This window comes from Dysgonomonas sp. UBA7630 (assembly GCF_002483985.1).
Lineage (GTDB): Bacteria > Bacteroidota > Bacteroidia > Bacteroidales > Dysgonomonadaceae > Dysgonomonas.
Genome location: NZ_DLIY01000012.1, coordinates 196942 through 254612, shown reverse-complemented (window position 1 = coordinate 254612; position 57671 = coordinate 196942). Strand labels below are relative to the sequence as shown.

Here is a 57671-nt window from a genome sequence, read left to right as displayed (position 1 = left end):
ATATACATTTTTCTTTTTATCTTCAGCTATAGCAACAACCGATTTTCCTTCGAAGGATGGATATTTAGCACTCCTCCCACTTTTTTTATCAAAAGTATAAACACCTCCTTGGTAACTTCCAATCCAAAATGTTCCGTTGATATCCTCATATATGGTAGAAACATCTTTTTGAATATTATAAGACTCTAAAATCTTCCCTCTGTTGTTTATCTTATTGAGTTTACCATTGTCCGTTCCTAGCCATAATTCATTTTCACGGTCTTCATATAATGAAGTAATAGATCCTGTTTCTCCATTTTCTTTAAAATACCAAAAATCAAACTGAGTAGGCTCATTTAAGCCCATTAATAATCCTTTTTGATTGCATCCAAACCATAAGTTCCCTTTGTTGTCTTCAAAAAAAGTTGTAATACGTTCTTTTATAGGATTGTCATATCCGTTTTTAAGTTTAGAAGGCGTAACCAAGGTCATCGTATTGGTGTCTACATATTTCAGTCCTTGCCCTACGGTGTTGACGTATACCATTCCGTCTTTAAGACAAGCGATACCTCGTATATTTACATTTGGTTCATCATTTTTGATACGCATAAAGTCTTGACGGATTATATCCCATAAAAAAACACAGGAGCTTGTTGCAACAAACATTCTACCCATGTGGTCTTCTGTTATTCCATAGACCTTATATTGAGGGTCGATAGGTAAATCATAAGTTTTTACGCTTTTTTTGTCTGGAGAAATACATGCCATACGGCTTTCTGATAATACTACCCATATTTGGTGTGCCCGATCTTCAAAAATATGGTTAGAATAAGGGATTCCCAATAGTTTGTTTATATCTGAGAGAGAAGTTGCTGTCATTGTTTGTTTATTAATAGAGTAGAGGCCATAGCCTCCTGTTACAATCCAGATTTCTCCACTGTACAGTTGTATAATTCCTCTGACTGATGGATGCGTATTATCGGGGAATTTGACATGAATGAAAGAGTCTTTGTAAGGATTGTAATATTCTAATCCTCTATTGGCACCTATCCAGAGAGAGCCGGAGTCATCTGTAAAAAAAGTTTCGATATAATTACCAGATAACGATGTGGAGTCTTTGTCATTGTAAAAATAATGAGTGAAATTCCATCCATCAAACTTATTTAATCCGTTTTCGGTAGCTATCCAAATAAATCCTGAAGAATCCTGAGTAATTCGGGTGATTAGGTTGCTCGATAATTTCCCTAATCCATAAAAGCGTTCCTGTTGAGCTAAGCATAAACTTATGGAGACGCAAGAAAGGGCAAAAAACAAAAAAAGGCGTTTGCTCATGTATTTTAGATTTTCGGTATTAGAATGTGAAACAAAAATAAAGAATTAAACAATGAAAAAGGGAACAAAATAAACATATTTTGTTCCATGTGCAACATAAGCTATTGTTTGTGAAACGCAAGGGGTGTTTTATGTCTTTGTTTAGGTGGACTATATCGGTTTCTTCTGCTTTGGGAGCACATATATTAATGATGGTATAATTGAATGTACGATTCTTTAAATTTCAAATATTAGTATAATTTTCGCTAAATCTGCACATGCACCAATTCGATTATAAGTGCAAATCTATAGTATTTATGCTAGCATTGACTTTTTAGACGGAATAGTCTGTTTTTTTGAAGTGAAGCTCTTTTGTGAAAAAGAAGCACAAAAAATCTCTTTGTATGCTTTCAACAATCTGAAGAAACAATATAGATACAAAGTGAAACATCTTAGAGTTGTTGCGAAACATATGATAGCGTAACCTGTATCAATAATAGTTACCTCTCTTTTGTTAATGGTTTAATTTTACAATGCAGGAAGTCTTTAGCCATAAAAAGTATAAAGACAGGGATAATAACTCAAAATCAATAGAGACACTGGTATGGCTTGTGCTTATAGTTTAATTTATAAAATCGACGGGGATAAATCTAAATATGAAGTGGAAGACAATGAGATAAACAAGATTAATGTGAAAATTGAAGAACGTTATCTGAATGACAAGTAACGTTCATCTCAAAATGAAATTAATAAATATATAATATAGAAAAATCATTATCATGAAATTATTAACACCTATTCTTAGTTTTAGCTTGATGCTTTTATTGCTCTGCTGTGTTCAAGCTAAATCGACAAGTGATGACAAAAATCCATCTTTAAAAAATGCGCTAGACGGAAAGTTTTATATCGGAACGGCTTTAAATCTAAAACAGATACAGGGTCGTGATACAGCTTCATTGAAAATTGTAAAAGATCAGTTTGCTGCCATTGTAGCAGAAAATTGCATGAAAAGTATGTATATGCAGCCCAAAGAAGGAGAGTTCTTTTTTGATGATGCAGATAAGTTTGTTGAATTAGGTGAGCAGAACCACCTGTTTGTTACAGGCCATTGCCTGATCTGGCATTCTCAGGCTCCGTCGTGGTTCTTTACTGATGATAAAGGAAAAGACGTTTCACCTGAAGTATTAAAAGAAAGGATGAGAAATCATATAACAACAATTGTGAACCGTTATAAAGGACGCATAAAAGGCTGGGACGTTGTTAACGAAGCGATATTAGATAATGGAGAGTTTCGCAAAAGTAAATTCTATGAGATATTAGGTGAAGAATTCATTCCGTTAGCATTTCAATATGCTCACGAAGCTGATCCCGATGCAGAACTTTATTACAACGACTATAACGAATGGCTTAATGAGAAGCGCGATGCAATTGTGGACCTAGTTAAAACTTTAAAAGAAAAAGGTATTCGTATCGATGGCGTTGGTATGCAAAGTCATGTGGGATTAGATTCCCCGACATTAGCTGATTATAAGGCGGCGATAGATGCCTATACAGCATTGGGTGTAAAAGTTATGATTACAGAGTTTGAATTGAGTGCATTGCCTTCTCCGCGCTTTAATGTGGGAGCTAATATCTCGGATACAGAAGCTTATCGGAAGGAGATGAATCCTTATGTTGAGGCTTTGCCCGATTCTATTTCAGATATTTGGAGTAAGCGGATGTTGGAATATTTTACACTTTTTCTGGATAATTCTGATAAAGTGAGTAGGGTAACTATGTGGGGTGTTACGGATGGCGATTCGTGGAAAAATAATTTTCCAATGAGAGGACGTACAGACTATCCTTTGTTATTTGATAGGAATTATAAAGCTAAACCTGTTGTTCAGAGTATTATAGATGAGGCAATGTCTAGAAGAAAAAAAACAATATCAACAGTGAAATAACGGAAATATGAAAACGTCTAAATATTTAGTTCCTGATGCTTACTAGTTGTAAAATTGAGTGCTGACATGCTTGGATTTGCAGAAGAGCCTCGCGATGTTCTCATCCTGGATGAGAACGGAGACCCATTAACGTCAGGAGATACAGAGAAGCGTTTTTTTGAAGCATCATGGTTGCATAAATACAATGGTAAATATTACTTTTCATACTCCACTGGTGATACACATTTATTGTGTTATGCTACCGGAGATAATCCGTATGGTCCTTTTGTGTATCAAGGAGTAATTCTTACTCCGGTTATCGGTTGGACTACTCATCATGCAATTGCCGAATTCAAAGGGAAGTGGTATTTATTTTACCANNCCATGACTGTGTACCATCTGGAGGGAAAACATGGTTGCGTAGCCTTAAGGTGGTAGAACTGGAATATGATAGCAACGGTAAAATCAAAACGATTGAAGGTACACTTAATTAGTTGCCTTATATACAAAGAACGATAACTCTTTTTTTTATGCAATCGATTATAAATAATATAAAAAAGCCAATTATTCGCTTTCTCTCTGATATAGAGAGTCTTTTTAGTGAAAGGAAATGTAATGTGCAACATAGAAGATTGAATATGCAACAATCGGTATGGTTGTAATTACTTGTGCGATTGTAAAAGAAACAAGTTTTTATCCTTTAATTTTTATAGATATATAGCTTTGTAATGTTATCGCTAAAGCGTAAAACCATATAATAACTTAATTCATATCATGAAAAAAAATGTAATTGCTATTATTACAGGTATACTCTTATTTAGTCCTTTTAGTTTGAGCAGTCAGACTAAAACAAACAAAAAACTTCAAAAAGGGGTTCCTACTTTTTCCAAATTTATTTATCAAGGGAATGATAAGGTTTATAACGAAAACCCTTTAAAAAGCAATGAGTTTTATACACCTATTTTGCAAGGGTGTTATCCCGATCCGAGTATTACTCGTAAAGGTGATGACTATTATTTGGTCAACTCATCTTTTGCTTTTTTTCCGGGAGTACCAATCTTTCATAGTAAAGATTTAGTTAATTGGACACAAATAGGAAATGTATTAGAAAGACCAACTCAATTAAAAGTACAAGATATAGAAATGAGTGCTGGGGTATATGCCCCCGACATTGCATACAATCCTCACAATGATACCTTTTATATGATCACAACTCATATTGGAGGTGGTTTAGGTAATATTGTTGTTAAAACTAAAGATCCTCGACAAGGGTGGGGAGACCCGATCCGCCTAGAATTTAATGGAATTGACCCGGCTTTATTCTTTGATGATGACGGTAAAGCTTATTTAGTACACAATGATGCTCCCGATCATGGCAAAGAGTTGTATTCTGGTCACAGGGTTATTAAACAATGGGAATATGATGTAGAAAACGATAGAGTTATTCCTGGTACAGATAAAATAATAGTAGATGGGGGGGTGGATATTACAAAGAGACCTATATGGATAGAAGGCCCTCATATATATAAAAAAGATGGTCGCTATTTTTTGATGTGTGCAGAAGGAGGTACTGGCGATTGGCATAGTGAAGTGATTTTTGTTAGCGAAAATCCACGCGGACCATTTAAGCCGGCACCTAATAATCCTATATTGACTCAAAGATATTTTGCAAAAGATAGAAAAGATAAAGTAGATTGGGCAGGACATGCAGATTTAGTACAAGCTCCTGATGGTAAGTATTACGGCGTATTTTTAGCAATTCGTCCTAATAATAAACAAAGAGTAAATTCGGGTAGAGAAACATTTATATTACCTGTAGACTGGAGTGGAGAATTCCCTGTTTTCGAGAATGGGCTTATTCCTCTATCGCCTAAATTGAAAATGCCGGAAGGTGTACAAAATCAAACAGGAATGAATGGTTTCTTCCCTAATGGAAACTTTACTTTTAATGACGATTTTTCAAGCAAAAGTTTAGATCATAGATGGATAGCAGTAAGAGGCCCTCGTGAAGGTTTTGTGAATATTACAAAAGATGGTTTACAGATTAAGCCATTCCAGACAAATATCAAAGAGCGTAAGCCTATTTCAGCTTTAAGGCATAGACAGCAGCATAAAACATTTTCAACGACAGTGAATATGAACTATGTACCTGCTACTGAAACTGATTTAGCAGGAATTGTTTGTTATCAAAAAGAATCATTCAACTATGTATTTGGTATTACACAAAAAGGAAACGACTCTTATATCTTGCTTGTCAGAACAGATAAGAATAAGTCTACTCTTATTGCCAGTGAAAAAGTTGATGTAAGCAAACCAATACAATTGCAAGTTGAAGCAGACGAAGATAATTATAGGTTTGATTACTCTGTTGATAATCAAGGGTTCAGGAATGTTGGAGGAACTGTTTCCGGTGATATTCTTTCTACAGATGTTGCCGGTGGGTTTACTGGAGCATTGATTGGTTTATATTCAACATCTTCAAATGATTTTCAACCATAAGCTTTTGCTTATTTGCATATAAACTTTTTTCGGCGTAGTGGAGAAAGAACATACATTTTGGAGTCGATTATTCACTACGTCGATAGTTACCTGAAAAATTTAATACCATCTATCCAGGCATTTTACTGCAGCAAAGACTATTAGAAAAACAGAAAACGATAACCAAAACTGTGGAGATAAAAAATACTGCCTGAGATAATAATTGTAAATAATACACTTAAAATAACCTTAAATTGTAATACCATATGATAAAAAACTCTTTTGTGAAAAAATACCAATAAACTGAAGAAAATGTAGCTAGACAATACTCTCTGTTATGTTTTCTATGATCAATAATCTCCTAGACCTAAATGCTGATTTGACAAACTCTCGAAGAGAGTATGCAAATGTATTTTTTAATAATAGGCATTAACTTATTATTTAATTTTTAATCCATGAAAACTAATATTGATGACAGCTGACTTTTATAATCCTATTAGATTGATATTAAGAATCGATCATATTATGATAAATTAAAATTGTTAATCATATTAAACTAATAGTAATGAATAATAAAACAAAACGAGCTTGGAAAATTCCCTGCATAAGTTTACTCCTGCTATTTATTTGCTTTGCAGCATATGCGCAGAAAGGAACTGTTATTACGGGAAATGTCGTAGACAAAAATGATGAGCCTCTTACAGGAGTTAATATTACTTTAAAGGGCAATACATCAATAGGAACTGTAACAGATTTTGATGGGAATTTTTCATTAACTGTTCCAGCCGGAACAAAGATTATCGTAGCCACTTACGTAGGAATGACAACACAGGACATAAACATACAAGGCAAACAGAATGTAAGAGTGGTTATGTCCGAAAATGAAGAGATATTAAGTGAAGTAGTTGTGGTAGGTTATGGTCAACAGAAGAAGGCCAGTGTTGTAGGAGCAATCACACAAACTACAGGTAAAGTTTTAGAGCGTGCCGCTGGTATTTCTGATATTGGAGCTGCCCTTACCGGTAATTTGCCGGGTGTAATCACTACTCAGAGTACAGGGATGCCCGGAGAAGAAGAACCAAAGATTGTAATTCGAGGGGCAAGTTCATGGAACAATAGCGATCCTCTAGTATTAGTCGATGGTATCGAACGTCCGATGAGTTCCGTAGATATTAGTTCAGTAGAGAGCGTTTCTGTTCTGAAAGACGCTTCTGCTACAGCTGTTTATGGAGTTAAAGGTGCGAATGGTGTTATTTTGGTTACCACCAAAAGAGGTAGTGACGGAAGCGCAAAAATAGATGTTGGTTTCAACGCCACACTAAAAGCTCCGTCTAAATTACCTAACAAATTGGATTCTTATGATGCATTAATGGCTCGTAACACGGCTATCGAACATGAATTAGCTCTAACTCCTGATTCTTGGGCTTACATACGACCACAAGCATTCATCAACAATTATCGGAACCAAACTACTATAGAGCAACGAGAACGCTATCCGAATGTAGATTGGCAGGATGCTCTATTCAAGAAGACTGCAATGTCTTATAATGCAAATATAAATGTATCGGGAGGAACAAAAGTTGTAAAATACTTTGCTTCTGCCGACTTTGTGCATGAAGGCGACCTTTTCCGCGTTTATGATAATGGACGTAATTACAATGCCGGATATGGATACGACAGGCTAAATGTTCGTAGTAATCTGGATTTTCAAATTACAAAGACAACTTTGTTTAAGGTTAATCTAGCGGGTTCTAATGCTATCAAGAAAACACCTTGGGGACAAACCGATAACTCTACATGGGCTGTTGCTCAGCAATGGTCTGGAGCCTATAATATTGCACCGGATGTTTTCCTCCCCCAATATTCGGACGGCTCATGGGGATTCTATCCAAATATTTCGAATGTGAGTAACTCGGCTGCCGTTCTTTCTTTGGGAGGTACAATGCAGACAACAACAACTCGTATCAATACAGACTTTACTTTAGAGCAAGATTTGGGCTTTATAACAAAAGGATTGTCTGCTAGAGGAGTTGTTTCTTGGGATAATACTTTCGTTGAATTCGAAAGAGGAATCAATGATCAAAATAATTCGTCTCAGGGAAAATGGATAGATCCGGAAACAGGTCAAGTAACTTATCGACAAAATTTTGATGGTAATAATAAGTTCGACTGGATGCAAGGTGTTAACTGGGCTACATCAGGAGGATCTGTAAATAATGGAGCAACATTACGTAATTTATACTATCAGGCACAATTGAATTGGGCTCGTAAATATGATGCGCATAGCATAACAGCCATGGGAGTTTTCAGTCGTCAAGAAGAGGCGAGAGGTAGTGTAATGCCTATTTTCCGTGAAGACTGGGCTTTCCGTGCTACTTATGATTACGCAGACAAATACTTTATAGAATACAACGGTGCTTATAATGGCTCTGATAAATTCAGTAAAGAAAATCGTTTTGCATTCTTTAATTCCGGTGCAATAGGATGGATGTTAAGCAATGAGAATTTTATGAAAGGATTAAAATTCCTAGATATGCTTAAAATTAGAGGCTCATATGGAGAAATTGGAGATGATAATCTTGGAGGAGACAAATTCGACTCGGCCAGACGTTGGCTTTATATGACCCAATGGGCTTATGGTGGAGTTACAGCGATGGATTTAAATCATGGAAATAGTCCTTATACATGGTTCAGAAAATCAGCACTGGGAAATGAAAATGTGAAATGGGAAACCGTAAGAAAGATAAATGTAGGAGCAGACTACTCATTCTTGGATGGATTATTTATTGGTAGTGTAGATGTTTTTAGAGATGACCGTAGAGATATCTTGGTATGGGGAGATCAACGTTCTACTCCGTCGTATTTAGGAGCTATACCTCCTACAGCGAATATTGGTAGAGTTCGTACAAATGGTTATGAATTGGAATTACGTATAAATAAACGACTCTCTAATGATATGAGACTTTGGGGTAATTTCAACATGACACACTCTAAAAATAAAATATTAGAAAAAGATGACCAGGCGTTAAGACCTGCTTATCAGAAAGCTGCCGGATATAGCATTGGACAATATACATCTTACGTTGATGCAGGATATGTCAATACCTATGACCAGTTGTATGGAAGCACTCGACATGATACTAACGATTCGCAGAAGTTACCTGGCGATTATAATATAATAGACTTCAATGGAGATGGTGTTATTGATAATAAGGACTTGGTGCCTTACGGATATTCCGGTACTCCTCAAAATACATTCAATGCTACTATCGGTTTCGAATGGAAAGGATTTAGTGCTTTCGTTCAATTCTATGGTGTTACAAATGTAACCCGAGATGTATCATTAACAAGCTTCGGTAATAAACTAAACACTGTATACGATATAGGAACATGGTGGTCGAAAGATAATACATCTGCCGATGTTGTAGTGCCACGATGGTCTTCTAGTCCGAGCTATAATACCAGTACTCAGTTTTTATATGACGGATCATATATCCGTTTGAAGAATGCTGAGGTTGCCTATACATTTACTGATGGCTGGATTAAGAAATTAGGTGTGAAAAATATGAAAATATATCTCAATGGAAATAATCTCTGGTTGTGGACAAGAATGCCTGACGACCGTGAAGCAAATTTATCCGGTGCAGGTTATTTAGGCGCTTATCCTACTGTGAGACGTTACAATTTAGGTATTAAATTCTCATTATAAGATTAAAGATGATGAAAAATATATATAAAACTTTTCTAAAGAGTTGTATCCTGTTCTTAATATTAGGAACTAGTTTAGCTTCTTGTGAAGATTATTTGGATAAAGAACCTGATTCTACTATATCAGGAGATGATGCCTTTAAGAACTTCATGAATTTTCAGGGCTACATAGAAGAGATTTACAATTGCATACCTGACAAACAGAAGTGTAATTGGGCTCCTTCCTGGAATTGGGGTGACGATGAAATCTTCAACCCCGAGGCTGATAGTCGTATGACTCACCAAGTAGACCTTGGAAACTATCGCGCATGGAGAAGCGCAGGCGATTGGCTATATAACAGTAATAGTAGTTCTACAGCTACCGGAGACGGATCTCCTAAACGACATTCGTTATGGCCTCATGCATGGTATTGCATAAGTAAAGCAAATGAAGGATTGGCTAATCTGGACAAGCTAACAACAGCCACAGCTGAGGAGAAAAACCTGATTGCAGGGCAACTATATTTCTTTCGTGCATGGTGGCATTTTGAACTTATGACATTCTTTGGTGGGTTACCATATGTAGACCATGTATTAGATGCTACTGGAACATTGACTCTTCCTCGATTGAGTTATCAGGAATGTTCAGATAAAGTTGCTGCCGATTTTAGGCAAGCTGCCGATTTACTGCCTATCGACTGGGATAACACAACAGTAGGAAAAAATACAGTGGGCAAAAACCAATTGCGTATTAATAAAATAATGGCATTAGGTTATTTGGGTAAAAATTACCTTTGGGCAGGTAGTCCATTGATGAAAAATGGACCTAAAGTAGGCGGAAGTCAAACTTATGACTATGATGAGGCATACTGTAAAAAAGCTGCCGAAGCCTTTGGTGAACTACTAAATCTTGTAGAAGGTAATCAAACTCAATATGCATTAGCTCAGTTCAACTACAAAGATATTTATAATCATGAGAGAGCTGAAGGTTCTACATCTAGCTACTCGGATATTTTTTACACCACTCGTCAAAACTGGTTACAACCAGGATCTGTTGAAGCAATTTTCAGGGGACCATCTCCAGATTTCAATGCCAGTAACTGGAATACTGCGAAGGTATTTGGTCCTAAAGTTGCTGGTTTGGTTGCTCATGATAACGTGATTCACCAACCAACAGCAAACTATGTTAATATGTATGGTATGGATAATGGACTTCCTCTAAATGATCCGGCTTCAGGCTTCGATCCTAATTACCCATTCAAGAATAGAGATCCTCGCTTCTATCATGATATTGTATTTGATGGATTCAAGTATGTAAATAGTACTATGCCTGCGGATATGGAATATCTGCGTTATTGTAGTCTTTATACAGGAGGTGCAATGAGACCCGTAGCTAATGCTAGCCGTACAGGATATTTTATCCAAAAGCTGGTACCTCATACCTGCAACGAGTATGATAGAACATATGACTGGGGAGCAAACTATCACTGCTATTTGCCATATATGCGTTTATCTGATATTTATTTGATGTATGCTGAATCATGTGCTGCATTTGGTGGTGCTAGCGGTAAGTCTTCTAATTTCTCAAAAACAGCAGAAGGTGCGATCAACACAGTGAGAGATCGTGTAAAAGCAGGACATGTAGGCAGCTCTTATACAGCAAGTAAAAATAAATTTATAGACGAAATTCGNNCGTGCCGTAGAACTTTCATTTGAAGGATTCCGTTTCAATGATTTGCAACGTTGGTTATTACTAACTGAATATCCGTATACAGTAAAAACATCACAGGAATTTAAGCGTGTAGAAAACAATGACTTTTTCAAGAATAACGACCCAAAAGATGCAAGGGTATCAGAATTCAAAGAAGAAGTTATTCTTACACGAGTATTTGGTACCAAACATTATTGGTTTCCTCTTCCTGACAATGATGTATATCTTTATCCTGAATTCGGGCAAAATCCGGGCTGGTAAATCCAAATAGAGTAAATGAATGTGTAATTTAAACGAATAAAAGATGAAATATATACAATCAATATTCATTTTGTGTGCCATGTTTGTCTTCTGCCCATTTGCAACCAAAGCTCAAACATTAGACCAAAATGAGGCGGACTCACTCAAAAGTGATAAAGAATCGCTGGTACAGATTGCTTTTCGAAAAGTAGCTCAAAGCGACTTGTTGGGTGGTGTATCTGTTGTTAATGTAGAGGAACTGTCAAAAAAGAACTATAACACATATAGTTTAGATAATATGCAGCNNTATCGGCGGCTGGAATGGAAATTCGCTGTGGGGTATGGATGCCGACAATGCAGGATATTTAGTGCTGGTTGACGGAATTCCACGTGTGGCCAACAATGTTTTGCCTAGCGAAATTGATCAAATAACATTCCTGAAAGGAGCACAGGCTGTTGTTCTTTATGGTAGCCGCGCAGCAAAAGGTGTTATATATATAACGACCAAAAGAGGTAAGACCGAAGATCTTAGGATAAGCGTAAGAGCTAACACGGGTTTTCATATATCTAAAAGCTATCCTGAATATCTAGGATCTGCTGAATATATGACTCTTTATAATGAAGCTCTTCATAATGATGATCCCACTAGACTTCCTAAATATACTGAAAATGAGATTTATAATACCGCTTTGGGCTTAAATCCGTATCGTTATCCCAATGTAGATTTTTATTCTTCTGAGTTTTTGAAGAAAGTATCTAATCGTTCAGAAGTTACAGCAGAAATTACAGGCGGAAGTAAACGTGCTCATTTTTATAGTAATGTAGGTTATTATCATCAAGATGACTTGTTTAAGATCGGTGAAGCGAAGGATAATAGTATCAATCGTCTAAATGTGCGTGGTAATGTGGATGTTATGATTAGTAATGCTATTAGTGCATATATTAATGCGAATGCTACTTTTTATGATGCCAAAAGCGCAAAGGGTGATTATTGGAATGCTGCATCAACATTTCGTCCCAATCGTGTAGCTCCGTTAATCCCATTAGATATGATTGATAAAGATGCTTTGGCCGCATGGGATTTGGTAAATAATACTAATATAATTGATGGTAAATATATACTGGGAGGAAATAGCATTGATCCCCAAAATGTATTTGCCGATATCTATGCTGCAGGTAGTAGCAAATATACAAGCCGTTATTTTCAATTTGATACGGGAATTGATATTAATTTAGAAAGCTTTTTGAAAGGACTTTCTTTTCATACAAAGTTCGCCGTAGATTATGCTACAGGTTATACAACCTCTTTTGACAATACCTATTCGGTATATAACCCTAAATGGGCAAACTATAATGGAAAAGACGTTATTGCAGGTTTAGCCAAGGAAGGTAATGATAAAAAGTCAGGAGTTCAAAATGTTGACAAAAGTGCTGATACTCAAACAATGGTGTTTTCAGGGCAGTTTGACTATATAAATACTTTTGCAGATAATCATAACCTGTCGGCTATGTTAATAGCTTCGGGCTACCAGCAAACTTTATCGTCTGAATATCACAAAATTTCTAATGTAAACTTGGCATTACAAGTAGGCTATAATTATCAAAAGAAATATTATGCCGATTTTGGGGGAGCCGTAATACACTCAGCAAAGTTAGCCGAAGGGCAGCGTAATGCATTTTCTCCATCTCTTACATTAGGTTGGAGAATGAGCAATGAAAACTTCCTATCGGGATCTTCTATTATAGATGATTTAATGTTGAGTGTTTCAGGTAGTATCTTACATCAGGATATTGATATCGAAGATTATTATATGTACAAGTCAGCTTGGTCTCAAGCGTACGGTTGGAGTTGGTATGATGGTAGTTTAGAGAAATATACAATGTCTCTCCGTGGAAATAATGATGATCTTACATTTATTAAACGCAAAGAAATATCAGCGAATCTAAGAACTTCTTTGTGGAAGAAAATGATAACTGCAGATCTGTCATTCTTCATGAATTCTATGGAAGGACTTATTGTAAGTCCTAGCCCAAATTTCCCTAGTTACTTGTCTACAGCTTATCCAAAAGCTTCATTTGTTCCATATATGAATTATAATAACAATAAACGCACAGGATTTGACTTTAGTGTTAATTTGAATAAAAAAATTGAAGAGGTTAATTTTTCTCTAGGTGTATCGGGTACTTACTACGATACAAAAGCCACCAAGCGTAGCGAAATAGATGTCGAGGATTATCGAAAATCTCAAGGTAAACCTATAGATGCTATTATGGGGCTACAAAGTGCTGGTTTTTTTAAGGATAATGCTGATATTGCTAATTCTCCTGAACAACAATTGGGTGGTACATTAAAACCTGGAGATATTAAGTATGTAGATCAAAATGGAGATGGTGTTATCGATGAGAAGGATGTCATATATTTAGGCAAAGCTGGTTGGTATGGTGCGCCATTTACTTTGGGCATAAATATGACACTTAAATGGTCTGATTTCACATTCTTTGCTTTAGGAACAGGCAGCTTTGGCGCTAATGGTATGAAAAATAGTTCTTATTATTGGGTTTCTGGAGATGGTAAGTATTCCGCAGTCGTTCGCGACCGATGGACGGAAGAAACAAAAGAAACTGCAACTTACCCTCGTTTAACGACTACAAGTGGAAGTAATAATTTCCGTTCGTCTGACTTCTGGATCTATAAATCTAATCGTTTTGATTTGGCCAAAGTGCAAGTTACATACGACCTGCCGAAGCATATCTTGAAAAATAGTTTCATCCGCGAACTTTCGGCGTATGTAAGTGGCGCTAATCTGCTTACTATATCGAAGGAACGCAAACATATGGAAATGAATGTAGGTAGTTCTCCACAAACCAGATTTTATAATATAGGTATAAAAGCTGCATTTTAATAAATAACAACAGTATGAAAGCAATAAATAATATAACAAAATTTCTGGTCATTATCTTGCTCTTCTTAACATCTTGTGATGATCTGTTTTCTCCTGCTTTAGAGAACAATAGAGAGTTAGATGATATGTATAATGAACCGGGATATGCACAAGGGATATTAGGATACGCTTATTCCATGCTTCCCTATCAGACTAAATCTGAAACAGACATTGCGACAGATGATGCAGTGACTAACGATAAAGCTAGTAGCTATTTAAGCATGGCAACAGGATCGTGGACAGCTAGTAACGACCCGATGTCTAAGTGGCAGAACTGTAGAGCTGCTATTCAATATCTCAACATCTTTTTAGAAAATGCCGATAAAGTTGCATGGGCAAAAGATCCGAATGTACATATTATGTATTGCGATCGCCTTAAAGGCGAAGCGTATGGATTGCGTGCGTTGAATATGTACTATCTCTTGATGGCTCATGGAGGCTGGACTGAAGATGGAAAACTATTGGGAATACCCAATGTAACTACTGTAGATAATATGAGTACAGATTTCAATGTGCCAAGAGATACATTTCAGGCTTGTATAGATCAAATTTTTAGTGATGTAGAAAAAGCGACAGAATACTTACCTCTTGATTACAATGACATCAGTGATGCAAATATTCCTGCTAAATATAAAGCAATCGGTGTAACCAATGCCAGTGATTATAATCGGGTAAATGGTACTCATATACGAGGTCGCCTTACTGCTCGTATCGCAGAAGCTATTAGGGCACAGGCAGCTTTGTTTGCAGCAAGTCCTGCATATAACACGGGTACAACCGTAACATGGGCTAATGCTGCTGATAATGCAGCTATCGTACTAGATCGTATCAATGGTTTAGGCGGAATAGATCCAACAGGATGGACATGGTATATGAACAAAACTGAAATCAACTCATTGGGATCAGGAGCTGTTCCTAAAGAGATACTATGGAGAGGAGATAAAGATAATAGTACCGAAGATTATGCAATGGGACTTTCGCAAGAAAAGAGTAATTATCCGCCATCACTTTATGGTAGTGGACGTATAAATCCAACCCAAAATCTGGTGGATGCATTTCCTACGGCAAGTGGATATCCAATTTTAGATCCGGCCAGTGGATACTCTTCAAATGCTCCATATACTAACAGAGATCCACGTTTGACAGCATATGTATTGTATAACGAAACTACGTATGGTACAAATTCGAAGAAAATAATTACCGGAACATACGAAGCTGATAATAAAGACGCGTTAAATAATGAAAGTACATCTACACGTACCGGCTATTATTTGAAAAAACTATTGCGTGACGATTGTAATCCCGATCCGACATACAATACGGCACAATACCATTATCCCGTACGCATACGATTTACTGAAATATTCTTAGCTTATGCTGAGGCAGCAAATGAAGCTTGGGGACCTACTAATGGCAACGGACATTCATACAGTGCTTACGACGTAATCAAGGCTATCCGTGCCCGTGCAGGTGTAGGTATTAATGGAGGAGACCCTTATCTTGAAAGTATTAAAAACGATAAAGATAAAATGCGTGAACTGATACGTAATGAACGTCGTATTGAACTCTGTTTCGAAAACCGACGTTTTTGGGATTTGCGCCGTTGGAAAGCCAACCTGAATGAGGGTGCTAAAGGTATGCAAATAGATAAAGTAGGTGGAGCTTTGGTATATAAAGTAATTCCGGTAGAAGAAAGAAACTACAAAGATTATATGTATCATGGGCCTGTGCCTTATAGTGAAACTATAAAATGGAGCAACCTACAGCAGAATCAAGGCTGGTAAATGAATAATCAAAAAATATCTAAATATTGAAAAATATGAAACGATTCAAATTATTGCCTGTATTGTTTGCCGGAATTTTGATTGCATCAATGACATCATGCGAAAATCAAGGTGTTGAATTCCCAAACTATGAAGGCGGAACAACTGTTTATTTTGCCTATCAATATCCCGTGCGTACAATCGTATTGGGAGATGATACTTATGATACTACTTTAGATAATGAGCATCGTTGCGAAATATACGCAACAATGGGAGGTGTATATAAAAACCAAAAGAATATCAGCATAGATATTGCCGTCGATAATGGATTATGTGATAACTTATTCTTCGAAGACGGTAGTCCGGTTCAAGCCATGCCATCCAATTACTACACTTTAGGAGGTAGTAAGATTATTCTTGATAAGAAAATTCAAGGATCGGTAGGGGTTCAATTGCAAGATGCATTCTTTTCCGATCCCGACGCTTTGAAAAAAACGTATGTAATTCCATTGTTAATGACTAAAGTACAAAATGCAGACAGTATTTTGAGCGGTCGTCATTTGATACAGAACGCACCTCGTACCTATTCAGAAGCGTGGGATATTCAGCCTCAAGACTACGTATTGTATGCAGTGAAATTTATCAATCCGTGGCATGCAAAATATCTGCGCAGAGGAGTAGATCTTGTAACCGAGAATGGTGCAACTGCAACGAATGTACGTCGCAAGCCGTATGTGGAAAATGACGAACTTTGTAGTTTGACGACTGCAAGTTTAAAGGTGACTAAATTCCCGGTTAAAACTACTGTTTCTGATGGTTTAGGTGGTGTACAAACTCTTACATGTGATTTACTCCTAACTTTTAATGATAATAATGAGTGTACTATCTCTACTGATACGCAAGGCTATACCGCTAGTGGCTCAGGTAAATTTGTAAAAAACGGAGAGAAAAATAGTTGGGGTAATAAAGACCGTAATGCTATGTATTTGGAGTACAATATAAACTTCGGATCAAAGCAATATGTAACTAAAGATACTTTGGTGGTACAAACCCGAGGTATAGATGCTGAATGGTTTGTCCCAACTTATAAAACTAATCATTTTTAATTTTACTAAAGATGAGTATGATGAAGTATTATAATAAATTCTTGTTGATTATTGTCGCTGTGATGACAATGGTCTCTTGTGTCGATAATTTTGATAGCAACTTTAATGTTGATAAGCCGGCAGATCTCGAGAAATATGAATATCTAAATGAATATGATGTTCTGAAATCGTATGTAGATCGCAAGACTAATCCAAATTTCAAATTAGGATCGGGCATTACTGTTAGCGATTTTTTGAAGAGAGACATGGTTTATAGTCTTGCCTGTTCCAATTTCGATGAATTAACAGCGGGTAATGCGATGAAATATGGCTCGATTGTAAAAGACGATGGTTCAATGGATTTCTCTCAAGTAGTAAAATTTGTTGATGCTGCTAAAGGTGCAGGTCTTAGTATTTATGGACATACGATATTGTGGCACTCTCAACAAAATAATAAATATTTGAATAATTTGATTGCTGACAAGGAAATTGAAGTAGATCCTAACGATGCAAATAACTGCTTGCATATAAATACAACCGAAGCTAAGGCTAATACGTGGGATTGGCAAATTTATTACGAACCGGCAAGCCCATTAACGGTTGGTGTGACATATACATTAAGCATGAGAATCAAGGCATCTGCGGCGGCTACTGTTGACTTTTGGCCTACAGATGGTAGTAATGTTCTTTATGGTTTATCTCTTGCAGCAAGTAAAGATTGGAGTAATGTTACTCTTCAGTTTACACCAAGTCATGCGTTTAACAAACTTCAGTTCTGTTTTGGTAAATTTGGTGGCGATTTGTATTTTGACGATATTACTTTGACGGCTGCTAACTCTACGGATAATGTAATCAGTAATGGCACCTTTGACAGTAAAGACTTATCAAATTGGGGAAAACCAAGCTGGCATTCTTATTCTTTCAATATTGAGGCGCTTGCTGCAGGTCCATCTACTTGGTGGAAAAATCTTGTAAGCAATAGTAACTGCGAAGATGACGATGTATCTTCTTTCTATGCTACTGAAGTTTCTAATGGACCTAAAGCAGCTACTTTTAGTGCAGCCGGTACAGGTGCAGGAGGTACGGGACGGGCTATTGTTGTTCAATCAGGTGATAATGCTACTCAGGATTGGGACACCCAATTCTTTGTAAAAGTACCTCATGTATTTAAGGAGGGTGAAAAATATCGTTTCAGTATGAAGGTCAAGGCTAGTAGAAATGTTAGTATTGATTCTCAGGCGCATAAAGAGCCGGGCGGCTATTTGCATTATGCTATGGTGGGAAGTCCTGATGTAACTACAGAATGGCAGGAATATACTAATTCAGGTTCTATCAATTCATCACAAGAAGGAATGAGTACTATAGCTTTTAATCTTGCAAAAAATAAGCTGGCAACTACATTCTATTTTGATGACATTGTGTTTGAAATAGAAGAGTCTGGCAATACCATTCCTTTGACTCCGGAAGAAAAGAAAGAAGTTTTGACCAATGCGATGGAAAATTGGGTAAAAGGTATGATGGAAGCTTGTGGCGGATATGTGAAAGCATGGGATGTAGTGAATGAGCCTCTGGCCGGTGCTGATAAAGATGGCGATGGTTGGTATGATTTACAATCTGTAAATAACGTATCGGCAGAAGACGCTAAGAATAATTTCTATTGGCAAGATTACTTGGGTGATGACTATGTGCGTACAGCTATCCAACTTACCCGCAAATATGGACCTGAAGATATGAAGTTGTTCATCAACGACTACAATCTGGAATCAGACTGGGATGATAACATGAAACTGAAGAGCTTGATAAATTGGATTGAACGTTGGGAGAAAGACGGAACTAAGATTGATGGTATCGGTACTCAAATGCATGTCTCTTATTATCTAAACTCTGCAACACAAAAGAGCAAAGAAGACCATGTCGTGAAGATGTTTGAACTATTAAAAGCTTCAGGAAAACTCATAAAAATATCTGAATTGGATATGGGTATAGTAGATGAGAATGGTAATGAAATTAAGACAGCATACCTTACTTTCGAGCAACAGTTATTGATGTCTGAGTATTATAAGTTTATTGTGAAAAAATATTTTGAAATCATTCCTGTGAGTCAACAATATGGAATTACTCATTGGAGTCCGACAGACAGCCCTGATGGCAGTGGTTGGAGAAAAGGACAGCCTATTGGGCTATGGAGCTTGAACTATAACCGTAAGCCTGCTTATGCCGGATTTGCAGAAGGTTTGAGTGGTAAATAATAATCTAATGTTTTTAATGATATGAGATAATATCACATAGGCTTTTAGGTGATTCGTACTTTTTTGGAGGAGACAGCGAAATCTTTGTATAAAGGTTTCGCTGTTTCTCTTTCCTATCAAATGATCTTAGAAGTTTCATTTATAGGCAGAGCAGATGTGTCCATATCTTTTCACAATATTGCGATAGATATAGAGGGATAGGAGATGAGGTATCTTTTGTATCTTTATTAGGTTAAATAAGATTAGTTCTCTTGTGTATAAAAAACTGCTTTTAGCTTTTTATAAAAGCTTTCTTTTAAAGTTCTTATATTTAATTTTTTATGATTGTTCTCTTTATCTGTTTATAAATATAATTAAAGAAAGTTGCATAAACACAGAAGAGGCTGTCCAATAAGACAGCCTCTTGCTTTATTCCTTTATAAAAGTATTCTATTGTTAAAATATTATATATAAGTATGTTATTGTTTTACCAAAAGTATATGTAAAATGCGACACAAAGAATTACAACTCCCAGTGATGCGATAACATCCCATTTATTCCAACTCTTACTAATAAGTTTCTTGTAATCGCTAGAGAAAGTGATAGCATCTATCTGTTGGGCTGTTGGCTTCGGTGTGAAAAACGATACAACGACCATCAGCAACATAATGAATACTAATAACCATATTTCAAAAATGAGCCAGTTCGTTTGCCAGAACCAACTTGTGTATTCCCAATACCAGCCGGTCATTGCGTCCTTACCGGTGTTGGTAAATATATTGGTTAATAAGCGTACCATCCCAATCGCGAATCCCACTATCATTCCAGCTTCTCCAGCCTTAGGTGTAATTCTTTTAGAAAAGATACCAAGAGCAAATACGGCTACCATAGCAGGAGCGAGTAATGATTGAATACCTTGCAGATAGTCGTAAAGACTACCAAGGCTCATCATAACAGGTATCCAAACAATACCAAGGATCACGACTACAATTGTCGCAATACGACCTACCAAAACATAAGTGGATTCACTCTTATTTTTGAACATAGGTTTATAGAAGTCTTCCGTAAACAATGTTGCGCAAGAATTGAAGAATGCAGCCAAAGAAGCAATTAAAGCAGATATAAAACCTATGGTAACAATTCCTTTCACACCCGCAGGCAATACAAATTTAACCATTGAACCGAACGCAGTGTCCGGATCATCCAATGTAAATCCGCTATCGGGACGTGCAGCCAATGCCGCTGCTACCATGCCCGGTATTAGGAACATAAATACAGGTAACAATTTGAAATAACCAGCAGCAATAGTACCTCTACGCGCACGTTTCATCACTACATCGTTGTCTTCACCCTTGCGTTGTCCAAGTACACGTTGAACGATATGCTGGTCGGTGCACCAATACCAGAAACCTATTATTGAAGCTCCGATAAATACCCAAAAGCCGGGGTAATCATCATATAACGGATCACCGGTATTGAAGTGAAACATATGGTTTGTACCGTATGCAACACCATCTTCTCCTACATTCAATGTTTTTGCGTAGTCGATCATCGCTGTCCAACCTTCAGGAATACTACCTCCTCCAAGAGCAGGNNAGATAATCCTAGGAAAAGCACAAGGAATGAACCTATAATAAGTATCGGTGTTTGGATTGCAGATAGAGTCATAACTCCTTTCATACCACCGAGAACAGTAAAAATACCTGTTAGTACTATCAAGCCGATTGCTCCATACCAGAAAGGTAGACCTAGAAGGCTTTCCATAAAGATACCTCCTGTAAATGCGGTTACACTCACTTTGGTAAGTACATAGGCTATAAGAGTGATGATAGACAACCAAGAACCCGTAGCAGGTGTATAGCGGTATTTTAGGAAGTCGGGCATTGTGATAATTTTGCCCATCTTGTTATTCATAAGTTGATAGAATGGTACGAATAACCAACCTAAAATAAGTATCATCCAGCCTTGCATTTCCCAGTGAGCCATACCCACTCCGGCTTTAGCTCCTGTTCCGGCAAGTCCTACAAGGTGCTCCGAACCGATGTTTGCTGCAAAGATAGCAGCACCGATTATGTACCATGGTTCGCCTTTTCCGAACAAATAGTCTTCGCTACTGGCACCTTGTTGCAGGCGTTTGTCTTTTTGGATCGAACGCCAGACAGCCCATGTTACTGCCAATATCCCAACTGCAATAATCACCCAGTCGAGCCAAATAAATTCGTGTGAATTCCAGTTCATAGTATGATATTATGTTTAAGAGAATAATTCTGTTTCAGTAAATTTTCCTAACTTTTGATATTTTGCATATATCTGCATATATACTTCATGTTTCGCCATATTAGGTTTGTATTCGTGAGCAAAGCCTTGTCCCATCGCTTTCTGAGCAGCTTTAATGTCAGGGTGAACTCCAGCTGCAACAGAAGCAAACATTGCTGCACCAAATGCGCAAGCTTGTTCTGATTTAGCAACTTTTATAGGCATTGCCAATACGTCTGCCAATGTTTGCATAACCAATGGTGATTTCAGAGAGATACCCCCTATGCCAATTACGCTATTGATTTCAATTCCGTTTTCGAGAAAGCGATCAACAATTGCTTTCGATCCAAAAGCAGTAGCCTCTACCAATGCTTTGAAAATTAGAGGGGCAGAACTTGCCAGGTTTAATCCTGTGATTGTTCCTTTTACCATTTGATTGGCATCAGGAGTACGACGCCCGTTCATCCAATCGATTGCTAAAATAGAACTTTCTGATACTGGAATTTTTTCCGCTTCTTTGGATAGGGTAGGGATTATCTTGTCAAGAGTTTCGTCTATTAGTTTTTGCTTTGTTTCCTGATCTATTAGTGCCGACTCTTTTAGTATATTCTCCAAAGGCCAAGCCAATACAGATTTGAACCAGGCATAAATATCACCAAAACCTGACTGTCCGGCTTCAAGACCTACCATTCCCGGAATAACAGATCCATCTACTTGTCCGCAGATACCAGGAATTAGTTTTCCGTGCATATCTTCATAAGGAGCAATCATAATATCGCAAGTAGAGGTTCCGATAACACGAACAAATGCCTTCGGTTCTATTTCGGCACCTACTGCTCCCATATGACAGTCAAACGCTCCTACACCAACAGCTACATTTGTTGTTAATCCAAGCCTGCCAGCCCATTCTTCTGTTAGGTTTCCTACTTTAACTTCACTGGTGTATGTATCGTGAAATAGTCTTTCTCTATACCCTTTCAGTTCGGGTGCTATTTCTACAAGAAAATCTTCTGTTGGCAAGCCGTCCCATTCTTTCAGCCACATGGCTTTGTGTCCTGCAGCACAACGTCCTCTTATTATATCTGATGGCTTTGTTGTGCCTGTAATTAGAGCAGGCATCCAATCACAATGCTCTATCCAACTGTAAGCTTCTCCGGCTACAGCTTTATCTTCTTTCAGAACATGTGCCACTTTTGCCCAAACCCACTCACTAGAGTATATACCACCTACATAGGCAGTATAGTCGATAGGCCAGCGTTTGGCTACTTCATTTATTTTAGCTGCTTCTTTGATCGCTGTATGATCTTTCCAAAGGACAAACATTGCATTTGGATTTTCTGCAAAATCAGGTCGTAATGCTAACACCTGTCCGTCTTTATCAATCAGGGCAGGAGTAGAGCCTGTAGTATCAAATGACATGCCTACTACTTGCTCTGCTGTACCTGCCGGAGACTTACTCAGAGCCTCCTTTACGGATTCTTCTAAAGCTTCTATATAATCGAGAGGGTGTTGTCTGTATTGGTTTTTTTGAGGATCACAGTATTTCCCCTGTATCCATCTTTTATAATATTTGACTGATGATGCAATTTCCTTTCCAGTTTCAGCTTCTATGATTACTGCTCGGCAAGAATCTGAGCCGTAATCAAGTCCTATTGTATATTTCATATATTTTATTTTTCATAAATAGTATGAAATTCACATTCCATTATAGTTGACAACTATAGTATATGTTCCTTTCATAAGGTAGTTAACTTTTTAATAATAAAATAAGTATAGGGAATATCACTACTCCCCATACTTGAAACAATCTAACTCAGCTTAACGCTGTATTTAATAAGTAGTATACTTCATTTACTTTCAACTCAAACTTAAAGTTATTTATGGTTGTATTCTTGTCTATAGTTACCAGTTCTATACCAGCTATATCAGCATAGTCTTCCAGCATTTCGGTAGTGACAGAATAAGAGAAGCTTGAGTGATGAGTACCACCTGCCAATATCCATGCAGCGGCACCAATTTCAAGGTTCGGCATTGGTTTCCACAATGCACATGCTACAGGCAATTTAGGTAGTGGCTTCGGTTCTTCTACTACTACTTCATTTACAATCATACGGAAGCGATTACCCATGTCTACAATTGTAGCTGCAACACCTTCACCCTTGTGTGCTTGAAATACGAGGCGCGAACAAGTGCGAGCATCGCCAATACCAAGGAAATGAACTTCGATGCGAGGTTTTGTTCCGGTTATATCCGGATTGATTTCCAACATGTGCGATTGCAGAATGGTACTGTTCTCTCCATCGAAATTGAGCGTATAGTCTTCAAGGAACGATTGACCACCGGGCAGCCCTTTTCCCATTACCCACATTGTACGGACAAGGGCAGCCGTTTTCCAGTCGCCTTCGGCTCCGAATCCGTAGCCTTCCGCCATGAGGCGTTGAGATGCAAATCCCATCAATTGTTTCATGCCTTCAAGTTCATTAAAGCTGGTCGTGAATCCCTTCGCTCCCTTTTCTTGAAGAAAACGACGAAGCCCTATTTCCTGAGCTGCTGCATCACGTACAAATTGATGTTTTTCTCCTCCTTTTTTGCAATCAGCAGCAAAGTCATATACTTTTTCGTATTCAGTAATTAATGCATCTATTTCAGTTTCTTTTACGGCTTCTATATACGGAACTAATGTTGCGATAGGAGCATTGTCTACATGATAACCCAAACGCATTTCGGCTTCTACCTTATCTCCATCTGTTACAGCGACGTTATTCATATTGTCTCCGAAACGAATGATAAGCATATCCTGAGCATCTGCCCATCCTGCACATACACGCATCCAAGAAGCTAGCTTAGCCTGTACTTTTTCATCAGACCAATGTCCGACAATTACTTTTCTGTTTTTGCGCATACGGCTTACCATATGCCCAAATTCACGGTCGCCATGTGCTGACTGATTTAGATTCATGAAATCCATATCGATTTCATTCCACGGAATTTCTTTGTTGAATTGAGTGTGAAAATGTAGCAGAGGTTTCTTGTAGTTTTTTAATCCCTGTATCCACATTTTTGCAGGAGAAAATGTGTGCATCCATGTTATTACTCCAATACATTTATTGTCAGAATTGGCATCAGAAAAAGCCTTTGCTATTTCTTTAGATGAATTGACCGTTCCTTTATAAACAACTTTGATAGGTAGTTTGCCTGAGTCGTTCAAACTTTTTACCATTTGAGTAGAGTGTGAATCCACAGCAACAACAGCATCGCCTCCATATAATAATTGCGCTCCTGTAACAAACCAAATTTCTAAATCTTTAAAATCCATGATGTTATTTATTGTTAATTAAGTTCCAACATTACAACCGATTTGGATGGTAATGTTATCGATATTTTGTCTTTTGATAATTGCGCTCCTTTAAATGCTTTCACAGAAACAACATCGGGAGTGTCGAAGGAATTGTAGTCATTTATTTTGCCTGATGTCAATACTTGTCCCGAAACGTTTTTAACTTCTATTCCCCGCAAATCAGCATCTATACTTTGTTCTTTGTTGGGGTCTATATTTACCAATGTAATATGAACTTTTCCTGAAGCGTCTTTTGATGCTGATACACTGATGACATCAATTTTTTTTCCATTCAGCTCGTATTTAGCAGAAGATAGTGAAATAGGAAGCAAAGTTGCATCTTGATGAACTTTATAAAGATAATAGACCCAATAAGTCGGAGTCAATAACATCTTTTCCTTGTCGGTTAATATTACAGCTTGTAATACATTTATTGTTTGTGCTATGTTAGTCATTTTTACCCGATCGCAATAGCTATTGAATATATTCAAATTGATAGCAGCAATAATCGCGTCGCGCATAGTGTTTTGTTGGTAGAGAAATCCGGGATTGGTTCCAGATTCTACGTTATACCAAGTACCCCACTCGTCGGGGATAAGGGCGACTCTTTTTTGCGGATCGTATCGGTCCATAATGTTTGAATGTCTTTTTAACAAATCATTCATTTTTAGTGTTTTTTCTATAGTCACATAGTATTCCGCTTCGTCGAATTGTGTAGCGGAACCTTTGTCTTCCCAACTCTTAGGAATTGTATAATGGTGCAAAGACAATCCCTGCATTTGACGTGCTGCATTTTTCATCAAAGTCTCTGTCCAATTATAGTCGTCTGAATTAGCGCCTCCGGCAATAAGATAGAGTTTGTTGTCGCCATAGTTTCGGCAATAAGTGGAATAACGTTTGTACTGATCTGCATAAAATTCGGCAGTCATATTACCTCCGCAGCCCCAGTTTTCGTTTCCAACTCCCCAGAAAGATACTTTCCAAGGTTTCTCACGACCATTTTGACGACGCAGGTTTGCCATTGGGCTTTCTCCATCGAAAGTAATATATTCTACCCATTTAGACATTTCTTCCACTGTGCCGCTCCCTACATTTCCACAGATGTAGGGCTCACAGTTCAACTGTTCGCATAGATCGAGAAATTCGTGCGTGCCAAAACTGTTATCTTCGACAACTCCTCCCCAATGAGTATTTACCATTTTAGGACGTTTGTCGCGAGGGCCAACCCCATCCATCCAATGATATTCGTCGGCAAAACAGCCTCCGGGCCAACGCAAATTAGGAATTTTGATATCGCGTAAAGCTTTTACTACATCGTTGCGGATACCACGTGTGTTGGGAATGGGGGAATCCTCACCTACCCAATAGCCTCCGTAAATACAATGTCCGAGATGTTCAGAAAAATGTCCATAAACATGTTTGCTGATAACATCTTTCCCCTGATCTGCATTAATAACCAATTTATTTTGGGCTACTGAAATAACAGCGACACCGCTTAGAAATAGTATGGAAAGAATAACTTTTTTCATGGTATAATATTTAAACGTGTGTAACTTTTTTATTGTCCGTAATATGCATCAGGACCATGTTTTCTGAAAAAGTGTTTTTTAATAAGCTCATCATTCATCTTTAGTTGCGGGTTGATGCTATATGCCAAATAAGCCATTTTTGCGACTTGTTCGAGTACTACAGCATTATTAACAGCATTATGCGCATCTTTTCCCCACGAGAAAGGACCATGATTATTGACAAGAACTCCTGGTGTATAATCCGGATTTAGGGCTGCAAAACGCTCGATTATTACATTGCCTGTTTCGAGTTCATACTTGCCTTCAATCTCTTCTTTTGTCATTTGTCTTGTACAAGGTATCTCATCTTTAAAGTAATCGGCATGAGTAGTGCCGATATTAGGTATATCACGGCCTGCCTGAGCCCAAGATGTGGCGTAAGTAGAATGAGTATGTACAATTCCCCCTATATTTGGAAAGGCTTTATATAAAGCTATATGAGTTGCAGTATCGGATGAGGGTTTTAATTGTCCCTCTACAATTTTTCCATCTAAATCGAGTACAACCATATCTTCAACTTTCATCTTTTCATATGATACTCCTGACGGTTTGATTATTACCAGATTTTTTTCTCTATCGATAGCACTAACATTTCCCCATGTGAATATGACTAATCCATGTTTTACCAGATCCAGATTAGCATCGAATACCTCTTTTTTTAATGATTCTAGCATGATATTATATATGGTTTAAAAGCTTATTTAAAGCATAAGTGTTCACTGTACACTTATGAGTACAATGTTAATAATAAGTGTAAAAATATACACTTATTTTCGATATGTTTTAAAACATATATTAAGAGTTCTTATGTCTAATTTGATCTGTTTTCAAAAAAGATGGAAAATAAAACTTCGAATCTTTATTTTATATCTTTCGAAATGAATGCAGACAAGGAGAATATTGTAGTATATCCTGTTGTTTTGGGTTTTATTATTTAAGTAGTTTGTGTTTAAGGAAGGGTCTTGTTCGGAGTTCAAGATTCAATTTTTTAGTTGATATAGGTTAAAACAAGACTATAATAGGAGTCTATAGAAATAGATGTTATTTGAATTGCTTAAAATCCTATTTATATTTATGTTGTACTCTTAATTATTTAAATAAAGAGTACATGGTAAAATAACTTTATATTGTCCTTTTTCTCCAGCTTGTTTGCTTTTTTCCTGAATCTCTCCTAGTAAAATATCTACAGCATTTTTACCTATATCTGCAACGGGCATTTTTGCAATGTTAATTTTTGGTGCTAAAATTTTGAATAAAGATACACCATGTATGCATGCCAGTTGAAATTGTCGATTAAAGTCGATTCCTTTGTTATCAAAATAAAGGAAGGCCTCTACTGCTAGAATATGTGTGGTGAAAAAGAAACCATCTACATCAGGTACTTTTTCAAATATATTATCTAATACTTTTACAATTTTATTATCATAATCTTCATATTCTATATTTCCCACAAGTGCTGGATTAAATTTGATACCGGAATCTGACAATGCTTGTTTATAACCCTCATTTCTTTCACCCATTGTAGTAAGATGAGAGTTTGTGGTAATAAGTGCAATGTTTTTGCACCCCATACCTATGAGATGCTTTGTTAATTTGTAGCTACTTTCCTTGTTGTCGATAATGATATAACTTGTTTGCAGTTCAGGAAAATAACGGTCGAATGTTACTAAAGGAAATTTTTCAGATATAAGCCGCTCTATTTCAACTTTCGATCGCTTAGTTGGTGCTATAATTATTCCATCTACTCCCTTCGATTTGAACATTTGTATAACAAGGTCTTCTTTGTTGAAGTCCGATTCGGAACTTGCTATCATCAGAGAATATCCATGCATGTTGGCTTGATTTTCTATTTCTCTGGCTATTGAGGAATAAAAATAATCGGATATGGAAGGCAGAATAAGCCCAATGGTTTTGGTCTGCCCAATATTCAGACTTCGAGCTATTAAATTTGGCTGATAGTTCAATTCTTTTGCACAATTCAGTACAATCTCTTGTGTATTTTTACTTATACCTTTTTTCTCTGCTTGTCCGTTCAGTACCCATGACACCGTGGTTTTAGACAAGTTTAATTTTTCTGCAATATCTTTAAGTGAAACCCTTGTTTTCATATATAATACACAAATTCGTAATTTTCTATATTTAACGGTTAAATATTTAACTTATCTGAATGATATATAAGTATATTAGATATTTATATGTGGAATAGTAGGTTTAGTATTATTGCTAACTACATCTATATTATCTTAACTCTGATTAGGTTCGAATATCTATAGATAATTGTTTTAGTATTATTTCGCTTCATCTATACATATAAATACCTATTTATGTCTCTAAAAGTATATATAAGGATACCAATTCCTTTTTATCATTCAAATATAATATACTATTTATATTTCTACAAATGTATATTATTTTACTTTCTCGTTAAAATAATAATACTTTATTTTTATCTTATATAAGAATCCTCACTCTTGTTTCTTTCCTAATCGAATGTATATTAGATTCTATTTTATAANNATTTGTTTGTTATTTTAATGTCCCTATTCTAAATGTTCCATTTTTTAACAATGGTTAATTATGAAAGATATTTGAACTTTTTATTGTGGTTTTTAAAATAAGAATTAAATTTGTATTGTTTAACCGTTTAAGTTGTGTTTAGGTGTCTTTAAATGAGGTTTTGTTATATATCTGGATCAATTTAAATAACAAATCCCATTTCTTAGGATAGAGGCGGAAGCATGATTATAATGAAAAAAACGATATTTAAATAAAACCTTATTGGATTAATCAATACAGAATAACCAATTAATATACATGAAAATATAATGAAACCATAATTTTATACGTATGTAACAGTTTGTTAATATGTAGTTTCTACTTTTGCAAACAGCTTTGTCGAAGGCTTCTTCTATTTTTTTTGAATTTTTTACTAAACCGTTAAAGTTATTCGTGATAAAATAATAATAACCATGCATAAATCTAGATTAACCATAACCATTTTATTATTGACAAGTCTCTTTATTACTCTAGCACAATCATGTGAAACAAAGAAAGTCAAGATTAACAACTTAAGATGTGAGTATATGCACAATCCTATTGGAATTGATGCTGTTTCTCCTCGATTTACATGGAATTATGAAGCAATTTCAGGACATGACTTTAAACAAGGCAGCGTTCAACTTCTACTTTCAAGGAATAAGGAAGCTCTTTCAGAAAAGACCTCTAATGATATATGGCGTTCGGGAATAATCTCTACCAACGAAATGTTCATTACTCCTGATTCCAGTTGTGTGCTTGAACCGTACACTATATATTATTGGCAAGTTATGGTATGGGACAATAATAAAAAGCAGAAGATTGTATCACCTGTCAGTCATTTCGAAACAGCTTTCATGCAACCTTCAGCCTGGCAAGCAAAATGGATATCAGACAATGAGGCTATGGACAGCCCTATTGCACCCATGCTACGTAAATCTTTTGAAATAAATAGTAGTAAACAAATAGCGAAGGCTAGGTTATATATTAGCGCCGCCGGATATTATGACGTTTCTATTAATGGGAGGCCTGTTGATTCTTCCGCCTTTTTGGCTCCGGGCTACACTCATTATGATAAACGGAATTTGTATAACATCTATGATGTAACGTCATTGGTACAATCCGGTAAAAATGTCATAACATCTATCTTAGGAAATGGATTTTACAATGCATTTGCACCTGTAGCAACGTGGAGCTTCGAAAAAGCCCGTTGGCGCAATCGTGCTTCTATGATCAGCGAATTGCATATCACTTATAAAGATAATACAAAGGATATTATAATATCAGACTCCACATGGAAAGTTTCTTCGTCGAGCCCTTATGTGCAAAACAATATTTACAGTGGGGATACTTACGATGCGAATAAAGAAATTGACGGATGGGATAAACCTGCCTTTGACGACTCTATGTGGACTAATGCAAGAATAATGAATGCTCCGTCTGATCGTTTGGTTGCAGAAACAGAACCCGTAATAAGGAAAATAAAAAATATAAACCCGATATCACTAAAGTCTTTTGGCGATACTGTTTTTGTCTATGATTTTGGTGTGAATATGACAGGTGGATGTGAACTAAAAATAAAGGGAGAGAAAAATACAAGAGTAGAGATACAATATGGTGAATTACTGAAGCCAAATGGGCGATTAGAGATGCGAAATCTCGACATCTATTATAAGCCTCTTCCGGGGTTGGCTTTTCAAACAGATGTACTTATCCTTGATGGTAAGGAGTGTGTCTTTACACCTAGATTTTCATACAAAGGATTCCAATATGTAGAACTCTGTTCAAATCGTCCGATAAAACTTGATGAAACAAATGTAACAGCACTTAACTTTCATTCCGACTTGAAAGAAGTAGGTCATTTCAGCTGTTCTAATGACCTGCTGAATCAGATATGGAAGGCTGCAAATCGTTCATATTTATCGAATGTGATGAGTATACCTACCGATTGTCCTCAACGCGAAAAAAATGGATGGACTGCGGATGCCCATATTACAATGGATTTGGGATTACTAAATTTCGATGGTATCCGATTCTATGAAAAATGGATCGAAGATATGATTGATAACCAGAATTCAGAAGGTCGTATTTCAGGAATTATACCAAGCTCGGGTTGGGGATATGATGACTGGATTGGTCCTGTATGGGATGCTGCGATGTTTATTGTACCAATGGCTCTGTACGACTATTACGGAGACAAACAAAGCATAAGCAGAATATATAGCACATGCGAGAGATATCTTACATATTTGGCAACGCGAGAAGATATTGACGGCTGTGTGACCTATGGTATAGGAGACTGGGTGCCTTACAAAACTCAAACGCCTACCGAATATACTACTTCGTGCTATTATTATCTGGATAATCTTTATATGGCTAAATTTTCGGAAATACTAGGCTACGATGGATCGGTTTATAAATCAAAAGCAAAAAGACTTAAGGATTTGATTAATAATAAATACCTTGACTCCCGAAAAAATATATATGCTAACGGCTCGCAAACATCATTGGCTATAGCTCTTTATTTAGGAATTGTTCCTGATGGAATGGAACAAAAGGTCGCCGACAATTTATATCAGACGGTAAAGGGAAATAACGGATACCTGGATTTCGGAGTATTGGGAAGTAAGACAGTACTCAGAATGCTATCGAAATATGGCTATGCAGATATGGCTTATCAGATGGCTTCAAAAGAAGATGAGCCTTCGTGGGGTGCATGGATAAAGAAAGGTTTTAATACAATGCCCGAAACATGGACTTTGTCTCCCGAATTCAGAGATGCATCTATCAATCACATGTTTTTGGGCGATATCAATGCATGGATGTATAATGTATTAGCCGGCATAAACTTTGATCCTAATAATCCCGGATTCAAACATATTCTTATACAACCTCATTTTGTAGAAGGTCTGGATTGGGTGAAAGGAGAGTACAACTCCGTAAAAGGATTTATACGATCTGAATGGAAGCGGGTAGGAGGTAGCATTCAATTAGAAGTAGAAATCCCCATCAATACAACTGCTACTGTTCTAGTAGGAGATAAGACGATTTTTATTGAAGGAGGAAAGCATAAATTCAACTTTTAAATACAACCTAAAATAAATCAATGAAAGGAGGAACGACCATGACAGAATAAGCATTGTAAATGCATAAATATTAAAGGCAAATTACATCACTGAAAATAAATTAAATAATCTTTATCAATGAAAAACAAACTTAATTATTATCAAAAGATATTTTTGATAATGTTTATGTCCCTTTTATTCATAAATATTGTACATGCTCAAAACATACTGACAGATGGCAATATAAAAGGATCCGTTTTTGACCAGAAAGGAGAGCCAATTATTGGTGCAACAATAATGAACAATACAACAAAGGTTGGTACAGTTACAGACCTTGATGGATTGTTTACTATTGCCGCACAACCCGGTTCAACGCTAGTTGTATCTTACGTGGGTTTTAAACCGAAGACGATTCAGATAGGACCTGAAAAAGAATATAAAATAATTATAGAAGAAAACGCTTCGCTATTGGATGAAGTCGTTGTTATCGGATATGCCACACAGAAGAAAAAACTTGTAACAGGTGCTACATTGCAAGTTGACGGAAACAGAATAAAGGAGTTGCATACTCCAAATCCTCTGACTGCTTTGCAAAGTATGTCTCCGGGTATGCAAATAACAAAGACATCAGGAGAACCGGGATCATCATACAAAGTCTATATTCGAGGGATGGGTACAATCGGCAATGCAGATCCACTTTACATTGTGGATGGTGTACCGGGGAATATATCGAACATAAATCCTGCAGATATCAAATCGATAGATGTATTGAAAGATGCTGCATCTGCTGCAATCTATGGTGCTCGTGCTGCAAACGGCGTAGTGCTGATAACAACACATCGCGGAGAAGGAGAAGATAAAGTACGCGTTGCTTACGATACATATATAGGGATTTCAAATGCACCTGATTACAAATGGTACGTTGATGCAACAACACAGGCGATGTTGGATGACGAATACTCAAAAAACACTTACGGATATGGAATTAATTTTTCTCAGATGGTTCCTAATTGGGATAAAGTTCTTTCAGGAGAATGGAAAGGTACAAATTGGTACAAAGAAATAAAGAATAAAAATGCACCCACACAAAACCATTCGGTTACGATTTCCGGAGGGAGCAAGAAATCATCTTATTTTACCAGCTTTTCTTATTCGTCTCAGGAAGGTACTCTGGGTAAACCCGTTCAAACAAAACAAGATAGATATACTTTTCGTCTCAATGCAGATCAAACGATCTTTTCGGCAAAAGGACGTGACATTGTACGCATGGGAGAGACAATCAATTTTATATATGCCAATAAAGACGGTTCTTTAAGCGGAAGGTCTACCGAAGGACTTGGAGCATTGGGTATGATAATGGGGGGAAGTCCGTTTATGCCGATATATGATGACAATGGAGATTATCATGGGCCGATAGCGTATGCTCCATATGCGCCCAATCCTATTGCATATCTTGTCTATAACAGTAATAACAACAAAAAGAATTACCAATTAAATACAAATGCATTCATAACAATCGAGCCTATTAAAAATTTAGTATTTCGCTCAAATTTTGGATTAACAATGGATGCCGAAGAAAGCAGGGCTTATATACCTAAATATAATCTGGCACCTGAATATACAAGCCAAGAAACAAAAGTAAGTCAGGATATATCATTAGGATTTAGTCGTTTGACATTCGAGAACACGTTGAATTATAAATTCTCATTAGACGAAAACAAGCATAATTTTGATGTGTTGGCTGGTACAAGTGCAGAAAAAGGAGGTTTAGGTTCAAGTATTTCGGGTTTCAATACCAATTCTATTTTCGAAGATTTTAAATACGCTTACCTTATTAATACTCCAAAAGTGAGTGAAACATCTACTCGCTTAGGGGGTTCACCATGGAGTCGATCAGCATTACTTTCATATTTTGGTCGTGTCAATTACGACTTCAAAGAAACCTATATGTTATCTCTTATTGCACGTTCGGATGGCTCGTCAAACTTCGCTCCGGGAAAACGTTGGGGATTCTTCCCTTCAGTTTCGGCCGGTTGGGTAATTAGTAATGAGTCTTTTATGGAATCTTTTAAGACTCATCTCAATATGTTTAAACTGAGAGCAAGTTGGGGACAGAACGGAAATCAGGCTATTTCACCATTCCAATATCTCGCAAAGATGCGTGTAGGAGGTCAGAACTCAGGAGATTATTCAAGTGTAGAATATAGCTATTATTATCCGGGAGTAGATAAAAATAGTTATACAATTGCTTCATATCCAATTAATCTACCCAATACGAATATAACTTGGGAAACTTCAGAACAGTTAAATGTGGGTTTTGATGCTTTATTGCTCAAGAACAGATTATCATTCAATTTCGACTGGTATCGCAAAACAACCAAAGATTGGCTTGTAGCAGCACCAGTTCTTGGTTCATACGGAGCTAATGCTCCCGATATAAACGGAGGAGATATCAGAAATACCGGTGTGGAACTGGCTGTAGTATGGAGAGATCAGATAAGCGATTTCAGCTATGATATAAATGTCAACTGGGCTTATAATAAAAACAGGGTGACTCGTATCGCTAATCAGGAAGGAATTATTCATGGTAGTGCTCGAACTGTAGGAACATGGAGTCCCGAGTTTTACAGAGCGCAGGTAGGATATCCTATCGGTTACTTCTGGGGATTGAAAACCGATGGTGTATTCCAAAATCAGGATGAGATAGATGCTTATCGCAATTCGAAAGGAGAACTCGTTATGCCAAATGCAGTACCGGGCGACATCAAATATGTAAATCAGAACGACGATGGTGAAATCAACGAGCAAGACCGTGTATTTATTGGTGACCCTAACCCTGATGGAATATTTTCATTTTCATTCGGCGGGGCATGGAGAGGTTTTGATTTCCGCGCTTCGTTCTCGGGAGTATATGGCAACCAGATATACGGAGGGCAACATGATCCGATGGATCGTTGGCACGGAGAAGGCACATCTAACAAATGGCCAAGACTAGGACAATCGTCTTATACCAATATTGTTTCCGACCTTTACTTGCAAGATGGTGACTATATTCGCTTGAATGACCTTACTATTGGTTATGATTTTGCAACCTTGCTAAAGAAACAAAATATCTTTTCTCAAGTACGTCTTTATATTACCGGACAGAATCTAATTACTTGGACAAAATACAAAGGGCTTGATCCCGAAATTGGAGCAGGGCCTACAGGATGGATGAGTGGTATAGATTATGGATTTTATCCAAACTCCCGTACATTCTTATTTGGTCTTAATCTCAAATTTTAAAAATCTAAGGCAAAATGAAAAAGATAATTATAATATTAATTTCTGTTTTTACAGTTAGTTGTTCCGATTTTTTGGATACAGATCAATTAACACAGAAAGATTCATCAAATTACCCTCAAACTCCTGAAGAAGCATATACGTCTCTTATGGGTGTGTATAATGCTTTCGGATCACGTGTGGGTGGGGGCGAAACAGAACATTCTTTTATTGTTCTCAACCTCATGGCAGATGATATGCTGGGAGGTGGAGGGAAAGACGACCTCACTGCTCATGCTATCGATTTGTTCAAGCTTACATCAAGAACGATGTACACCGATCTATGGGAATGTACATGGCGTTCGGTTTATCGGGCAAACTTACTGCTTGGTTCTTTGGATAATATAAAGTGGCCGACTACCGAGTCAAGAAACAAAATAGAGGGTCAGGTACTTTTTTTACGCGCTTTTACCTATTTCCGTCTGTGCTCTATGTTTGGGCCCGTACAGCTCATTACTACTCCCGAACCTGTAAACCTTCCTCGTGCTTCGGCAGAGGATGTATATGCACAAATGGGAGCCGATCTGAAGCGTGCAATTGAAATATTACCCGCCACTAAATTTCAGGATATTCCTAAAAGTGAGAATGGATTGGCTACACGTTGGGCTGCCCAGGCTTTAATGGCTCGTATATTTTTATTCTATACTGATTATTATAAGCAAGCCCAAATGGGTGATATTACAAAAGAGCAGGTCGTAGCATGGGTTGACGACTGTATAGCTAACAGCGGACATGATTTGATTCCTGACTTCAGAAACTTGTGGCCATATTCGATTGTAATGTCAGGAAAAACAAAATCTGATTACAAGTACGCAGCGGATAACAATTTAAAATGGATAGGGGAAAATGGAGATAATAACGAAACCATGTTTGCTATCAAATGTTCCACAGCTGCTCAAGGAAATAACTACGATCGTAGAAATACCGTGAACTTGCACTTCGGATTCAGAGGTAATCAGGATTTATTGCCTTTCGGGTCAGGTTGGGGAAAAGGACCTGTCAATAGTAAATTCTATAACGAATGGCCTAATAATGATCTACGCAAACGCGGTTCGGTTCTAGATATTTCTGATGCAACACACGAGGGCGAAGGTTCTACCTCAAAATATAAATGGGGTCAAGCTTACCAATGGAATGAAACGGGTTATTGGTCAAAGAAATATATGCCGGTGAATGTCTATGACGACAAAGGAAATATTGTATCATACAGTTCTATCTTATGGAATATGCCAAACGATCCTCAGTTTAATAGCACTCAGGATATAGTGCTTATCCGTTTTGCTGACCTCCTTTTAATGGGTGCGGAGTTAGGTGGTTCTAAAGCTCAGGAATATATGGATCGGGTACGTAAACGTGTAGACCTTCCATCTGTTCCGGCAACATTGGAAAATATCAAGAATGAGCGTAAATACGAACTAGCATTCGAAGGTATAAGATGGCTCGACATATTGAGATGGGGAGATGCAGAATCTACTGTTAACGGAATGAACGGCATAACCTTGAAGAATAATAGCCAGAATGCTACCTATAAGATAAAATTCCGTCCCGAAACCGGAGGATTCTTACCTATTCCGGAAGCCGAAATAACATTGTCTAATGGAGTCTTGACTCAAACACCGGGTTGGAATACCAATGATGCTATGTTGCAACCGGGTGAATAATAAAGAGAAGAATTATGACTATAATTAAATATCGATTATTCATCTTATTGACCTCAGCCCTAGTTTTGGGAAATATAACGGCCTTGTCCGGGAATATTTCTTTGAATGGGAAATGGCAGCTCTCGTACTGGAAACAGCCTTCTAAGCCGGTTGTTACTCCACAAGCTATCAATGATATGCAAGTGGAAAAAATAGACGCTTCTGTTCCTGGAAATGTTGAATTAGACTTGATGGCTGCGGGCTTGATTCCCGACCCAATGATAGGTAGTAATGTGAACACATTACGAAAGTATGAAAACTATCAATGGTGTTACACAAAAACATTCGAAGCTCCATTAGTCCAAGAAGGTCAACGGGTCGAATTGTTTTTTGGAGGAATAGATTGTCTTGCAGATATCTGGCTCAACGGAGAGAAAGTGGGAGAGGCTGCAAATATGTTAATCGAGCATAAATATGACGTGACAGAATTTCTCAAAAGAGGAGAAAATACTTTGCAAGTAATTATCCGTTCGGCTGTTATGGAAGCTCAGAAACATACACTCGGTACGATCAGTATTGGTAATTTTCCGGCAGAGGAGGCTGTTTATATTCGAAAGGCTCCGCACATGTATGGATGGGATATTATGCCCCGTTTGGTCAGTGCCGGATTGTGGAGAGATGTTGAACTTCGGGTACTTAATCCTACTCGCCTCAAAGATGTAAACTGGATGACTATCAACATCGATACAACGGCTCATACTGCACGTATTTTTACAGATGTACAGATGGTTATCCCCTTTGATAAGTTTGACAAAGTGAAGGCTCAATTTACCCTTCGCCGTAAAGGAAAAATCGTATATCAGAATTCGCAGATTGTAAGCACTCCGGCTTTTCGTCATATATTCGAACTTAAGAATGTTGATTTCTGGTGGCCTAGGGGCTACGGTGAAGCTGCGCTCTACGATGCAAGTGTGCAATTGATAGACTCGGATGGTAAAGAGCTGGACGTCAATAATTGTAAAGTTGGGGTTCGCACTGTAAAGCTGGATATGGATGATATAAATCTCCCCGGAAAACCCGGACAATTTCGATTCATCATCAATAATGAACCGATCTTTATTCACGGCACTAACTGGGTACCAATGGATGCATTGCATAGCAGAGATAAATCTCACCTGAATACGATGATTGACATGGCCGTAGACATCAATTGCAACATGATTCGCTGTTGGGGTGGTAATGTATATGAAGACACCGACTTTTTTGATCTTTGTGATCAAAATGGAATTCTTGTATGGCAAGATTTCGGTATGGGGTGTACATTCTATCCACAGCGTGATGATTTTGCAAGGATGATTGAAGAAGAGGTTACGTCTGTTGTGCTTAAGTTTCGAAATCATGCTTCTTTGATTCTCTGGTCGGGCAATAATGAGAACGATTTGGCTATGCGTTGGACACTGCAACCACTGAATATCAATCCAAATAAGGATGTGATAACTCGTGAAGTTATTGCTAGAGTACTCTATGAATTTGATCCCACACGACCTTATATACCAAGTTCTCCATATTACAGTCAAGCAGTATGGGAACATGGCGGTGGTGACGAATTATTACCCGAGAATCATCTCTGGGGGCCACGAGGATACTATAAAGAGCCATATTATACAAAGGCAGCCTGTTGTTTTGTTAGCGAAATAGGGTATCATGGATGTCCGAATGTCGAAAGTCTAAACAAAATGATGACTAAGGATGGTGTTTACCCTTGGACTAAAGACACAGAATGGAACGATGAGTGGGTTACAAAGTCGACACGTCGGTTCCCTTCTCAAGGAAAAACTTTCGATCGCAACAATCTAATGTTGAATCAGGTGAATTTGCTTTTTGGCGAAATACCAACCAAACTTGACGATTTTGTTTTTGCATCGCAAGCTGTGCAGGCCGAGGCTATGAAGTTCTTTGTAGAGTTGTGGCGTGGGCAGAAGTTTAGTACTAAAACAGGGATAGTGTGGTGGAACCTTCGTGATGGCTGGCCAATAATTTCGGATGCTATCGTAGATTACTACAACTCAAAGAAAATGGCGTATTATTTCATTAAAAATGCACAAACAGACCTTTGTGTACTCATAAATGATCCTGTAGATAATGGCTATCCTTTGATTGTTGCCAATGACACCCGTAATCTGCAAAAAGGACAGGTGATTGTGTCTGACATGGCATCTAATAAAGAAATATACAAAGGAAATTTCGAGGTTTCGGCAAATGGTATGAACAAGATAGCTTCATTACCTCTGCAAAAAGGGCAAGGGATACTTCTCATCAAATATAAAGTGGGGCAAAAAGAATATAGCAATCATTATTTATATGGAGAAGCTCCTTTCAATTTGCAGGAATATAAAAAGTTATTAAAAAAGACAGGATTGTATCCTAGTATTAAATAGGAATATGAAAGATAATTTATTAGGAATTGACATAGGAGGTACTAAATGTGCCATCGTTTACGGAAAAAGAATAGGTTCTGATTTGCAGATAGTTGATAAAACAAAAATAGAGACTACTACAGTTGAAGAAACGATCAGAAATATAATGAGTGAAGCAAAAAGAATGATGGCACGCTTCAATCTTACCGCTCAAACAGTCCGTGCTGTAGGTATTAGCTGTGGCGGACCGCTCGATAGTAAGTCGGGAACAGTAATGTCTCCACCCAATTTGCCGGGCTGGGATAATATACCTATCGTGAAAATCATTGAGGAAGAGCTTGGTGTAAGAGCCGGATTACAGAATGATGCCAATGCGTGTGCATTAGCCGAGTGGAAGTTCGGTGCCGGGAGGGGAACTCAAAATATGATTTTTCTGACATGTGGAACAGGACTTGGTGCGGGAATAATTCTTAATGGTTCTTTATATTCGGGAACGAACGATAATGCCGGAGAAGTCGGACACATTCGTTTAACAGATGACGGACCGATAGGGTACGGAAAAGAAGGCTCTTTTGAAGGATATGCCAGTGGTGGCGGAATAGCTCAATTGGCTCGTAGTTTAGCTGCAGAGGAGATAAAAAAAGGAGGCCATGTTTCATGGTGCCCATCTCTCGATGATATGGAAAATATAAATGCGAAGCTCATTGCAGAAGCTGCCGGAGCAGGAGATAAACTTGCCCTGAAGGTGTATGAAATATCAGCGACTTATTTAGGGAAAGGTCTTGCCATGCTTATAGATATTCTAAATCCGGAACTTATCGCTATCGGCAGTATATATGCCCGCAACAAGGATATGATGGAACCTTATGTCTTGGATCAGATATCGAAAGAAGCTCTGGAAGGAGCAAGAGATGTTTGCAAGATAGTTCCTGCGGCTCTTGGTGAAAATATTGGAGATTATGCTGCTCTTTCTATAGCTGCCAATCTAATCGATTAAAAACAATATTATGAAAAATTTGATAAGAGAAAGCTCGCAAGCAATATTAAAGGAGGTCGATAGTTTTTGGAGCAATCCTGAAACAATAGAAGTCATTGAACGGGCTGCTATATTACTCTCCGATTCATTGAAGAAGGGGAATAAAATTATTAGCTGTGGCAATGGAGGATCTCTTTGCGATGCTACACATTTTGCAGAAGAGTTGACGGGACGCTATCGTAAAAACAGAACGTCTTTACCTGCCATTTCAATAAATGATCCGGCATACATAACATGTGTAGGAAATGACTTTTCGTTCGACGAAATATATTCCCGCTATGTTGAAGGTGTGGGATGCGAAGGGGATGTATTATTGGCTATCAGTACCAGTGGTAACTCTAATAATATAGTGAAGGCAGTTGAAAGTGCCCATCTAAAAAAAATGAAAGTTTTAGCACTAACCTCTACCGGCGATAATCGTCTCTCTGCATTGAGTGATATTGTAATTGCTGCACCGAAAGTTGATTTTTCCGACCGGGTGCAAGAGATACATATTCAAGTAATACATATTTTGATTCAAGCGATAGAAAAACAACTAGGTTTTGAATAATTGGATTTTATAAAAAAGTTAATCAATGAAAACACTAAAATATTTCAAACAAATATTTGTTATTGTGCTTCTTTTTAGCATGATGACTATTTCTAGTGCCTGTTCCAATATAGATGAAGGTTATAATCGTATTCCATCCAATTTTTACCCCGCTCAGGTAAAAGAATCTACAGGTGTGAAATTGGTAGGGATAGGAGTAGAACTAGATCCTCATTTCTTCTCACAAAACTTAACTCGTCCAGAAGACGGATCTAAGGCTGAAGATTGGAACATCGTAAAAGAGCGTGTAAAGAAAATGGGTGTCCAAAATTTCCGGGTAATGGTACAACCGCATTGGTGGGAACCGCTAAATGATAATGATGACCCGAATGTTGCGGATATGAGCAAATTTACTTTCGATTCGCAGGAAATGCAATCATTATATAAAGTACTGGAATTAATACAGGAAAATAATGGAGAAGTAACACTTGTGCTATGGGGATGTCCTGTAAACATGGATTTGATAGCAGGAACACCAACCGGGAAGCATTTTCTTTGCGACAGCAGACCGAATGCACCGTGGGTATGCGGAACGGATAAGTATGAAGAATTTGCCGAAAATTTTTCGGTATTAGTCAAATATCTGATCGAGACGAAAGGTTTTACATGTGTAAAAGCAGTAACTCCATTCAATGAACCTGATAGCCATACCCCCAATTATGGTAGAACAATGTGGCAAGGAGAGCCTGACAGCCATCCCGATCAGTATGCACCTATGGTAAAGGCTTTGGATGCAAAATTTAAGGCAGTGGGACTTAGGGATAAAGTAGAGTTCAATCTATCTGACAATACAGATGGTAGTCCTAACTATTTAAAATCATGTGCAGAAGCTCTACAAGGAGAAACAAATTTACTGAATACTCATACTTATAAGTTTGGATACACTACTCCGAATGCCGATATCGTTAATTGGGAAAAAAATAATGTGACTCTATCAAGCGGGAAGAAACACTTTGTAGGGGAGTTCGGATCTAATCAAACTTCGGGTTCTTCACGTCAGTTAGATATCGATAAGTACGAACGAGGAGTCCTCTTGACTCGTATTGCTATCAACTTGCTTAACGGAGGTGCTGCAGGTGTAAGTTACTGGTCGTTGATAGATCAATACTATAGCAGAAACGGAAGTTATTCCGAAATGCAACAGCTCGGCTTATGGAAATATGTAAAAAAAGCATATGAGCCTGATCCGGAAATTTATAATGCAATAAAGGAAGACTATGAGGTCAGACCTCATTACTATGCATATAGTATGTTGACTCGTTTTATCAAAAAAAATGCAGAAGTATTTCCATTAGATTTGAACGAAAATCTTGTTGCCGGAACAGCCATTCTGAATGAAAATAATAAATGGGTCTACATCTTTGCAAATGGCTCGGAGCACAATAAACCTGTAGAAATTATCAATGACAAGTCTCAGGCAAATGGAGAATATGAGGTTTACAAATATGTAGAAATAAATCTTCCTACCGGGGATAATCTCATTCAATCTACAGAAACTATAAATATTAAGGATAAAACTTCGCTTAGCATTGCGCGCTCTAGTGTCTTAATATTAGTTCAAAAATAAACAGTAATTAAAGCCTAATAAAATGAATAAGTTTAAATTATTAATATTATTGGTTTCGCTAACTTGCTTCTGGAGTTGCGATGATGTGACTGAGTATGATTTATCATTTGGTATATCTGGCGTTGTTATACCTAAATACGAAGAAGGTATCCAAGGAACAGAAGTTAAAATAGAAGGACGAGGTTTTCAGTCTACCGATCACCTGCATTTACGTCCGTTACTGAAACCTCTGGACGGTTCTTTTGATATAGATGTTGAAATAAAAGAGGTTACATCTTCTTATCTCTCATTCTTGTTTCCTCTCAAAGCAAAAGAAAGTGGATATTCCTTAGTTCTTGTCAGAGGCGACAAAGAGATATCACTCGGTAGTATGCAGCAATGGTTACCTAAGGGATGGGTAGCAGATATAAATTTGCGTAATACACTTAAGGTAATCGGACCTCAGCTTTTTGATGCCCAGGATAGTTTGAAACTTTCTGTAGCAGCCGATTTCAAATTCGAAAATGGAACGTTGAATATTTCGGGTAAAGGAATTACTAATTTGAGTGGTTTGGAAAAATTCCCTAAATTGAAAACTCTTTGGGCTACAGATAATAATCTTGGCAACATTGAACTAGTGGGAATGGATGGTATTGTCAGCATCTTTGCATGGAGTAGCAATATTACCAGTATGAATATACAGTCTAAAACATTGCAAACTTTATATATGGGCAATAATCCTCTAACAGAACTAGACTTGAGTAAATGTCCGGCATTACTAAACATTGTATTGGATAATATAAAGTTTCGTAAATTAGATATCAGCAACTGCATGTGTTTTGGCTCGTTCGATAATTTCAAGTTCGACTTCGATACAAATCAGGAATGTCAGTTACTAGTGAGCAATATATGGTTCTGGCACATGGATATGTTCAACAGGTCGAGTGCTGTAAGAACAGCAGGTCTTTCGGGAGTGAAGGTAACTACAATAGGCCTTGATAAAGAAGTTGTATTTGATAAAATTAATTGGATTAATGCAGGTACAGCATCCATGCCAGATGCAAATCTGCGTGCCATAATGAAAGGTTATTGTCCTCAGGCTTTCAGTGGGAATGACATCATAATCAGTGAAGCCAGAAATGCTAAATTACCAACCAATCTGGCTAACAAGCTCGATCTTTCGGACAAAAATATTACATCTTTAGATGGTTTGAAATACTTCGATGATGTTTGGTATCTGGTATGTGATAACAATAAGATAAGTGAGATTGATATGACAGGCTGGTACAATCTAACAACGATATCAGCGAAAAATGCAGGACTGACTTCTTTCAAAACGAAGGATCAACCATGGTTGAGAGATATAGATCTAAGTAACAATACTTCATTGAAATATATTGACATGCGAGGTATTTCATTACTTAGCAACTACAATATTCGTTTCATAGCTACTGGATGTCCGATAGAGTATCTTGATCTACGTAATGGTTATGCTTGGTCTACATGGGGACAAAGTGGTGATAAGTTGGCATTCGACTTTACAGCCGATACATCTAAATCACGGACGCTGAAAGTAGAAACCGCAGAAAACGGAGGTTGGAGTAGTGTTTGGAACTCAGGTGTAAACCCGGTTCAGAAAGCAATTGAAGCAGGTGTTCGTGTAGAGTACTATAACTGGACAAATGCGGCTACGGGTAACTATGGAGAGTTATTAAAAACGGTCAACTAAAAAGGATTATTAAACACACTAAGCTATCCCGGATTAGGGTTCGGGGTAGCTTTAATCAAACGAATTTGTAAAGGATGAAAAATAATACTTCCGTCATAAAAATATTATCAGTGATGTTTGGCTTTTTCATCATGGGATTTGTAGATATCATAGGGATTTCTACTAATTACGTAAAAAATGACTTTAGTCATCTTACCGATTCCATGGTAAATCTGGTATCACTATCCTGTTTTTTGTGGTTTCTTATTTTATCTATCCCCACAGGGATGCTGATGAATAAAATAGGCCGAAAAAAAACAGTGTTAATTAGTTTTGCATTCCATGTATTAGCTATGTGCTTGCCTTTGGCAACCTATGACTTCACCACTGTTCTAATTATGTTTGGGCTGATAGGGATTGGCAATACATTGTTACAAGTATCGCTCAACCCGCTCGTGGCAGACGTAGTAGGCTCGGGCAAACTAACAGGCACTCTTACTTTAGGTCAATTTGTGAAAGCGATAAGCTCCTTTGTTGGTCCTATTCTCGCAGCATCGGTAATCGGCACTACACTGGGATGGAGAATGATATTTCCGATATATGCGGCTCTTTCTCTTCTTGCTTTTATTTGGTTGAGCTTAACCAAGATCGAAGATAAGCGAAATGACGACTCTAATATTTCAATTAAAAATACTCTTGAACTTTTCAAGGATAAGTATATCGTCGCTTTTTTTATCGGAATATTGATATTGGTGGGTGTTGATGTAGGAATGAACATGACATTTCCTAAGTTATTGATGGAAAAAGCCGGACTTTCGGTAGAAGATGCTGGTATGGGCAACAGTGTATATTTTCTGTCTCGTACCGTGGGAGCATTTTTAGGGGGTATATTGTTGATGAAAAGTTCAGAGTCGAAGTTCTTTACCTACAGTGTGTGGATAGGATTAGTAGGACTGCTTTTACTGTGCATCAATACGAATGTTTGGATAACGCTAGCTTGTGTTGCAATATTTGGTTTAGGTTATGCCAATTTATTTTCTATCATATTTTCATTGGCTTTAAAACGTATCCCTGAAAAAGCAAACGAAATATCGGCTCTGCTCATTGTCGGAGTTTCGGGTGGTGCTATACTGCCTCCTGTGCTTGGCGTTGTTACTGATATTTTCAAAACGCAGATCTCTGCAATTGTTCTCATCGCTGCTATATGGTGCTACTTATTGTGGCTAATAAGCATTGTCAGAAAAACAAGTAAATAAAAACATTGAAACCTATATTAAAGCATTGCAGATTTCTTGTAATAAAATAAAAGTTCTATGATAAAAAATATTTGCAGTAAAGCAATCATCACGTTTCTTATTTTCATCTGTGCGACAATGAGTTCTCGCGGGCAAACTGTTACTAAGATGACCAAAACACCGGTAAATGTAGAAAATCAGATATCAACACTATTTGCCAAAGGTAAAACTCCTCCGTTTTCGTTTGTATATGGTGGTGTTTCTTCAAAAGAATTTATTCGCAAATGGAAACATACTATAGAGAAACAAAAGGCAGAAGAATCGGGAGTTGTCAGATATCTTGCTACTTATACCGAAGCCAGGACAGGGCTGAAAGTTGAATGTGAAATAAAAGGATATCCGGCTTTCAAGGCTTTGGAATGGACGATTCATTTCACAAATATGGCTGCTGCCAATTCGAAAAACCTGAAACAGGTAAAAGCCATAGATATGGAGATGGATTATCCTGTCGAAGGCAATTTTAACCTGCATTATGCAGATGGTAATCATATATCCAAATACGACTTTCATCCTCGTACGCTTACGTTGAAGCCCGGTGAAAGTAAATTGATGGAGCCAATAAACGGGCGTTCATCCGAAGGCGATTATCTGCCAATATTCAATATCGAATCAGCTTCATCCCAAGGTGTTTTTGTGGGCATCGGGTGGAGTGGTAGCTGGTATGCAGATATCAGCTGTAAAAATCATAAAAGAATATCCATAGAGTCGGGAATGAAAACGATGGATCTCTACTTGTATGGAAAAGAAAGTATACGCACGCCAAGCATTACACTAATGTACTGGAACGGCGACGACCGAATGGAGGGACACAATCAGTTTCGTCGCTTTGTGCTGAATCATAAAACACATAAAATAAATGGGAAAAATGCTCCTTATCCATTGGCTACAGGCTTCAATTACAAAGACCCTGCTCCTTATACTGAGTATTCGGGTTTGACTGAAGAATACGCAATTGCGATGATGAAGCGTTACAAGCAATTCAACATTATGCCTGAAGTTTTCTGGTTAGATGCCGGATGGAATACCGGAGCTGCAGACTGGGAAAAGGGTAAAAGTTGGGCTAACACAGTTGGTAACTGGACGGTAGATACAACACGCTTTCCTCGTGGATTAAAGCCTATCTCGGAAGAAGCACATAAGCTAGGAGCAAAATTTATGGTGTGGTTCGAACCCGAACGAGTAATCAGAGGTACACAATGGGCTGTAGAGCACCCCGAATGGATGCTGGATATCCCCGAACATAACGATGATACTTATCTCATGTTTGATCTCGGAAACACTGAAGCTTGCGACTGGCTGTGTAAATATATCGGAGACATGATAGAAGAAAACGGAGTAGATCATTATCGTCAGGATTTTAATATGCATCCCGATATTTATTGGGCTGCGAACGAAGAAGAAGGACGAGTAGGAATGAAAGAAATACGCCACATCGAAAATTTGTATAAATTTTGGGATTATCTGCTCAAGCGTTTCCCTAATTTGTTTATAGATAATTGTGCCAGTGGAGGAAAACGAATCGATATGGAAACGATCCCAAGAAGTGCACCTCTATGGCGAAGCGATTACTATCATTATGATGATCCTGATGGCTATCAATGTCATACTTATGGATTGAACTTTTTCCTTCCTCTGCATGGTACTGGAATTTTACAGACCGACCCGTATGCGTTCCGTTCAAGTATGAGTACCTGTTTGACCTGCAACTGGAAAATAACAGACAAAAGTTTTTCGATATATGAAATGCAAGCCCGATTAAATGAATTTCAAGATATCCGCCCATATTACTACGAGGATTATTATCCATTGACGGGGATAGACGATACAACTCTCGATAATATTTGGCTTGCATATCAACTCAACCGACCTTCTGATAACAGCGGAGTTGTAGTTGCTTTCCGTCGAAAGGCTTGCGAGAAAAACACTATTGAAGTGAAACTCTCCGGCATCAAACCCGAAAGGAAATATAAAGTAACAGATCTGGACAAAAACGAATCCGTTATTATGTCGGGAAGAGAGCTTGCCGATAGATTTGTCTTGACTTTGGATAAGCCAAATCAATCGCTGTTGATAAAATACAATGCAGTGGAGTAGGGCAGATATATGAAAAGCAGAATACTTTATCTATAATAATACTAGAATATCTTTTAACTGATAGTATAGAAAAAGTGACAGAAATAAAAAGTGTAAAAAGGTGTTACTTTTGTCACCTTTTATCAATGATGTTTTGATAATCAATAAATTGATAAAAATATATAATGAAAAAAAACATAGTTTATCTAATCTTACTGTTATTGGGATCTTTGTCTGTCGCAGGGCAGTCGACGGTACAAATAACAGGTAATAAAAATGATATAGGCAAATGGATTTCCGCTAATTTCAGAAAGGGAGTTACTCCTCCATTTTCGTTTGTATATGGCGGAAAACATTCGGGCACATTCATTAAGAATTGGAGCTATAGTGTGAAAAATATTACGGAAAGTGATCCTTCTGTTATTAAGCGTATCTATTCTTACAAAGACCCGGTGTCGGGACTCACTGTAGAATGCGAAGTAAAAGGCTTCAATGCTTATAACGCCGTAGAATGGGTGCTTCGTTTTGTGAATACAGGAAATAAGAATACTCCCGAGATCTCATCGGTGAATGCCTCTGATATTACATTCACATACCAAGAGGGCGGAGACTTGAAAATGCATTACGCGGATGGTAGCCATGTATCAAAAGAAGACTTTCATCAAAGGCTAAAAGTGATGCAGCCTCACGACAGTCTGTATATGGAGCCATACGGAGGGCGTTCTTCTCAGAATGCTTTTCCGTTCTTTAATATGCAAGCACCCAAAGGGCAGGGAGGCGTATTGGCAGCCATAGGATGGACTGGAACATGGTTTGCCAAAGTAAAGGCAGAGACGAGCAAAAGTACAAATCTAAAATCGGGTATGGTAAATCTTAAAACATACCTTTATCCAAAAGAGAGTATCCGCACACCAAAAGTATGCTTATTGTTTTGGAACGGTGAGAACCGCTTTGTAGGACACAACGCCTTTCGGAGACTTGTTCTCGAACATTATACATGGAAACAGAATGGTAAGCCTACGGTATATCCCGTATCTACCAGCTTCAATTACGGAGATCCTGCTCCATGTAATGAATATACATGTATGACAGAGGATTATGCTATCGCTCTTATCAAGCGCTATGCACAATATAAACTGGTACCGGATGTTTTCTGGCTTGATGCAGGGTGGTATATTAAAGCTGCAGATGTTGCCGGTAAAAAGAACTGGGCTAACACTGTCGGTAACTGGACTATCGATCCTGAAAGATTTCCTCGTGGATTTCGTCCTATAGCGGATGAGGTACACAAACAAGGGGCTAAATTTATGGTATGGTTTGAACCTGAACGTGTGATGAAGAATTCGGATTGGGCGAATCAATACCCGCAATGGATGCTCGATGCAAAAGGATCAGTGAAACAAGAAGAATGGCAGAAAGATGGTGATCATGATGCTGTACTTTTCAATCTGGGAAATGCGGAAGCTTGCAAATGGCTTGGAAAATTTATAGGTGATTTTATGGAAACGAACGGAATAGATTATTATCGTCAGGATTTTAATATCGAACCGGCCGGCTTCTGGTATAATAATGATGAGGAAGGACGACATGGTATTTGCGAGATACGCTACATCGAGGGTCTTTATAAATTCTGGGAATATTTATTGAATAGGTTCCCGAATACAATAATTGATAATTGTGCAAGTGGCGGACGTCGTATCGACTTGGAAAGTATATCCAGAAGTGCCGCATTGTGGCGTACAGACTATAATTATGGCGAACCTAACGGATCTCAAAGCCATACTTACGGTCTCGAACTCTATTTACCTCTACATGGTACAGGTATTCAGCAGGCTGATTCCTATACCTTCCGCTCAGGATTGGGGACATCTGTTATTTATAACTGGAAAGTAACAGAAGGAAACTACAATGTTGTTGATATGCGCAACAAACAGGCTGAGTTTAACGAAGTACGTCCTTACTTTTATGAAGATTATTATCCTCTAAGCGGATCGAGTGATGTGGATATTACAGCCGATAATATATGGATGGTATACCAATTATATCGCCCGTCCGATGATAGCGGTTATATCGTTGGATTTCGTAGAGCTAATTCTCCCGACCAAACTTATCAAGTAAAGTTGCAAGGATTAAAGTTGGATAGAGAATATACGTTAACAAATAAAGATACAGGAGCTACCCTTGTCAAAAAGGGAAGTGAACTTGCCAAAGGGTTTGAAATTACTTTGGATCAACCTCGCTCCAGCCTTTTAATGAAGATTGAAATAAAGCCTTAATATTTATTGCAAAAGATAGTACCGGAATAATTGTTATTTGATGATGATTCATGATGGTACTATCTTCTTATTTCTAATTAAAGAATACTATTATGAATAAGAAGTTCTCTCCAATATGTAAAATGCTATTAATCTCTTTATTACCCTTTTTTTTCTTATCTAATACTTATTGTTCAAAGTCAATTAAACCTGATATAGAGAAAGAAGAGAAAAGGAAAACAATTGAGCTTACTCTGCTACAGCTTAATATTTGGGTAGAATGTACCAAAGTGCCCAATGCGGTTCAGGGATTAATAGATCAGATAGCAGGATTGAAGCCCGATGTCGCCACATTCTGTGAATTGTATAAAGGGGAGGGAGATGATCCCGTTATGCCTCAATTGATAGACGCGTTAAAAAAACAAGGGCTTAATTATTACAGTGCACGTATAGATGGTAGAGCTATTATATGCAAATATCCGATTGTTGAACAGCAGCGGATCAACAAATGGCAGTTTAAGGCTGTGCTGAGTGTAGAAGGTAAACGTGTTGCGGTTTATCCCGCCCATTCCGAGTATAGATACTATACTTGCTACTATCCGAGAGGTTATAACGATGGCAGTAAAGACTGGAATAAATTAAACTCGCCTATTACTGATGTGGCTACAATATTGAAAGTATGTAAACTTTCGGGACGTATAGAGTCAGCTCAAGAGTTTATAAATGATGCCAAAGCCGAAATAAGCAAAGGAGCATTGGTTGTTTATGCCGGAGATTTCAATGAACCGTCTCATCTCGATTGGCAAGCCGAAACAGCTAATTTATTCGATCATAATGGATGCGTGGTAAATTGGGGTGTATCGTCTTTATTATATGAGAATGGATTTAGAGATGCATACCGTGAGACATATCCCGATGTAGTAAAATACCCTGGATTTACATTTCCGGCTAACAATAAAGATGTTGCCCCGAATGCTATTACTTGGACTCCAGATGCAGATGAGCGAGAACGTATTGATTTTGTATACTATTATCCGGATAAGCGGTTGACGGTAAAAGGAGCAGCGTTATTTGGACCAAAAGGCTATATAGTAAGGGGAAAGAGAAATGAGGATAAAACAAAAGATCGGGTTATTAAACCATTTAAAGATGTTTGGCCGACTGACCACAAAGGTGTTTTTATTACTTTCGAAATAAATAGGCTTTAAGATTTATACACAGTCTAATACCTATTAAGTGTTTTTTTCCACATAAGAGAAAAAGATAATCCAGAAGAACATGGATTTGAGTATGTGCGCTTTTATCTTCTTCAGGGCTACCGAAATATGTTTTTCCACCATCTTTAGAGATATACCTTCTTGCTCTGCAATTTGAGTGTAGCTCATACGGCTATAGCGACTGAGTTTAAATACAGTCTTGCATTTTGGACTTAGACTTTCAATGGCTGTTTCTATACTTTTTTCAAATTCAGTTCTGTCCACGCAATCGTATGCTTCATCCAGTTCTTTTTCTTCAGATATCCATTTGGCGAGCAACTCTTCGTGAAGTTTTATATCTCTAAAGTAGTTTAATATACGGTTACGGGCAGCGGTATAAAGATATGCTTTTATATCGTCTATCTGTAGCAATTCTCTATTTACCCATAAGCTACAAAATACATCTTGGGCAATGTCTTTGATAACATGCTCATCTTTAGTATAAAGATTTAGGAAATAACATACTGGTTCATAATATGTGTTGAATATTTCCTCAAACTCAGACTCTATATAACTACGCATATCTTATATTCTTATTTGTAGAAGGAGTCACTATTCTTTCTGATAAATACGTACATAGTCAATATCGAAGTAATGCGGAAACAACGTATCGTCTACACCTTTTATACCACCTAATCCTCCGCCTATGGCAAGGTTAAGCAATAAGTGAAATGGTTGATCGAAAGGCCATGCGTCTATTCCCTCTTGTTTGTCGAATGTAAAATAATGAATTCCATCGATATACGATCTGATCTGATACTCGTTCCATTCCATAGTATAAACATGAAACCTATCGGTAACTAGTGGAGCGTGAATTGATTTTCCTACCTGTGTACCTTTCGTATGGTTATATGTTTCGGTATGAACTGTAGAAAACACACTGTCTGGTGAAAACCCTACATGTTCCATAATGTCTATTTCACCACATCTGGGCCAACCGCCGTATTTACTCTCTGTAGGGAGCATCCATATTGCAGGCCAAGTTCCTCTGCCTGTCGGTAGTTTTGCACTTACTTCTACCTTTCCATATAGCCAATCTCCTTTCCCTTTTGTTCTTAGTCTTGCAGAAGTATATTGTTTACCATTAGACTCTTCTTTCAGGGCAGTGATTCTTAATATACCGTTACACACACGAGCATTGTTTATATTTTTGTCGGTATACCATTGTAGCTCATTGTTTCCCCAGCCATACGAGTTGCCATGTGTATCGAAACTCCATTTTGTAGAGTCAGGTAGACCCGTATATTCAAACTCATCGGACCAAACTAATTTCCAATCATCGTTTTGTGAGAATAACGATTTAGGTAAAATAAATAAAATCAAGGCGATTAAGATTATTCCTTTTTGGATATTATGGTTCATTGTCTTTAATTTTTTAGTTATACTTCCTTTCTCCACTATAAGATTTTTTACTCGTCGTACTAAATCCTTTTTTTAGCGAATATATGTATCTCTATGGTTTCCTTTATCACAATCTTCTTTAGCCTCGTTTGATAACTATAAGAAAACCATAGAGCACATAATAATTATAGATGAAGATACAAAAACAAGCCGAATAATTGATAAAATTTATAACAATTGCATATTATTTAAGCAACCACATCAATTTATTTATTTCGTCATAGCTTTCGTACTGTTTATCTAGTGCTATTTTTAAATTATCACGATTGTAATTTGTTTCTGAACTCGGATACAACCAACGCATAGGTAATCCATTTTTATTATTCTCATTCAAACTTGTTTCAGGATTGATAGGAAAGTCAGGGTAGTTGTTACGCCTGTATTCAAAGAAACTACTTTGAGCTTCTTGCATAAAGTTAAGAATGTAGCGTTGCATCCATATCTGTTTCAATTGCTCGTTGGTAGATGTTTTGAATGCTGCATCACCAGTAAAGTAATTGTCAATGTAACTCTGAGTAACGGCTTTACCGTGGGCATATTCAGCCTTTGTAGCCATAATGGATGCAAGAGCCGATTTTACGCCGCTTTCGTAATAAGATTTTGCATCACCAGTTGTTATCCAGCCTCTTACTCTTGCTTCCGCAATGATTAGTTGTTGCTCGGCATAAGTTAATACCATGCGTGGTTCGCAAGCATCTTCTTTCAAATAGCGCTTGTTTAATAACGAATATTTATTTGCGCTATGACCGGCATTCATTGCAGAATAATCCATTGAAACATCAACGCCGATATAGGCTTCTTCGTCCGACTCTGTTTTACCTGCAGCAATAGCTGCCCCTGCAGGTTCTGCAAAGTAGAATAATCTTCTGTCTCCTAGTAATTTCAGATTATCGACAAGTAAAGAACTGATAATTGTTTTGCTGGTAAACAAATCATTGGTGCTTGATAGAGGGTGTCTGTTTAGACTTGAATAGTTAAGCCCGAAAAATCCTGTTGAGGCTTCCAGTAGGTTGCCACTATTAACGATCTCCGCAAAACGCTTCTTTACTTCCAGAGAGGCAATATCTTCTTTTTTGCTCAATGTTATTAATACTTTCAGTGCAAGTGCATTTGAAGCCCTGCGCCATTTCGCCGGATCACCATTATACGGAGTAGGGTCACCATCGAAGTTTGTTCCGTTCGCAAAGAACTGATCTGCCTCTTTCAACTCGTTTAAAATACCTTTGAATACATCTTCTTGTGTGTCATAGCTTGGCTTGTAAACACCAGATGCACCTTTATTCGATTCACTATACGGTATATCCCCTAATTCCATTGTTAGTTTGAAAAAGGCAGCGGCGCGAACAAACTTTGCCACACCTTTGTATGAGTTCTCCATCGGACTACCTTGCGCATAGCCTAGCATTTTATCTATGTTAGGAAGTACTGTCAGTATTTCGAAGCTGCTACTTCCTATTGTGTTGTATTGCGTACTCATTTGTCCTTCGTTAGCATAGCCTACATATTTGGATAATGCGTTATCCGAGATCATTACCTTTGCATCCCTTCCATCAAATCGGGCTACACGTAACACTACATTTGTGCATAGCAAAGATGCGCTAACCTGAGATGTAGAATCGGGATTTGTATTTAAATCGTCGAAATTGCTACATCCTATAAATATTGATAAAAGAAGGATGCTTGCTATAATCGTGAATTTATTTATGGTTTTCATTTCGTTTCAGTTTAAAGTTTTAAAAATCTATTTTCACATTAAATCCAATATAACGCTGAGACGGGTCGCTGAAGTTATCTGTACCTCCGTCAGGGTCAGAGTATTTAAAATCTTTAGCCCACAATAACATATTTTGCCCTACAGCCGATACTGCAATATCTTTAGCTCTAAGTTTAGCCGATAGTGTTTTCGGAAGGCTATAAGTCAGAGCTATTTCTCGTATTTTGAAGAATGTGGTGCTGTAAGCATCCAGCGATGAAGGAGAACCTCCCCATGCTGTTCCTTTATGTAGGTTTTCGATATATGTTTTGTAAGTAACAGGCACATCGTTAGGAGCATATTCGCGTGTGTCGCTTGTAATGTTTCCGTATGTATCGTAAGTTGCTTTTCCTGATATTACTTTTACTCCTTTCCCTGTATAGTTTTTCGTTCCGGGTTGGGTTGCATCCAGATAACGTTCAGGAACTACAGAGTTAGGATGTGATCCGGCACGCCACATATACATTTCGGTAGTTGTTTGAGCAATACCACCTACACGTCCGTCCATCGTCATTCTAAAATGCCAATTTTTGTACCTTACACTAGTGTTCATACCCCAAATCCAATCAGGATCGTAATTTCCGTACTTAGAGTCGTATGCCGAATAAAGTGGTAGCCCATTACTGTGTATAATATTACCTTGCGGATCTTTTTGATACTCTCTGATTATATAATGATCTACCCTCTCTCCAACTTTTACCCAAGGTTTATCTTGCGAAAATGTTTCATCTAGCTTGGTATAATAGCGGGCATATTTCGACCAATTCAGAGTTACATCCCATTCCCAATCTTTTGTCTTGATCGGTGTTACAGTAGCTGTAATTTCAAAACCTCTACGTGTGATTTCTTCTCCTGAGTTGATGTAATTGCTTTTATAACCGGAGGCCGGACTTATAGGTGCTTGTACTATAAAGTCGTACATGCGTTTATTATAATATGCGATATCAAGCGAAGCTCTACCTTTGAAAAAATTGAGGGCTGTACCTACTTCGAATGTTGATGTAGACTCTGCTCTTACATTTGTACCTCTGATAGATGTAGGATATGTAGCCGAACTTAGATTTCCCCAAGCATTTTGCGTGATCGAATAGTCTGAATTAATATCATATATATTAGCGGGCTTTTTGGAAGTTGTCCATGATCCGCGAAGCTTCCAGAATGATAGCCAATTCATTTCCGGTAGAAGCTCAGAAGCAATAAAGCTACCTGCTACCGATGGATAGAAATAAGAACGTTCTGATTTTGAAAGGGTAGAACTCCAATCGTTACGCATAGTTGCTTCTATATATGCCATGCTTCGCCACGATGCACCCACACGACCGAATACACTGTTTACTTGTTTCTTATACAATCTTGAACTGGTAAGTACCGAATTAATAGATGCCTTCAATGAGTAGAATCCCGGTATTGAGAGTCCGCTTTGTGTGCGAGCCTCCATTCCTTCGTCTTGGTTGTAGAAAATAGAACCTCCTACAAATCCGTCGAACCTGAAATCTTTATATGCTTTGTCTGCCGCTAAGATAAGGTCGTTATTGATGCTGTAACCTCTGCCTACACCCATATTAAATGAACCTTTTGCTGATTCCCCCCATATTTGTGTACCATCTTTTATTACGGTTGATGTACCTCCTCCTGTGAATGAACCTTTGGATATACGTACGTCCTGACGGTCACTATAACTGTCGAATCCTGTCCGTAATGTAGCTTTCAACCAAGGAGTAATATCGTAGTTGAGGGAAAGTGTTCCGTTAAAAATATCTCTGTTTAATGTATGCAATCTCTCGTATCTGTCGAAGTATGGATTGTTATTTGCACTTTCATAACTACTATTTTGCTTCTCGTTTTTTATTAGCCAGTAGTCTTTATAGTCTCTGATATCGTAGTCTGGAGCCGACCATACCAATAGACTGTACATAGGATCATATCCGGCATATCCATTGAATCCTAGATTGGGAGAAGTTTGTTTGTTGAAGCCTAAGCTCGAAGACAATGTAAATTTATCGACTTTCATTTCTCCTCCAAGGCTATAGGTATATTTATTGAATAAAGAGTTCGGATATTGACCTTTATTTTGTACCCATGTGGCAGATGCACGTAAACTGCTATTTTTAGTTTGCTGTACAACATTTATATTGTTGTTTAGTATATATCCCTGCACGAGGAAGTTTTTAAAGTTGTCTTTTCCTCTAGCAGTGTATGGCATTGGCTTCATTGTTTTTGAAATAGGGTCCCATTGTACTACTTCTTGCCCCTCCATCGGTACGCCCCACGAACCATCACCTGTACGTGCATAGGCATTCGTTGCTGTATTCACGACACGTCCGTAAGTTGATTGCATTTCGGGTATGGCAAGATAACCTGCCGTAAACATTGTTCCACTATTTATAGAAACGGATAAGCCTTGTCTTTCCGAACCTTTCTTTGTCGTAATCATGATGGCTCCTCCATCACCTTTAGATCCATAAAGGGCAGAAGCGGTAGAGCCTTTTAATATGTTCATAGATTCGATATCGTCTGCAGGTAAATCGCGCAACGTCATATTTGTATAAGGTACTCCATCTATAACAATTAAAGGGTTTTCTCCACGAAGGGTTATTTCGGGTGCAGCTCCAAATTCTGTACTGTTCAGTACATTTAATCCGGCCACTCTACCTGTAAGCGATGTTCCAACATCTAACGGACGTACAGTCTGCAAGGCTTGTCCCTTTACTCCTTGTACAGCGTACCCAAGAGCCTTTTCTTCACGTTTGATGCCCAATGCAGTAACTACAACTTCCGATAGCACTTTTTCGTCTTCAGTTAGAATAATGTCAAATACCGATTTGGCTCCCACTGTTACGGCATATGTTTGAAAGCCGATGGATGTAATATTAATTTTTGAACCTTCATTTACCGATAGTTCAAATTTACCGTTGACGTCGGTGATTGTGCCGTTTGTTGTTCCCACTTCTTTTATAGTGGCTCCAATAATAGGTTCATTGTTTGAATCTAATACGACTCCAGATATTTTCTTTTGAACGGTTTGTTGATGAACGGTAATAGGTTTCAAAACTATTTGGTTACCTTTTATTTCGTAGCCAACACTTTTGTTCTTAAAAACTTCTGTCAATACTTCCTGAATCGATGCGTTTTCGACATTCAGGATTACTTTTTGCTTATCGTCCAAATCACTGTTGCTGTATATAAACGAATAGCCGTACTTTTTCTGGATATCACTAAATAGCTCTTTAATGGAGATATTTTTTACACTGATATTAATTGGTTTTTGAGCTAG

General features: G+C 37.7%; 29 protein-coding genes and 4 pseudogenes (2 of these 33 only partly in view). 22 read left to right on the top strand and 11 right to left on the bottom strand.

Features of this window, described 5'->3' with window-relative positions; genetic code table 11:
- Positions 1-1311: the 5' portion of a hybrid sensor histidine kinase/response regulator transcription factor gene (locus B3P17_RS05005; RefSeq protein WP_291104011.1), read on the bottom strand. 2658 nt of this gene lie to the left of the window's left edge; only the first 1311 of its 3969 coding nucleotides appear in the window; its start codon is at positions 1309-1311; its stop codon lies beyond the left edge, outside the window.
- Positions 1312-1894: 583 nt separating this feature from the next.
- Here B3P17_RS05005 and B3P17_RS05000 point away from each other — a divergent pair.
- From B3P17_RS05000 to B3P17_RS04955, 10 genes and pseudogenes are all read left to right on the top strand, one after another.
- Complete coding sequence (locus B3P17_RS05000) at positions 1895-2017, top strand: hypothetical protein (protein ID WP_291104009.1); 123 nt, start codon at positions 1895-1897, stop codon at positions 2015-2017.
- Positions 2018-2069: 52 nt separating this feature from the next.
- Positions 2070-3233 (top strand): endo-1,4-beta-xylanase, encoded by a 1164-nt coding sequence (locus B3P17_RS04995; protein ID WP_409517024.1) that lies wholly within the window; start codon positions 2070-2072, stop codon positions 3231-3233.
- A gap of 45 nt (positions 3234-3278) precedes the next feature.
- Positions 3279-3706: pseudogene (locus B3P17_RS04990) on the top strand (alpha-N-arabinofuranosidase); the annotation flags it as partial.
- 280 nt (positions 3707-3986) lie between these two features.
- The gene (locus tag B3P17_RS04985) at positions 3987-5711 is read left to right on the top strand and encodes a glycoside hydrolase family 43 protein (RefSeq protein ID WP_291104006.1); all 1725 of its coding nucleotides are present in this window, start codon (positions 3987-3989) and stop codon (positions 5709-5711) included.
- A gap of 544 nt (positions 5712-6255) precedes the next feature.
- Positions 6256-9399: a SusC/RagA family TonB-linked outer membrane protein gene (locus B3P17_RS04980; protein ID WP_291104003.1), complete on the top strand. Its 3144-nt coding sequence runs from the start codon at positions 6256-6258 to the stop codon at positions 9397-9399.
- 11 nt (positions 9400-9410) lie between these two features.
- Positions 9411-11349 (top strand): annotated as a pseudogene (locus B3P17_RS04975) (RagB/SusD family nutrient uptake outer membrane protein).
- 43 nt (positions 11350-11392) lie between these two features.
- A pseudogene (locus B3P17_RS04970) lies at positions 11393-14231 on the top strand (SusC/RagA family TonB-linked outer membrane protein).
- 14 nt (positions 14232-14245) lie between these two features.
- On the top strand, positions 14246-16054 hold the full coding sequence (locus B3P17_RS04965) for a RagB/SusD family nutrient uptake outer membrane protein (protein WP_291104000.1): 1809 nt from the start codon (positions 14246-14248) through the stop codon (positions 16052-16054).
- A 35-nt stretch (positions 16055-16089) separates the two neighbouring features.
- Positions 16090-17139 (top strand): DUF5627 domain-containing protein, encoded by a 1050-nt coding sequence (locus B3P17_RS04960; protein WP_291103997.1) that lies wholly within the window; start codon positions 16090-16092, stop codon positions 17137-17139.
- Between the two features lie 20 nt (positions 17140-17159).
- The gene (locus tag B3P17_RS04955) at positions 17160-19367 is read left to right on the top strand and encodes an endo-1,4-beta-xylanase (protein WP_291104026.1); all 2208 of its coding nucleotides are present in this window, start codon (positions 17160-17162) and stop codon (positions 19365-19367) included.
- A 466-nt stretch (positions 19368-19833) separates the two neighbouring features.
- Here B3P17_RS04955 and B3P17_RS04950 read toward each other — a convergent pair.
- From B3P17_RS04950 to B3P17_RS04925, 6 genes and pseudogenes are all read right to left on the bottom strand, one after another.
- Positions 19834-21584: pseudogene (locus tag B3P17_RS04950) on the bottom strand (sodium:solute symporter).
- Positions 21585-21599: 15 nt separating this feature from the next.
- On the bottom strand, positions 21600-23267 hold the full coding sequence (locus B3P17_RS04945) for a ribulokinase (protein ID WP_291103994.1): 1668 nt from the start codon (positions 23265-23267) through the stop codon (positions 21600-21602).
- Positions 23268-23415: 148 nt separating this feature from the next.
- The gene (gene araA / locus B3P17_RS04940; RefSeq protein WP_135104269.1) at positions 23416-24918 is read right to left on the bottom strand and encodes an L-arabinose isomerase; all 1503 of its coding nucleotides are present in this window, start codon (positions 24916-24918) and stop codon (positions 23416-23418) included.
- A gap of 14 nt (positions 24919-24932) precedes the next feature.
- Complete coding sequence (locus B3P17_RS04935) at positions 24933-26468, bottom strand: alpha-N-arabinofuranosidase (protein ID WP_291103991.1); 1536 nt, start codon at positions 26466-26468, stop codon at positions 24933-24935.
- Positions 26469-26497: 29 nt separating this feature from the next.
- Complete coding sequence (gene araD, locus B3P17_RS04930) at positions 26498-27181, bottom strand: L-ribulose-5-phosphate 4-epimerase (protein ID WP_291103988.1); 684 nt, start codon at positions 27179-27181, stop codon at positions 26498-26500.
- A gap of 411 nt (positions 27182-27592) precedes the next feature.
- A complete protein-coding gene (locus B3P17_RS04925; protein WP_135104272.1) occupies positions 27593-28615 on the bottom strand; it encodes a LacI family DNA-binding transcriptional regulator in 1023 nt (340 codons plus the stop codon).
- 861 nt (positions 28616-29476) lie between these two features.
- Here B3P17_RS04925 and B3P17_RS04920 point away from each other — a divergent pair.
- From B3P17_RS04920 to B3P17_RS04865, 12 genes are all read left to right on the top strand, one after another.
- The gene (locus B3P17_RS04920; protein WP_409517023.1) at positions 29477-32128 is read left to right on the top strand and encodes a family 78 glycoside hydrolase catalytic domain; all 2652 of its coding nucleotides are present in this window, start codon (positions 29477-29479) and stop codon (positions 32126-32128) included.
- A gap of 117 nt (positions 32129-32245) precedes the next feature.
- Complete coding sequence (locus B3P17_RS04915) at positions 32246-35392, top strand: SusC/RagA family TonB-linked outer membrane protein (protein WP_291103981.1); 3147 nt, start codon at positions 32246-32248, stop codon at positions 35390-35392.
- 14 nt (positions 35393-35406) lie between these two features.
- A complete protein-coding gene (locus tag B3P17_RS04910) occupies positions 35407-37089 on the top strand; it encodes a RagB/SusD family nutrient uptake outer membrane protein (RefSeq protein WP_291103978.1) in 1683 nt (560 codons plus the stop codon).
- A gap of 14 nt (positions 37090-37103) precedes the next feature.
- Positions 37104-39506 (top strand): glycoside hydrolase family 2 protein, encoded by a 2403-nt coding sequence (locus B3P17_RS04905; protein WP_291103975.1) that lies wholly within the window; start codon positions 37104-37106, stop codon positions 39504-39506.
- A gap of 4 nt (positions 39507-39510) precedes the next feature.
- Entirely contained in the window at positions 39511-40482 is a 972-nt protein-coding gene (locus B3P17_RS04900) for an ROK family protein (protein ID WP_291103972.1), read from the top strand.
- Between the two features lie 10 nt (positions 40483-40492).
- Positions 40493-41071 (top strand): SIS domain-containing protein, encoded by a 579-nt coding sequence (locus B3P17_RS04895; protein WP_291103969.1) that lies wholly within the window; start codon positions 40493-40495, stop codon positions 41069-41071.
- A gap of 25 nt (positions 41072-41096) precedes the next feature.
- Positions 41097-42677 (top strand): hypothetical protein, encoded by a 1581-nt coding sequence (locus tag B3P17_RS04890; protein WP_291103966.1) that lies wholly within the window; start codon positions 41097-41099, stop codon positions 42675-42677.
- A gap of 22 nt (positions 42678-42699) precedes the next feature.
- Complete coding sequence (locus B3P17_RS04885; RefSeq protein WP_291103963.1) at positions 42700-44385, top strand: hypothetical protein; 1686 nt, start codon at positions 42700-42702, stop codon at positions 44383-44385.
- Positions 44386-44459: 74 nt separating this feature from the next.
- Positions 44460-45620 (top strand): MFS transporter, encoded by a 1161-nt coding sequence (locus B3P17_RS04880; protein ID WP_291103960.1) that lies wholly within the window; start codon positions 44460-44462, stop codon positions 45618-45620.
- Between the two features lie 57 nt (positions 45621-45677).
- Positions 45678-47753 carry a glycoside hydrolase family 36 protein gene (locus B3P17_RS04875; RefSeq protein WP_291103957.1) on the top strand — a complete coding sequence of 692 codons (2076 nt, stop codon included), beginning with the start codon at positions 45678-45680 and terminating at the stop codon, positions 47751-47753.
- Between the two features lie 164 nt (positions 47754-47917).
- Positions 47918-50008 (top strand): glycoside hydrolase family 36 protein, encoded by a 2091-nt coding sequence (locus tag B3P17_RS04870; protein ID WP_291103954.1) that lies wholly within the window; start codon positions 47918-47920, stop codon positions 50006-50008.
- Positions 50009-50100: 92 nt separating this feature from the next.
- On the top strand, positions 50101-51195 hold the full coding sequence (locus B3P17_RS04865) for an endonuclease/exonuclease/phosphatase family protein (protein WP_291103951.1): 1095 nt from the start codon (positions 50101-50103) through the stop codon (positions 51193-51195).
- A gap of 24 nt (positions 51196-51219) precedes the next feature.
- On the opposite strand, the gene B3P17_RS04860 is transcribed toward B3P17_RS04865, so the two are convergent.
- The 4 genes from B3P17_RS04860 to B3P17_RS04845 form a co-directional block, all read right to left on the bottom strand.
- Positions 51220-51765: an RNA polymerase sigma-70 factor gene (locus B3P17_RS04860; RefSeq protein ID WP_291103948.1), complete on the bottom strand. Its 546-nt coding sequence runs from the start codon at positions 51763-51765 to the stop codon at positions 51220-51222.
- Between the two features lie 30 nt (positions 51766-51795).
- Entirely contained in the window at positions 51796-52605 is an 810-nt protein-coding gene (locus B3P17_RS04855) for a glycoside hydrolase family 16 protein (protein ID WP_291103945.1), read from the bottom strand.
- A gap of 223 nt (positions 52606-52828) precedes the next feature.
- A complete protein-coding gene (locus tag B3P17_RS04850) occupies positions 52829-54358 on the bottom strand; it encodes a SusD/RagB family nutrient-binding outer membrane lipoprotein (RefSeq protein WP_291103942.1) in 1530 nt (509 codons plus the stop codon).
- Positions 54359-54377: 19 nt separating this feature from the next.
- Positions 54378-57671 carry the 3' portion of a SusC/RagA family TonB-linked outer membrane protein gene (locus B3P17_RS04845; protein ID WP_291103939.1) on the bottom strand. It continues 66 nt past the right edge of the window, so the window shows 3294 of its 3360 coding nt (coding positions 67-3360); the start codon falls outside the window, past its right edge; the stop codon is at positions 54378-54380.

Excerpts from the sequence above, each read along its gene's own strand:
- B3P17_RS04865 (WP_291103951.1), top strand. The coding sequence starts at position 50,101 with ATGAATAAGAAGTTCTCTCCAATATGTAAAATGCTATTAATCTCTTTA.
- B3P17_RS04910 (WP_291103978.1), top strand. The coding sequence starts at position 35,407 with ATGAAAAAGATAATTATAATATTAATTTCTGTTTTTACAGTTAGTTGT.
- B3P17_RS04995 (WP_409517024.1), top strand. The coding sequence starts at position 2,070 with ATGAAATTATTAACACCTATTCTTAGTTTTAGCTTGATGCTTTTATTG.
- B3P17_RS04985 (WP_291104006.1), top strand. The coding sequence starts at position 3,987 with ATGAAAAAAAATGTAATTGCTATTATTACAGGTATACTCTTATTTAGT.
- B3P17_RS04890 (WP_291103966.1), top strand. The coding sequence starts at position 41,097 with ATGAAAACACTAAAATATTTCAAACAAATATTTGTTATTGTGCTTCTT.
- B3P17_RS04880 (WP_291103960.1), top strand. The coding sequence starts at position 44,460 with ATGAAAAATAATACTTCCGTCATAAAAATATTATCAGTGATGTTTGGC.
- B3P17_RS04900 (WP_291103972.1), top strand. The coding sequence starts at position 39,511 with ATGAAAGATAATTTATTAGGAATTGACATAGGAGGTACTAAATGTGCC.
- araA (WP_135104269.1), bottom strand. The coding sequence starts at position 24,918 with ATGGATTTTAAAGATTTAGAAATTTGGTTTGTTACAGGAGCGCAATTA.
- B3P17_RS04870 (WP_291103954.1), top strand. The coding sequence starts at position 47,918 with ATGAAAAAAAACATAGTTTATCTAATCTTACTGTTATTGGGATCTTTG.
- B3P17_RS04945 (WP_291103994.1), bottom strand. The coding sequence starts at position 23,267 with ATGAAATATACAATAGGACTTGATTACGGCTCAGATTCTTGCCGAGCA.
- B3P17_RS04925 (WP_135104272.1), bottom strand. The coding sequence starts at position 28,615 with ATGAAAACAAGGGTTTCACTTAAAGATATTGCAGAAAAATTAAACTTG.
- B3P17_RS04860 (WP_291103948.1), bottom strand. The coding sequence starts at position 51,765 with ATGCGTAGTTATATAGAGTCTGAGTTTGAGGAAATATTCAACACATAT.
- B3P17_RS04965 (WP_291104000.1), top strand. The coding sequence starts at position 14,246 with ATGAAAGCAATAAATAATATAACAAAATTTCTGGTCATTATCTTGCTC.
- B3P17_RS04855 (WP_291103945.1), bottom strand. The coding sequence starts at position 52,605 with ATGAACCATAATATCCAAAAAGGAATAATCTTAATCGCCTTGATTTTA.
- araD (WP_291103988.1), bottom strand. The coding sequence starts at position 27,181 with ATGCTAGAATCATTAAAAAAAGAGGTATTCGATGCTAATCTGGATCTG.
- B3P17_RS04885 (WP_291103963.1), top strand. The coding sequence starts at position 42,700 with ATGAATAAGTTTAAATTATTAATATTATTGGTTTCGCTAACTTGCTTC.
- B3P17_RS04895 (WP_291103969.1), top strand. The coding sequence starts at position 40,493 with ATGAAAAATTTGATAAGAGAAAGCTCGCAAGCAATATTAAAGGAGGTC.
- B3P17_RS04960 (WP_291103997.1), top strand. The coding sequence starts at position 16,090 with ATGAAACGATTCAAATTATTGCCTGTATTGTTTGCCGGAATTTTGATT.
- B3P17_RS04980 (WP_291104003.1), top strand. The coding sequence starts at position 6,256 with ATGAATAATAAAACAAAACGAGCTTGGAAAATTCCCTGCATAAGTTTA.
- B3P17_RS05000 (WP_291104009.1), top strand. The coding sequence starts at position 1,895 with ATGGCTTGTGCTTATAGTTTAATTTATAAAATCGACGGGGATAAATCT.
- B3P17_RS04920 (WP_409517023.1), top strand. The coding sequence starts at position 29,477 with ATGCATAAATCTAGATTAACCATAACCATTTTATTATTGACAAGTCTC.
- B3P17_RS04905 (WP_291103975.1), top strand. The coding sequence starts at position 37,104 with ATGACTATAATTAAATATCGATTATTCATCTTATTGACCTCAGCCCTA.
- B3P17_RS04875 (WP_291103957.1), top strand. The coding sequence starts at position 45,678 with ATGATAAAAAATATTTGCAGTAAAGCAATCATCACGTTTCTTATTTTC.
- B3P17_RS04915 (WP_291103981.1), top strand. The coding sequence starts at position 32,246 with ATGAAAAACAAACTTAATTATTATCAAAAGATATTTTTGATAATGTTT.
- B3P17_RS04955 (WP_291104026.1), top strand. The coding sequence starts at position 17,160 with ATGAAGTATTATAATAAATTCTTGTTGATTATTGTCGCTGTGATGACA.
- B3P17_RS04935 (WP_291103991.1), bottom strand. The coding sequence starts at position 26,468 with ATGAAAAAAGTTATTCTTTCCATACTATTTCTAAGCGGTGTCGCTGTT.
- B3P17_RS04850 (WP_291103942.1), bottom strand. The coding sequence starts at position 54,358 with ATGAAAACCATAAATAAATTCACGATTATAGCAAGCATCCTTCTTTTA.